This window comes from Xanthobacter autotrophicus ATCC 700552, assembly GCF_043194565.1.
Taxonomy (GTDB): domain Bacteria; phylum Pseudomonadota; class Alphaproteobacteria; order Rhizobiales; family Xanthobacteraceae; genus Xanthobacter; species Xanthobacter autotrophicus_F.
In genome coordinates this window covers 57672-115342 of record NZ_JBAFVS010000012.1, presented here as the reverse complement: position 1 = coordinate 115342, position 57671 = coordinate 57672, and the positions used below count along the sequence as shown (strand labels likewise).

The following is a 57671-nucleotide window of genomic DNA, read 5'->3' as shown; positions in this document are numbered from 1 at the left end:
CACCAGATTGCGCACCGCGCGCTTCAGCGACAGGGGCCGTCCGCGCACCGCCGCCGGTGACGCGCGGACGAGGCGGACCGGCCGCCGCGCCTCGGCCACCTCGGCCACCACGCCGTCCACCAGATCGTCGAGACGCACGATTTCCTCCGGCGCCCCCTCCACCTCCTCGCGCACCAGCCGGATGGCGCTGTCGGCGATGCGGTCGAGTTCCTCCAGGTCCGATAGCCAGTGGGCGCGCTCCTCGTCGTCGGGAATGAACTCGGCGCGCAGGCGCATGCGGGTGAGGGGCGTGCGCAGGTCGTGGGCGGCGCCGGCCACGATGCGCATGCGGCTGTCCATGGCGACCTTAAGGCGCGCCGACAGGCGGTTGATGGCGGCAGCGGCGGCGCGCACCTCGGCGGGTCCCTCCTCGGGCAGTACCGGCAGTTCGCCGTCGGGGCCGATGCGTCCAGCGGCTTCCTCGATAAGGGACAAGGGCTTGGTCAGCCGCCGCACGGCGAACACCACCACCAGCGTCACCCCCGCCACCATGAAAGCGAGCCAGGTGGCGAAGCCGAAGGTCCCGCCCGGCGGGCCATCCGGCGGGCGCATGGGGCCGAACCGCCGCTCCAGCACCAGCCAGCGCCCATCGGCAAGGCCCAGCGCCGTGAGCGCGGGACCGTCCGGGCCCGGCCGCCTTGGGCCCGCCTGACCTGGACCCGCCTGACCTGGACCCGCCTGACCTGGACCCATCTGGCTTGAGGCTCCCGGCCGAAACACCCGCACCGGCATCCTGTGGCCGAGGCGGGCGAGGCCTTCCGCCAGCATGCGCGTGGCCTCCTGATCGATCTCTCCGTCGGGCGGCGCCGTCTGGATCACCCCTCGCCCTCCGCCGAACATCGTGACCGGCGCGCCCGTGGCCGGCACCGACGCGGCCAGATCGGCGAGGAGGGCCATGTCCTGGGCCTTGTCGCCCTCCTCGAAGGGCGGCCATTCGGGACGGGTCAGGAAGAAGGACGCGCCGTTGGCCAGCGCCGTCACCACCAGCACCGCCACCACCAGAAGCGCGGTGACCTGCGCGCGCAGGGTCCTCACGAGACGTCCTCCCGGTCCACCCGCACTGCCAGCTGGTAGCCGCCGTTGCGCAGGGTCTTCAGGATCTGGAACGCGCCCTGGTCGCCGAGCTTGCGCCGCAGGCGGCTCACCAGCACGTCCACCGAGCGGTCGAACGGCCCGGCCTCGCGGCCGCGGGTGATGTCCAGCAATTGCTCGCGGGAGAGGATGCGGCCGGGCCGCTCCAGGAAGGCCATCAGCAGGTCGAACTCGGCGCCGGTGAGCGCGATCTCGACGCCCTCGGCATCGGTCACGCGCCGCAATTCCGGTTCGGCGCGGAAGCGGGCGAAGCGGAAGGCCGTGGCCGCCACCGGCTCCGGCTCGGCGCCGCCGGTGCGCCGCAGCACCGCGCGGATGCGCGCCACCAGCTCGCGCGGGTTGAACGGCTTGCCGAGATAGTCGTCGGCGCCGATCTCCAGCCCGATGATGCGGTCCACGTCCTCCTTCAGCGCGGTGAGCAGGATGACGGGGACCCGCGAGCGGTTGCGCAGGGCGCGGCACAAATCGAGGCCGGAGGCATCCGGCAGCATCAGGTCGAGCACCACGAAGTCGATGCGCTGGGTGGCCAGCTTCTCCTCCATCTCCCGCCCGTCGCCGGCCGTGGTGACGCGGAAGCCCTGGCCCGCCAGATAGCGCCCGAGCAATTTCCGGATTTCGAGATCGTCGTCGACGACGAGAATATGCGTTGCGCCTTCGGATTGCACCGGCGTCTCCATTTCGCCGTATTCTAGCCGAGACGCCGCGCCACTGCGCCCTCCATTGCATCGAAGCGTTGCCCACCGGCTTCGAGCAACATTGCGATACAAATTCGGCCCGCGCCGACACCTTTCGACATATCCCGACCTTCGCCAGCAACGGGACGGGGCGAAAGTGCCTTCAACCTGAAGAAAGACAGAAGGCACCCCATGTCCGTCAAGCCTCTGCGCACCAAGCTCCTGGCCGGGGCCGCCCTCGCCCTGCTGGTGGGATGCGCCGTCGTCGCGTCGGTGTCCGGCCCCGCCGTCTCGAAGACGCAGGACCGGCTGCCGCAGGCGCAGGCCACGTCGAGCGCCCCGGTGCGCTTCGCGGCCCTCGCCATGGACGACTTGCCGCTGGCGCCGAACCTGCCGCACGCTCCGCCGCCTCCCGCCCCCGGCGACGCGGTCGGCGCGTGGCCACCCCATCCGCGGGACGCGGCCGGGCCGCGTGGCAGCCAGCCCCCCGGCGGGCCGCTGGGGCTCGCCCAAGCGCTCGCCGCGGCCGAAACCGCCATCGGCGTGCGGCCGAACCAGATGGACGCCTGGCGCGACTTCACCGACGCCCTTCAGGCCGCCCTTCCCGCGCCCCCGCCGCCTCCCGGCGCGCCGTTCCCACCTCCCTTCCCCCCGCCGGCCCCGTCCGCTGCGGCGCCCGTCCCCTTCGCTCTCGTCACGGCTCTCGCGGTGCGCGACGAGGAGGCCGGCAAGGCCGGCGTGCGGCTGCGGCAGGCGGTGGAAACCCTGAAAGCGCTCCTGTCGGAGGACCAGCTTCAGCGGCTGGCGCTGATCGAACCGGCGCTGCTGCTGCCGGCCGGCCACGTTCCGCCCCCGTTCGGCGGACGCCACGGCCCCCCAGATCGCCTCCCACCCCGGTGAGGCTCAGCGAAGGAGGGGAGACTCGCCGCCCTTGATCCTCCCTTCCCCACGGCGGGCGTGCTCCGGCACGCCCGCCGTCCGCGTTTATGGCGGCCATGGGGACGATGGCCCCACCGCCATGCCGATTTGAAAGGCCGCAAACCGACCCCCACGCACTCTGAGACGATCGCCGGCGGTCCCGTTTCAAGAGATCGCGCCACCGGTCATATGCCTGTCTTGCTTTGCAGATTAAGTTCCTGAAAACGATTTCACGGGCTGGACGCTGTCCAGTCGCCGGCTTCAGGATCGCGCGATGGCACGCATCGTCACCATTCGCACCGTCGCCGAACGCGCCGGCTGCTCCATCGCCACCGTCAGCCGGGTCATCAACCGCTCGGCCCCCACCAGCCCCGCCGTGGAGGCGCGCGTGCGCGCCGCCGTCGACGCCCTCGGCTTCCGCCCCAGCGAGATCGGCCGCGCGCTGAAGGCGCTGCGCACCAAGACGCTGGGCGTGGTCATTCCCAGCCTGACCAATCCGGTCTTCGCCGCCTCGGTCGCCGGCATGCAGTCGGCGGCGCGGGAGCGCAAGCACACGCTGCTGCTCACCGCCACCGATTACGAGCCCGGCGCCGAGGCCGAGCTGGTGGAGACGCTGGTGGCCCAGAACGTGGCCGGGCTCATCCTCACCGTCGCCGATGCGGCCGAGAACGCCACCCTCGACCTGCTGGAGGCGGAGGGCATCCCCTACGTCCTGGTCCACAACGAGCCGACCCGCCCGGGCCGCGCGGCCGTATGCGTGGACAATGCGGCCGCCACCTTCGCCCTGACCGGAACCATGATCGCGGCCGGGCACCGGCGCATCACCTATCTCGCCGGGCGCTTCGCCACCTCCGATCGCGCCCGCCGTCGCCACGAAGGCTATCGCGCCGCCATGGCAGCGGCGGGCCTCGAGCCCGAGGCTCCCCTCGAGCTCGATTATCTCGGCGATGCGCCGAGCCATGCCGAGGCCCTCGCCGGCCTCTTCTGCACCGGCGCGCCCCCCACGGCGGCGCTCTGCTCCAACGACCTGCTCGCCCTGTCCGTGGTCGGCGCCCTGCGCACGCTGGGGCTGCGCGTGCCGGACGATATCTCCGTCGCCGGCTTTGACGGTATCGCCCTGGGCGGCGCCGTCCATCCCACCCTCGCCACGGTGGATACGCCCACCCGCCTCATGGGGGCGCACGCGGTGACCATGCTCTTCACCATGATCGAGGCGGGCGCCGCGCCCCGCGTCGAACACCTGCCCTTCACCCTCCGCCCCGGCGGAACGCTCGCTCCCAGAGGAGCCGCCGATCCGATTAGTTCGCAAGACGATCGGTTAACGCGTTCTCTTTCCTAGAGTTTGGAGCCCCGCAGGCCGCCGCCCGGCGGTCGTCCAGCACGCCCCTTGCCTATATCAAGCCCCCTTCTCTTCTCCCGAGGCCAGCCATGCGCCCCACCCTTCCCCGCCTTCCCAAAGCCGGCGCCGTCGCCGCGCTCGCCCTCGCGACGCTCGCCCTCGCCGGTCGCCCGGCGGCCGCGGCGGACGCCATCTGCTACAATTGCCCGCCCGAATGGGCCGACTGGGGCAGCATGCTGAAGGCCATCAAGGCCGACACCGGCATCGACGTGCCGCAGGACAACAAGAATTCCGGCCAGTCCCTCACCCAGATCATCGCCGAGAAGGCGAGCCCGGTGGCGGACGTGGCCTATCTGGGCGTCACCTTCGGCATCAAGGCCAAGGACGCCGGCGTCACCCAGCCCTACGAGCCCAAGGGCTTCGCCGACATCCCGGCGGGGCTGAAGGACAAGGACGGCAACTGGTTCACCATCCATTCCGGCACGCTGGGCCTGTTCGTGAACAAGGATGCGCTGGGCGGCGCCCCGGTTCCGGCCTGCTGGGCCGACCTGCTGAAACCCGAATACAAGGGCCTTGTGGGCTACCTCGACCCCACCAGCGCCTTCGTGGGCTATGTGGGCGCGGTGGCGGTGAACGGCGCCATGGGCGGCACGCTGGACGACTTCAAGCCCGGCATCGAATACTTCAAGAAGCTCCAGGCCAACCAGCCCATCGTGCCGAAGCAGACCTCTTATGCCCGCGTGGTCTCCGGCGAGATCCCGATCCTGTTCGACTACGACTTCAACGCCTACCGCGCCCGCTACTCGGACATGGGCCACTTCGAGTTCGTCATCCCCTGCGAGGGCAGCGTGGTGGTGCCCTATGTGATGACCATGGTGAAGGGCGCGCCCCACCCCGAGGCCGCCAAGAAGGTGCTGGACTACGTGCTCTCCGACAAGGGCCAGACCATGTGGGCCAAGGCCTATCTGCGACCCGCCCGCGACATCAAGCTGCCGCCCGAGGTGGCGAGCCGCTTCCTGCCCGCCGCCGACTATGCCCGCGCCAAGCCGGTGGACTACGCCAAGATGGAAGCCGCCCAGAAGGGCTTCTCGGAAGCCTATCTGAACGCGGTGAAGTGAGGGGTTCCGAGACTCCGACCTCCGCCAGACGGCCGTCGTCCGGGCAGCGCGCAAGCCCTCTCCCGCGTGCGGGGGAGGGTTGGGAGGGGGCAGCGCGCTAGACATTGCACGCCCGACAGCGGGAAAACCACCGGCGCCCTCCCCCTCCCCGGCCCTCCCCCGCACGCGGGAGAGGGAGTCACATCGACTGGCATTCCGCCGGACGCCTTTGCACCCCGGCCCTCCCCCGCACGCGGGAGAGGGAGTCCGCCTGTCCTTGCACCGCCATCACCCCGGCGATCTCCAACCCGGTCCCACCCCATGCACAGCGCCGACCGCCTCGCCCGCCTGTTCCTGCTGCCGCTGTTCCTGTTCGTGGCGGCGTTCTTCCTGCTGCCCATGGTGCGGCTGGTGGGCGTGGCCGGCTCGGGGCCGAACGGCCTGGCGGAATATGGCGCCATCCTCACCAATCCGCGCCATTTGGCGACCCTGCTCGCCACACTGGCGCTCTCGGCCGCGGTGACCGCGGCGACGCTGGCCATCGGCACGGTGGTGGCGCTGTTCCTCGCCCGCAACCGCTTCTTCGGAAGGCCATTGCTGGTGTCCCTGCTCACCCTGCCGCTGGCCTTTCCCGGCGTGGTCGTGGGCTTCATGGTGATCCTGCTCGCCGGCCGGCAGGGGCTGCTCGCCGGCCTCTCCACGGGGCTCGGGCTGGGGCGGTGGGTGTTCGCCTATTCCATGGCGGGCCTGTTCGCGGGCTACGTCTATTTCTCCCTGCCGCGGGTGCTGGTCACCCTCATGGCGGCGGTGGAAAAGCTGGACCCGGCGCTGGAGGAAGCCGCCCGCTCGCTCGGCGCGGGACGCGCGCAGGTGCTGCGGGACGTGACCCTGCCGGGCATCGCCCCGGCGCTCATGGCCTCCGGCGCCATCGCCTTTGCCACCGCCATGGGCGCCTTCGGCACCGCCTTCACCCTGGCGACGCGCATCGATGTGCTGGCCATGACCATCTATACGGAGTTCACCCTCAACGCGAATTTCGCCACCGCCGCCGCCCTCTCCATCGCCCTCGGCCTCATCACCTGGGCGGTGCTGGCGCTGGCGCGCAATCTCGCCGGCTCCGGCGTCGCGGCGGCGGGGTGATGCCATGACGGCCTCGATGAAACCCCACCGCCTCACCTTCGCCTTCCAGCTTGGCGTGACGCTGCTGGCCTGCGCCTTCCTGATGGTGCCGGCGGGCGCCTCCATCCTCGCCGGCTTCACCGTCAACTACTTCCGCGGGGTCTCCTCCGGCCTCACCCTGAAGTGGATCGGCGAGGTGCTGGCGCTTTATTCCGACACCATCTTCCTCTCCATCGCCATCGCGCTCGGCACCCTTGCCGCCACCCTGCTCATCGGCGTGCCGGCGGCGTGGGCGCTGGCGCGCCGTCCCTCGCGCCTCACCCGGCTGGTGGAGGAGGTGGTGACCCTGCCCGTCGCCATCCCCGGCCTCGCGCTGGCGCTGGCCCTCATCCTCGCCTATGGCGGCATCCGCGAATTCCGCATGAGCCCGCTCTTCATCCTCACCGGGCATGTGCTCTACACCCTGCCCTTCATGCTGCGCGCGGTGATGGCGGTGCTCGCCGCCGTGGACGTGCGCACGCTGGAGGAAGGCGCCGCCTCGCTCGGCGCCTCGCCGCTGCAGCGCTTCTTCCATGTGGTGGTGCCCAATGCGCGGGGCGGCATCCTCGCCGGAGCGCTGATGGTGGTGACCCTCTCCATCGGCGAGTTCAACCTCACCTGGATGCTGCACACCCCCCTCACCAAGACGCTGCCGGTGGGCCTTGCCGACAGCTACGCCTCCATGCGCCTCGAAATCGCGAGCGCCTACACGCTGGTGTTCTTCGTCATGATCGTGCCCCTGCTCGTCGCCCTCCAGCTGTTCGGCCGCACCGTGCAGGACGCCGCGCGATGAACCGGGGCGCCGCCATCACCGTGTCCGGCTGCGGCAAGACCTTCGCCGACGGCACCCGCGCCTTGTCCCCCCTCGATCTCGACGTGACGGCGGGCGAGACTTTGGTGCTGCTCGGCCCCTCGGGCTGCGGCAAGACCACGCTGCTGCGCCTCATCGCCGGGCTGGAGGCCCCCGACGCGGGCGGGCGCATCCTGTTCGACGGGGCGGACGTGACCGGCCTGCCCATCGAGAAGCGCAATGTGGGCATGGTCTTCCAGTCCTATGCCCTGTTCCCCAATATGAGCGTCATCGACAATGTCGCCTACGGCCTGCGCGTGCGCGGCATGGCCCAGGCGGCGCGGCGCGCGCAGGCGGCGGGCGTGCTGGAGATGATGCGCATCGGTGCGTTGGCGCAGCGGCGCATCGACCAGCTCTCCGGCGGCCAGCGCCAGCGGGTGGCCCTGGCCCGGGCGCTGGCCGTTGAACCGCGCGTGATCCTGCTCGACGAGCCGCTCACCGCGCTGGACGCCGCCCTGCGCGAGCATCTACGCGGCGAGATCGACGCGCTGCTGAAGCGCCTCGCCATCACCGCCATCTATGTCACCCACGACCAGGCGGAGGCGCTGGCCCTGGGCGACCGCATCGTGGTGATGCGCAACGGCGCTATCGCCCAGGTGGGCACCCCGCGCGATGTCTATTTTCGCCCCGCCGACGATTTCGTGGCCGATTTCGTGGGCGTCACCAACCGCCTCGCGGGGACGGTGAAGAACGGCCGCTTCGAGACGGCGGCGGGGATCGTGCCGCTGCCGCCGGATCTTGCGCCGCCACCGGCCGCCGCGGCCGGGCAAGGCGCGGCGCGGCTGCTGTTCCGGCCCGAGGCCGCGCGGCTCGCGAACCCGACCGAGACCACCCTTGTGTTCGAGGTGGTACAGGTGGAATTCCAGGGCGCCCGCCAGAAGGTGACCCTCAAGGACCCGTCCGGGGCACGCATCCTCGTGGAGGCGCCCGCCGATGGGGCCCTGCTCGCCGGCGGCGCCGTGGGGCTTATCCTCGATCCTGCCCGAATCAGCCTCGCCTGATTGCCTTTCCCACCCTTCCTTCCCGTCTTGCTCTGCTCATCTGATCCTGCCCCATGCTCATCGCCCAGCTCACCGACACCCACATCCGCCGCCCCGGCACCCTCGCCTATGGGGTGGTGGACACGGCGCTCTATCTGGAAGCCGCGGTCGCCCACATCCTCACGCTGGCGCCCCGGCCCGACGTGGTGATCGTCACCGGCGACCTCACGGATTTCGACCATGCGGCCGAATATGCCCGCTTCCGGGCGATCACGGCGGCGCTGCCCATGCCGCTGTTTCCCATTCCGGGCAACCATGATTCGTCGGCCGGCCTGCTGGCCGCCTTCCCCGAGATCGCCGCGCGGTGCGAGGCCGGGCGGGTGAATTACGTGGTGGACGATTTCCCGCTGCGGCTGGTGATGCTGGATTCCACCGTCCACGGCCGCCCGCACGGCATGCTGGGGGAACAGGGCCTGTCGTTCCTCGACCGCGCGCTGGCTGCGGCGCCCGAACGGCCGGCCTTCGTCTGCGCCCACCATCCGCCGTTCCTCACCGGCATCCGGCACATGGATGTGCAGAACCTGTCCGACGCGGCGCGGCTGGAAGAGGTGTTCGGCCACTGGCCCCAGGTGCTGGGCTTCACCTGCGGCCATGTCCACCGGGCGGTGACCACAAGCTTCGCCGGCGTCGCCGCCACCATCGGGCCGGCGCCCGCCCATGCGGTGAGCCTCGCCCTTGACCGCGAGGCGCCGCCCTCCTTCCACATGGAGCCGCCGAGCCTGTCCCTGCATCTGTTCACGGACGGCCGCGTGGTGACCCACCGCAGCTTCATCGGCGCCTATGACGGCCCGCACCCCTTCTTCGGGGCGGACGGCAGGGCCATCGGCACGCCGGACCGCACGTAGCGCCGGAAAGGAAAAAGCCCCGGACCAGCCGGGGCTCTTTCATCAATCGAAGGCCGATCGCATCAGCCGCCGGCCACCGGCAGCGGGATGGGCGCGGGCCCCAGCGCCGTGCGACGGGACGAAGCGGAGGCGCGCTCGGCCACGTGGTCGGCGTAGGGCAGTTCCAGCCGTTCCCACACATCGGTGAGCGCCTTGGCCAGATGGGCGATGAGCGCGTCGTCGTGGAACGGGGTGGGGGTGATGCGCAGCCGCTCCGTGCCGCGGGGCACAGTGGGGTAGTTGATGGGCTGGATATAGATGCCGTACTCGGCGAGCAGCAGGTCGCTGGCCATCTTGCAGGCCTTGGCATCGCCCACCATCACCGGGACGATGTGGGTGGGCGTATCCATCTGCGGCAGGCCGGCAGCCGCAAGCGCGCGCTTGACCTTGGCCACCTGGGCGCGCTGGCCGTCGCGCTCCACCTGGGACGTCTTCAGGTGCCGCACCGACGCGGCAGCTGCCGCCGCGACCGCCGGGGGCAGCGCGGTGGTGAAGATGAAGCCCGGCGCATAGGAGCGCACCGCATCGATGATGAGGCGCTTGCCGGTGATGTAGCCGCCGACCACGCCGAAGGCCTTGCCCAGCGTGCCCTCGACCACATCCACCTTGTGCATGACGCCGTCGCGCTCGGCGACGCCGCCGCCGCGCTCGCCATACATGCCCACGGCATGGACTTCATCGAGATAGGTCATGGCGCCGTAGCGCTCGGCCAGCTCGCAGATGGCGCCGATGGGGGCGATGTCGCCGTCCATGGAATAGACGCTCTCGAACACCACCAGCTTGGGCCGGTCGCCGGCCGCCTTGAGCAGCTCTTCCAGGTGGTCGAGGTCGTTGTGGCGGAAGATGGCCTTCTGCCGGCCGCCGTGGCGCACGCCCTCGATCATGGAATTGTGGTTGAGCTCGTCGGAGATCACCACGCAGTCGGGGATCAGCTTGACGATGGTGGAGATGCCGGTGGCGTTGGAAATGTAGCCGGAGGTGAAGACGAGGCCGGATTCCTTGCCGTGCAGATCGGCCAGCTCGCGCTCCAGCATCACGATTTCGTGGCTGTTGCCCGAGATGTTGCGGGTGCCGCCGGCACCGGCACCGCGCGCCTTCGCGGCCTCGCACATGGCGGCGACCACGTCGGGATGGCTGCCCATGCCCAGATAGTCGTTGGAGCACCACACCACGATGTCGCGGGGGCCGCCGGGGGAATGCCAGACCGCGCGCGGGAAATGGCGCGCGTCACGCTCGATCTCGGCGAAGGTACGATAACGGCGCTCCTTGCGCAGGGCGTCGATGGCGTCGGCAAAAAAGCTGTCGTAGTTCATTCCGAACCCTGCGGCGACTGAGCGACTGGGTGCGGCTCCGACGGAGCCGTTCCTCATTGTTATAAGGTTATGACGGCACCTTGCTCCTTGTATTGATGCCAATCAAGAGGCGAGCAGGACGCGCGGCGATCCGGCGCAAGGGGACGGCAAGGCGAAAATTTTACTGCGCTGCAGCATGTTGCGCGGGACAGCCGGGGCCGCCCCGCGCCGTCAGGCAACCGCCATGCAACCGGGGCGCGCTACTTCACCTCCACCGGAAGGAAGGTGAAGGGCGCGGCCGGCTCGAAACGGCCCGCCGCATTGCCCGAATAGACCTTGCCACCGGTCAGCGTCAGCTTCTTCACCGGCGCCCCGGCCTTCAGGTCGAGGCTGTCGAGGGGCACCCAGAAGCTGTTGGGGCTGGTGGCGGAATCATAGAAATAGACGCGATCCTTCTGGTCGCTCACGGTCCGCCACAGGGTGGAGGCGATATTGGGCTCGCCCGGCGTGGTGAGCCCCAGCGGCACGCTCACCGAGCGCATCACGCTGGCGACGCTGGCCACCGCCTGATTGGCATAGGTGCCGTCCGGCACGGCGGTGAGGATGGCCGGGGAGGCCTTCGTGGGGATGGCCTTGATGAAGAAGCTGGCGCGGGCGAAGCGGTCGGCCGCCCGGTTGGTGCCCGGCAGGAACACCGTGCCGCCGATCTGCTCCCAGTAGCTGTTGAGCGCCAGCTGCTGGTCGAAGAACGGCGAATTGGTCATCACCTGATACTGGCGGCCGTGGTGGACCACCAGCTTGCCGCCCAGATATTCGAAGATGGCGCTGTCGCCCGAGGGGTCGGAAATGGCGAGGTGCAGTTGCGCGCCCGCGCCATTGGGCAGGTTTGCCGTCACCACCACGAACGGCTGGGCGGACAGGGCCGTCACCGCCTCGCTCACCGTGGCGAAATTGTCGAGCACATATTGCGCCCACAGGCTGATGGAGAGGGCCGGGCGGCCATCCGGCTTGGCGTATTCGGATTCAGCCAGATAGAGCAGATTGGCGACGAGGCCCTTCTCGTTCATGCCGTCCGCCGTGCCCACGTCATAGCCGGAGGCGATGAGGCTGCCGTACTTGGACACCCATTTCGGGGTATTCGCTCCGGCGGCGCCGGTGCGCGCCATGCCGGCCGGAAAGGCCCAGAGATTGGTGCGCATGTCCTCCGCCCAGTCCATGGACCGGCCGGTGATGACCACGCCATCGGAGCCGAGATAGACCGCGCGGGTACAGGCCTGCGCCACCCCGGCACCGAGGCCGGCGACATAGAGCGCGGCGGCGGCGAGCGCGGCGACGCGGATGGACTTGAGGGCCAGGGGAACGCCAGCGAGGGGAGCGCGAGAACGCGGCATAACGGTCTCCGGTTGGGCGGCCGGACCGTTTTTCGAGCGGGCTGCCGGAGCTTTAGGCCCCGACAGCGCCGCATCGGCCGCCGGATAGACGGCTGAAAGAGATACCGGCTCCGCCCACACAGCAAGGCGGAGCCGGTCATCCATGCCCTGTCTGCCCCGAAAAGACATGGACAAGAGGGAGATAACCACCGCCTTCGGCCCGATTCCCTGAGATGGATCAAATTTTGGGGAAGTCGGCCAGATTTTTGCTATCCAGATTTTGGCGATGGACAAAAGTCGCAAGGCGCCTCAGCCGCACGGACCACGGGGAACCGCGCCTGAGGCGCTTGTTTGGGAAAGCGCCTCAGGCGCCTGGAGAGACGATGCACGACAAAGCGGCCCACATGCCGGACGACATGCCGGTGATCCGGACCATCGCCATGCCGGCCGACACCAATCCCAACGGCGATATTTTCGGCGGCTGGCTGATGTCCCAGATGGACCTTGCCGCCGGCAACGTGGCGGCGCGGCGCTCGCGCGGGCGCGCGGCCACGGTGGCGGTGGAGGCCATGAGCTTCCTGTCTCCGGTGGCGGTGGGCGACGAGGTGAGCCTGTTCGCCCGCGTGGTGAAGATGGGCCGCACCTCCATGCGCATCGAGGTGGAGGCCTGGCGTCGCGCCCGCGCCAGCGAGCAGACCACCCAGGTCACGGAAGCCGTCTTCACCTTCGTCGCCATCGACGAGGAGGGCCGCCCCCGCCCCATTCCGGCGCAGGAGGGCTGAGCGGGCCATATCTCGGTTTGAAAAGAAGCGCTGGCGGCCCTCTCTCCCGCTTGCGCAAACTCTGCTCTCCACCTCGCGCCGGCCAACTCCCTCTCCCGCTTGCGGGGGAGGGGTGGGGAGGGGGCGCGGCGGCGGTGACATTCCCGCTCGCCAAGTTCCCACACTCACGTCCCTACCCTCACGTCCCTACCCTCACGTCCCTACCCTCACGTCCCTCTTGGCTTGGCGCGGGTGGTGGGGGGTGCCTCGGCGGGGTCTTCGGGCCAGGGATGCCGGGGATAGCGCCCGCGCATGTCGGCCCGCACCTCCCGCCATGAGCCGCGCCAGAATTGCGGCAGGTCCCTGGTCACCTGGATCGGCCGATGGGCGGGCGAGAGCAACGCCAGCGTCAGCGGCACCCGGCCGCCGGCGATGGCCGGATGCTGGGTGAGGCCGAACAATTCCTGCACCCGCACGCTCACCTGCGGCCCGCCCTCCGCATCATAGTCGATGGGCAGGTGCGAGCCGGTGGGGGCGACAAAATGGGTGGGCGCCTCGGCCTCCAGCCGCGCCGAAAGCGCGTAGGGCAGGAGCGCGTGGAAGGCGTTGCCCACATCGCCCGGCGCAATCTCGGCCAGCGCGGTCTTGCCGGTGAGGAACGGGGCGAGCCAATCGGCGGCGCTGGCGGCGAGGGTCGCATCCGAGAGGTCCGGCCACGCCTCGCCCTCGGCCGCGCGCAGGAAGGCGACGCGCGCACGCCATTGCGCCGTGGCCGCGCTCAGCGGCAGGCGGTGGAGGCCGAGCGTCGCAATGCCCTCCGCCAGCACCCGCGCGGTAGCCTCGGTCGCCGGCACCGGACGCGGCTGAGCGGCGAGCACGATGGCCTTCAGCCGCCGCACCTCCCGCGCCCGCACGGCGGCGGCCTCCGTATCGAAGGCGATCTCGGTGCCGGAGGTGATGTCGCCGGCGAACTGCGTCTCCACCTCGTCCGGCGACAAGGCCGCGGCCAGCGAGATGCGCGCGGCCTCGGCCCGTCCGCCCACCTCGGCCACGGCGAGGAAGGGCGCCTTCGCCAGGGCCGCCGCGGGGTCCATCACCGCGCCCCGGCCATTGGCGAGGAGGAAGCGCGTGCCGTCGCCGCGCGCCTTCGCCACCCGGTCCGGAAAGGCGAAGGCCAGCAGCGCCGCCGGCGACGGACGCGGGCCGTCGGCCCGGTCTCCGCCGCGCTGCGCCATCTCGGCCCAGCGGGTGGCGAGGCGGCGGGCGTCATCGGCCCGGCGGGAGCGGTCGCGGCGGAAGCCGTCGAGGCGATGGAGGAGGTCCACGCCATCCCCGCCCAATCCGCGCTCGCTGAGCAAGGCGGCGATCTCCGCCGCCTCCCGCGCCACGCCCCGGTCGGCGCCCACCACCACCAGATGGGCGAGGCGCGGCGGCAGGGGCAGGCGCGCCATGCGCCGGCCCAGCGCCGTGACCGTATCGTCGGCATCGAGGGCGCCCAGCAGGCGCAGCAGCGCCTTGGCCTCGCTCACCGCCGGGGCCGGCGGCGGATCGAGGAAAGGCAGGGACGCCGGCTCGCGCACGCCGACGCGGGCGAGGTCCAGCACCAGCCCGGTGAGGTCGGCGGCGAGGATTTCCGGCTTGGCGAAGGCGGCAAGGCTCCCCGTCTCGCCCTCGCCCCAGAGGCGATAGCACACGCCCGGCTCGGTGCGGCCGGCGCGGCCGCGCCGCTGGTCGGCGGCGGCGCGGGAGACGCGCACGGTCTCCAGCCGCGTCAGGCCCACGTCGGGCTCGAAGCGCGGCACCCGGGCGAGGCCGCAATCCACCACCACCCGCACCCCCTCGATGGTGAGCGAGGTCTCAGCGATGGAGGTGGCCAGCACCACCTTGCGTCGGCCCTTCGGCGCGGGGAGAACGGCGCGGTCCTGCTCGGCCGCCTCCAGCGCCCCGAACAGGGCGACCACGTCGACGGACGGGTCGCGCACTTGGTCCAGCAGCAGGCTTTCGGTGCGCCGGATTTCCGCCGCGCCGGGCAGGAAGGCGAGGATGGAGCCGCTTTCGCGGGCGAGCGCCCGGCGGATGGCCTCCACCATCTGCGGCTCAAGGGGGCTGCGCGGGTCGCGGCCGAGATAGGATGTCTCCACCGGGAAAGCCCGGCCCTCGCTCTCGATCACCGGGGCGGGGGCGTCCGTGCAGCCCATGAGGGCGGCGACGCGGGCGCCATCCAGGGTCGCCGACATGGCGAGCAACCGCAGGTCCTCGCGCAGGCCCCGCTGGGCGTCGAGGGCCAAGGCGAGGCCGAGGTCGGCATCGAGGCTGCGCTCGTGGAACTCGTCGAACAGCACGGCGGCGACGCCTGAAAGCTCGGGGTCCTCCAGCACCATGCGGGTGAAGATGCCTTCGGTGATCACCTCGATACGGGTGCGGCCGGAGACCTCCGAGGCGAGGCGGGTGCGGTAACCCACCGTCTCGCCCACCCGCTCGCCGAGGCTCTGCGCCATGCGGCGGGCGGCGGCGCGGGCGGCGAGGCGGCGCGGCTCCAGCACCAGGATGCGCCCGCCAGCGACCCACGGGGCGTCCAGCAGCGCGAGGGGCACCCGCGTGGTCTTGCCCGCGCCCGGCGGCGCCACCAGCACCGCGCAGGGCGCGGCGGCCAGCGTCGCGGTCAGGTCGCCGAGAACGGCGTCGATGGGCAAGGGCGTGTCGAACGGTCGCGGATCGGACAGGGCGTTTCTCGCTGGGCGCGGGATGGCTTGGCTGCTCATAGAGCGTTTTCGAGCGAAGTGGATACCGGTTCGCGTAAAGAAAACGCGTAAACTCAATAACCTAGAGCATTTCCCCGATTCAGTGAAATGGGGAAATGCTCATAGGCCAGAAAGGGCCGCGGCGGCAAAGGGGTGAATTACATGGAAGTAGCGCTATTTATTCCATTATCGCGCCTGCGACGTTTTTATTGATTGAATCACTCGAAATTGTTGATTATCCGGAAGGCACCGCTTTCGGAGACCCGTTCATGCGTGCCCCCCTGCTCCTTGCCGCTGTCCTCGCCCCGCTGCTGGCGGCGCCGCTCGCCGCCGCGGCCGACCAGAAGCCCCTACGCATCGGCGTGCTGAACGATCAGGCCGGCATCTATGCCGACATGGCGGGACCGGGCTCGGTGATCGCGGCGCACATGGCGGTGGAGGATTTCGGCGGCAGCGTGCTCGGCCGCCCGGTCGAGATCATCGCCGGCGACCACCAGAACAAGCCGGACGTGGGCGCGGCGCTGGTGAACCGCTGGATCGACGAGGACAATGTGGAGGTGATCGCCGACATCCCCACCTCCTCGGTGCTGCTGGCGGTGCAGGAGATCGGCCGGCGCAAGAACAAGCTGGTGCTCGCCTCCACCGGCGGCTCGTCGGACTTCACCGGCAAGGCCTGCGCCCCCACCGGCATCCACTGGACCTATGACACCTACGCGCTGGCGGCCGGAACCGGCGCATCGCTGGCCAAGGAGGGGCCATGGTTCTTCATCACCGCCGATTATGCCTTCGGCACGGCGCTAGAGCGCGACACCGCGGCGGCCGTCGCCAAGGGCGGCGGCAAGGTGGCGGGCGCGGTGAAGCACCCGCAGGGCACCACCGATTTCTCGTCCTATCTGCTACAGGCCCAGGGCGCCGGCGCGAAACTGATCGCCTTCGCCAACTCGGGCGCCGATCAGGTGAACGCCATCAAGCAGGCGAACGAATTCGGCATTCCCCAATCGGGCGTGAAGCTGGCGGGCCTCTACCTGCACATCACCGACATCCACGCCATCGGCCTGAAGACGGCGCAGGGCCTCATCCTTACCCAGGGCTTCTACTGGGACCTCAACGACGAGACCCGCGCCTGGTCCAAGCGCTTCTACGAGCGCCACAAGGCCATGCCCACCATGGGCCAGGCTGGCACCTATTCGGCCATCCTGCATTATCTGAAGGCGGTGAAGGCGGCCGGCACCGCCGACACCGCCACCGTCGCCGCGCAGATGAAGGCGGCTCCGGTGGACGATTTCTTTTCCCACGGCGGGCGCATCCGCGAGGACGGGCGCATGGTCCACGACCTCTACCTGCTGCAGGTGAAGGCGCCGTCCGAGCAGCAGTATCCGTGGGACTATCTCAAGCTCATCCGCGTCATTCCCGGCGACGAGGCGTTCCGGCCGCTCAACGAGGGCGGCTGCCCGCTGGTGGCCAAGGCCGCCAGCAACTGACGGCCGCCGGATCGACAGCCCCGCACGGGCCGGCCTGGGTGGTGCCGACCTGGGTAGTGCCGACCTGGGTAGTGCCGGCCTGGGTGGTGCCGGCGTGCTTGGTGCCGGCTTGCGGTCGGGCACGTTCGGTGCCTTATGAGGCGCGTCGATGCCGCAATTGGGAACGCCGCCTTCATGTCCACCGCCCCGTCCAGCCTCACCAGCAAGGTGCAGCCCCTCGCCTTCGATACCGGGATCTTCGCCCTCGCCTTCCTCGATGCGGCGGCGGCCTTCGTGGGCACGGAAGGCATGGTGCATCTGGTGGGCGCCGAACCGAAGGCGGTTCAGGTCCACGGCGGCGCCGTGCTCGATGCCGCCTCCGACGGCAAGCGCCTCGTCACCGGCGGCGACGACGGGCAGGTCATGGAAACCCGTTCGGACGGCTCCACCCGCGTCCTCGCCGGCCAGAAGGGCCGCTGGATCGACCGGGTGGCGCTGGGGCCGGACGGCGTCGTCGCCTGGTCCGCCGGCAAGACCGCCCATGTGCTGCCGGCGAAGGGCGAGCCGAAAAGCCTCGACGTGCCCTCCACCGTGGGGGGCCTTGCCTTCGCGCCCAAGGGGCTGCGCCTGGCGGTGGCCCATTACGGCGGCGTCACCCTGTGGTTTCCCAATGCCGCCGCCAAGCCGGAGCTGTTCGGCTGGAAGGGCTCCCATCTCGGCGTCGCCTTCTCGCCGGACGGCCGCTTCCTGGTCACCTCCATGCAGGAGCCGGCGCTCCACGGCTGGCGGGTGGTGGACGGCGCGCACATGCGCATGTCCGGCTATCCCTCGCGGGTGAAGTCGTTCGCCTTCACGGCGGACGGCAAGTGGCTCGCCACCTCGGGCTCGGGGGAGGCCATCCTGTGGCCGTTCCAGGCCAAGGACGGCCCCATGGGCAAGGAGCCCTCCATGCTCGCCCCCTCCCCCACCACCCGCGTCACCGTGGTGGCCCCCCATCCCAAGGACCCGGTGGTGGCCATCGGCTACGAGGACGGCATGGTGATGATGGTGCGCATCCCCGACGCCGCCGAGATCCTGCTGCGCGCGCCGGATTCCGATCCGGTGAGCGCCATGGCCTGGCACCCCTCCGGCGGGGCCGTGGCCTTCGGCACCCAGGGCGGCAAGGGCGGCCTGCTCGCCTTCTGAACCCCCGCGTTAGCCTCCCGGCTGCGCGGACGCGCGAGCGACCCCACCGGCCCGCGACCCCAAGGTCGCCCAAGATCGCCCAAGATCGCCCAAGATCGCTCCGCGTCGCGGCGGTGTCACGGCTGACCCGTAAGCACCATGTGGGCCGGCCGTCTGGTCCGGCCTCAAGCCATTGGCGAATTTGCGCGCCGCCGCCGATGGAACCGCTTTTCACGCGCCCGCGCGCGCACTAACGTGGCGCCGCCCGTTCGCGACTGCGAAGCGGCCCACGCGCACGAGAGAAACGCCGATGAAGATCGCCGACGTTCGCCGCACTGCCTTTTCGATGCCTCTCGTGAACCCGTCCTATCCGCCCGGACCCTATCGGTTCGTCGATCGCGAATACATGATCATCACCTACCGCACCGACCCCGCCGCGCTGGCGAGGGTGGTGCCGGAGCCGCTCGAAATCGTCGAGCCGATCGTGAAGTACGAATTCATCCGCATGCCGGATTCCACCGGCTTCGGCGACTATACCGAGACCGGACAGGTCATCCCAGTGAGGTTCCAGGGCGTGGAGGGCGGCTATGTCCACTCCATGTATCTCGATGACGAGAGCCCTATCGCCGGCGGGCGCGAGCTGTGGGGCTTCCCCAAGAAGTTCGCCAATCCCAAGCTGGTGGTGGAGAAGGACACGCTGGTGGGGTCGCTGCACTATGGCAGCGTGCTCTGCGCCTCCGCCACCATGGGCTACAAGCATGTGGCCTGCGACAAGGAGAAGGTGCTCGCCGCGCTGCTGACCCCGAGCTTCCTGCTCAAGATCATCCCGGACGTGGACGCCAAGCCGCGCATCTGCGAGCTGGTGCGCTACTATCTGGAAGACGTGAACCTGAAGGAATGCTGGACCGGACCCGGCGCCCTCGGCCTGTTCCCCCACGCCCTGTGCAACGTCTCGCAACTGCCGGTGCTGGAGGTGATCTCCGCCCTGCATGTGAAGGCGGACCTCACCCTCGGGATGGGCGAGGTGATCTACGACTATATGAAGGACGCCGAGGGCTGAAACCTCGAAACGTCTTCGCGCGAACCTGCATCCGTTTCGCGCGAAGACGCCTTGAGACACATGACGAGAGCCAGATCCGCTCAGGCTCGTCTGATCGGAACATGATCCAGTGGAACGGGCGGCGCGGGGCGCCGCCCCTCAACACGAAGAGCGTTCCGCCGGAATGCGAGAGGCAAGGTCCATGACACTACGCGCCAATCACCTCCCGCCCGACCTGTGCGACATCATCGGCGAGTACAAGCGCACCGCCCTGGTGTTCCAGGGCGGCGGCGCGCTCGGCGCCTACCAGGCCGGCGTCTACGAGGCGCTGGCGGAGGCGGGGTGCGACCCCAACTGGATCTCCGGCGTCTCCATCGGCGCCATCAATTGCGCCATCATCGCCGGCAACGCCCCGCAGGACCGGGTGCCGCGGCTGAAGGAATTCTGGGAGACCATTACCTCGCAGCGGGTCATCCCCTTCAATCTGGAGGGGGACATCTTCCGGCAGTGGCGCAACCAGTTCAGCGCCGCCCGGACCATCCTGCAGGGCCAGCCCGGCTTCTTCAAGCCGCGTTTCCCCAGCCCCCTGATGCTGCCCACCGGAGCGCCCGGCGCCACATCCTTCTACGACACCTCGCCCCTGCACGACACGCTGCTGAAGCTGGTGGACTTCGACCGCATCAATTCCGGCGACAAGCGCTTCTCGGTGGGCGCGGTGAACGTGCGCACCGGCAACTTCATCTATTTCGACAACCGCGAGCACACCATCGGGCCGGAGCACATCATGGCCTCCGGAGCGCTGCCCCCCGGTTTCCCGGCGGTGAAAATCGACGGCGAATATTATTGGGACGGCGGTGTCGTCTCCAACACCCCGCTCCAGTTCCTGCTGGACCAGCCGGATCATCCGAGCGCGCTGGTGTTCCAGGTGGACCTGTTCAGCGCCCGCGGCCAGCTGCCCCGCGACATGTACGACGTCAGCGAACGGCAGAAGGACATCGGCTATTCCAGCCGCACCCGCTACACCACGGACGTCTTCCGCCGGGTGCAGGAGCTGCGCTCCAAGCTTTATGACGCGCTCCAGCGTATTCCAGAACAGCTGCGCACCGAGGACGACCTCGCCCTGATCGAGGATTACAGCTCATCCGGCCCGGTCAACATCTGCCACCTGATCTATCAGGAGAAGACCTACGAGCGGGATACCAAGGACTACGAATTTTCCGCCGTCTCCATGCGCGACCACTGGCAGACCGGCTACGAGGACACGGTGAAGACCCTGCGCCGGGGCGACTGGCTGAAGAAGCCGGACGATTCCATCGGCATCGTGGTACACGACATCCACCGCCTGTCCGAATAGGCGGAGATCCGGCCCGCCTACCGGAACCCGCGCGCCAGCATGTAGGCGCCGAGCACTGCGAGGCCGGCGAAGAAGACCCGGCGGAACACCAGCGGCGAAACCGCAAGGCGGATCCGCCGGCCCAGTTCCATGCCGAGGAAGGCGGGCGCAAGGGCCGCCACCGAGGCCAGCGCCACCATGGGATCGGTCAGTACCGCACCGCCCTCCCCGGGACTGGCGAGCACGGCCGCGAGGGCGAAGGTGGAGACCGTGAAGGTGAGGCCGAGGGCCTGCACCAGGTCATCCCGATTGAGCCCCAGCGCCTGGAGATAGGGCGCCGACGGCATCACCGAGACCCCGGTGGTGCCTGTCACCAGCCCGGTGAGCAGGCCCATGAGCGGCGACAGCCAGCGTTCGCAGCCGGCGGGCAGGCGCAGCGGAATTGCACTGAGGCCGAGGGCGCCGTAGAGCAGCAAAGTCGCCCCCAGCATGGGCACCGCGGCCGGGGAGGTGAGGCCGCCCAGCAGCAGCCCGCCGGCGAGGGTTCCCAGCACCACGGCGACCATCATGGCGCCGAAGCGCCGGGCGGTGCCGGCCACGTTCGGCCCGGTGAAATATTGCCAGAGATTGGTGACGGTGGCCGGCAGGATCAGCACGGCCGCCGCCTCGGCGGGGGTGAGGAACAGGCTGAGCAGCCCGATGCCCACCGTGGGCAGGCCCATGCCGATGAGCCCCTTCACCATGCCGGCCAGCACCAGCACGGCGAAGCCCGCCGCCAGCACGCCGAGGGGCAACGCGGCGGCGGATGACAGCATCGATGCCGTCAGAATTCGGCGCCGAGCTCTTCCAGTTCCTCGGGCTCGTCCTGGGCGCCGGCAATCCATTCCTGCATCAGAGGCAGGGCCATGATGCGGGCGCGGTAGGCGTCGCACTCGGCATCCAGTTTCACGTCGTAGGTGGTGAAGCGCGAGCAGACGGGGGCGTACATGGCGTCGGCCAGCGTCGGCGCCGCGCCCATGAGGAAGGGGCCGCCATGGGCGGTGAGGCAGCCGCGCCAGATGGCGACGATGCGCTCGATGTCCGCCTGTGCCCCGGCCCACACCTTGAAGCCCGGATAATGGGCCTTGATGTTCATGGGCAGGGCCGAGCGCATGTTGGCGAAGCCCGAATGCATCTCGCCGGAGATGGACAGGCAGTGCGCCCGCACCGCGCGATCCGGAGGCAGCAGCCCGACCTGCGGGAAGACCTCATTGAGGAAGGCGGCGATGGCGAGGGTGTCCCACACGGTCACGTCCTCATGCACCAGGCGCGGCACGAGGAAGGAGGGGGACAACAGCAGCAGTTCGGCCTTCATGTCCGGGTCGTCGAGGGGCACGCGCTCCTCTTCGAAGGACAGGCCGGCCATCTTGCACAGAAGCCAGCCGCGCAGGGACCAGGAGGAGTAGTTCTTGCTGGAGATGGTGAGTGTCGCCATGCTGGATGCTCGTCTGCCTGTCCTGCGCCTCGGATATTCGACCTGGGTGCTCGACTTGGGTGCTCGACCTGATTATTCGACCTGGATGCTTGATCCCCCGATCCTGTCGCCACCGTGGCGCCCGCGTCGCCGCTCGACGGGGCGGCGGATCACTGGACAACGCCACTCTGGACAACGCCTCTCCGGATAACAGCCCCTTTCCGGATAGCGCCGCTCCAATTCACGCTGCGAAGTGCCACCGCGAGGGCATGAACCTGTCCGGCCCGAGGGTCGGTCGGGGGTCCGCGTTCCCATGTCCATTCGCGGGCGGATCGATCGTTCCGACCGATTTCGACGGGAATGGCGCCGGCTCCGGCGCCCCTCGCGTGGAAGCATGTTGCATTGCACCACGCACCGCTTCACAATTCACCGTAACAGGTACATCCGTTCAGGCTTGCTGCAAAGCGGAAAGCAGGCCCTGCGGCAATAACTTAAACAGAATGGCTCCGCCGTCCACGAGGGCGTCGGCAGACGGGGAACAGAAGGACCTTTCAGCGTCATGCTGCAGATGATATTCAGGTCAGTCTCTCCGGTACATAGCCGGCGGTCGCAGCGGCACGGGCAGCCATGATGTATCAGGCGTATCAAACCCAGTCCGATTTGATGGGACCCATCCGCTTTCTGGCCGGGCTCGCCCGTCAGACGCTGACGGGGCCGCTGATCAACGGCTACGGCCATGCCGGCCTGCGCCATCTCGCCGCGGCCTACGAACTGGTGGAGCGCACCGGCCTCAGCCATGGGCGCCCCGACTTCGGCCTCCGCACGGTGGAGGTGGGCAACCGCGAGGTCCAGGTGACCGAGGAGAAGGTGGCGGTGCTGCCCTTCGGCACCCTGCTGCGCTTCAAGAAGGACGTGGACATCGCCCAGCCCCGTGTGCTGGTGGTGGCACCTCTTTCCGGCCATTTCGCGACGCTGCTCGTCAACACCGTGAAGACGATGCTGCCGGACCACGACGTGTACATCACCGACTGGCACAATGCCCGTGATGTGCCCCTGTCGGCCGGCCCGTTCGCCTTCGACGACTATGTCGAGCACGTCATCAAGTTCCTGGAGATCATGGGGCCTGGCTCCCACCTCGTGGCCGTGTGCCAGCCGTGCGTCCAGGCGCTGGTGGCCGCCGCCGTGATGGCGCAGGACAAGAACCCGGCCGTGCCCGCCTCCATGACCCTCATGGCCGGCCCCATCGACTGCCGCGTCAACCCCACCAAGGTGAACGAGCTCGCCACCTCCAAGCCCATGTCGTGGTTCGAGAAGAACCTCATCGCCACGGTGCCGAAGGGGTTCCCCGGCTCGGGCCGCCGGGTCTATCCGGGCTTCATTCAGCTCACCGCCTTCGTCAGCATGAACGTGAACCGGCACGTCAAGGCCCATATCGACCTCTACAAAGCCCTTGCCGAAGGCGATGACGAGAAGGCCGAGTCCACCAAGGCGTTCTACGACGAGTATTTCGCGGTATTGGACCTCGACGCCGAGTTCTATCTGGAAACAGTGCGTTACGTATTCCAGGAATACCGGCTGCCCAAGGGCGAACTGACCTATCGCGGCCAGCCCATCGACTTCAAGGCCATCCGCAAGACTGCGCTGCTCACCGTGGAAGGCGAGCGGGACGACATCTGCTCCATCGGCCAGACCATGGCGGCGCAGGACATCTGCTCCGCCCTGCGGCCGCACAAGAAGCGCCACCACATGCAGGCGGGCGTGGGCCATTACGGCGTGTTCTCCGGCCGCAAATGGGCGGGACAGGTCTATCCCATCGTCCGCAACCACATTCTCTCCAGCGACTGACGCCACGACCATGAACCGTCCGGCGGCCGAGGGCACCTGCCCCGGCCGCGTTTCCACCGACACAGCCTGACGGGCCGAGGCGGGGCCGGACCAGAGCCGGGCCGCCTTGGCCCGGAGATCTGCTCCGTGCCCCAAGCTTCCCTGCCCCAAGCTTCCCTGCCCCAAACTCCCGTGCCCCAAACTCCTGCCCCACGCCCGTCCGAACGGCTGCGGGACCACCCCGCCTTTCTGCTGTTCTGGATCAGCCGCGTCGCCTCCGCCCTCGCCTTCCAGATGCTCGGCGTGGCGGTGGGCTGGCTGGTCTATGCCCTCACCGGCAGCGCGGTGGCGCTGGGGCTGGTGGGCCTCGCCCAGTTCCTGCCCCTGCTGTTCCTGAGCCTGATCGCGGGACATGCCGCCGACGTGTTCGACCGCCGGCGCATCGTCTTCATCGGCCAGTCCGTCGCCGCGGTGACACTCGCCCTGCTGGCCCTCGGCCTTGCGGAGGGCATGGTCGGCCTTGCCGCCATCTACGGCGCGGTGGTGATGCTCGGCGCCTGCCGCGCCTTCGAGCATCCCACCATGGCGGCGCTGCTGCCCCGCCTCGTGCCCGGCGAGGTGCTGCCCCGGGCGCTGGCGGTGTCCTCCTCCGCCATGCAGATGGCGACCATCGCCGGGCCGGCGGTGGGCGGCTTCGCCTATGCGTTCGGCGCCACCGTGCCGCTGGCGGGCGCCGCCCTGTGCTACGCCACCGCGGCCCTCGCCATGATGGCGGTGCGCCACACCCACGCCCCGGTGCAGCGCGGCGGAATGACACTCGGAACCCTGCTGGAGGGCCTCGTCTTCATCCGCGGGCACAAGGTTGTGCTCGGCTCCATCTCCCTCGATCTGTTCGCGGTGCTGCTGGGCGGGGTCACGGCGCTGCTGCCCATCTTCGCCAGCGACATCCTGCATGTGGGGGCGGAGGGCCTCGGCGCCCTGCGCGCCGCTCCGGCGGTGGGCGCGGTGCTCATGTCGGTGGTGCTCGCCCGCGTGCCCCTGTCGCACAAGGTCGGGCACAAGATGTTCGCCGCCGTCGCGATGTTCGGCCTCGCCACCGTGGTGTTTTCCCTCTCGAGCAGTTTCTTCCTGTCGCTTGGGGCGCTGTTCGTGCTGGGAGCGGCGGACAATGTGAGCGTGGTCATCCGCTCCTCGCTGGTGCAGCTCTCCACCCCTGATGCCATGCGCGGACGGGTGAGCGCGGTGAACTCGCTGTTCATCGGCACCTCCAATCAGCTGGGGGAGTTCGAATCGGGCATGGCCGCCGCCCTGCTCGGTGCGGTGGGCGCGGGGGTGGCCGGCGGCGTCGGCACTATCCTGGTGGCCGTGCTGTGGATGCGTCTCTTCCCCGACCTGCTGAAGGTCGATCGCATGCCCGCCCGCCCCGCGCGGACCCATCCCGCGCAGACCTCTCCCGGGCAGACACATCCCGGGCAGACACATCCCGGGCAAACACATCCCGCGCGGGTCAAATCCGGCTGAGCCGATCCGGCGACCGAGGGCCGGGAGCCGCCGCAATCATTTGATTTGCCGGCTTTCATGCGCCTCTTCGGTTGACGCGCGAGCGCGCTTTTCCCATGGTGCCGCCGCCCGCGCATCCGTCGCGGGACTTTGCCCCGACGCTGCGCCGACGAAGCGGTTACCGCCCCGTTGGAGCGCGTCCTGAAAATTGATGATCGGGCGGCGCCCGTGTCCCACGACCGCCGCCCCGACGAGGAGTGTAGCGCCATGAGCGTCTGGCCGGTCCACGCGAAGATCGACGGCCCCATCGTGATGATCGGGTTCGGCTCCATCGGCCGCGGCACGCTGCCGCTGATCGAGCGCCACTTCGATTTCGATCTCTCCCGCATGGTGGTGATCGATCCTGTGGCGGACCACAAGACGCTGCTCGACGCCCGCGGCATCCGCTTCATCCAGTCGGAAGTCACCGCCGAGAATTATCGCGAGCTGCTCACCCCCCTGCTCACCAATGGCGGCGGGCAGGGCTTCTGCGTGAACCTCTCGGTGGACGTGTCGTCCATCGCGGTGATGGAACTCACCCGCGAGATCGGCGCGCTCTATGTGGATACGGTGATCGAGCCCTGGAAGGGCTTCTATTTCGACGAGACCATGGATAACGCCGCGCGCACCAACTACGCCCTGCGCGAGAGCCTGCTCGCCGCGCGCCGGCGCAATCCGGGCGGCACCACGGCGGTGTCCACCTGCGGCGCCAATCCGGGCATGGTGTCCTGGTTCGTGAAGCAGGCGCTGCTCAACATCGCTTCCGACACCGGCCTCGACCGGCCGGAGCCGGCGAGCCGCGAGGAATGGGCCCAGCTCGCCCGCGCGCTGGGGGTGAAGGGCATCCACATCGCCGAGCGCGACACCCAGCGCGCCCGCGAGCCCAAGGTGATGGGCGAGTTCTGGAACACCTGGTCGGTGGAAGGCTTCGTATCCGAAGGCCTCCAGCCCGCCGAACTGGGCTGGGGCACCCATGAGAAGGCGTTGCCGCCGGACGGCCGCACCCACGAGGCCGGCTGCGGCGCGGCCATCTATCTGCTCTCGCCCGGCGCCGCCACCCGCGTGCGCTCCTGGACCCCGACGCCGCAGGCCCAGTACGGCTTCCTCGTCACCCACAACGAGAGCATCTCCATCGCCGACTACCTGACCGTGCGCGACGGCGACACCGTGCTCTACCGGCCCACCTGCCATTATGCCTACCACCCGGCCAACGACGCCGTGCTCTCCCTGCATGAGATGTTCGGCAATGGCGGCCACTTCCAGGGCAAGTGGAAGATCCTCGACGAGCATGAGATCGTGGACGGCATCGACGAATTGGGCGTGCTCGTCTACGGCCACGCCAGGAACGCCTATTGGTTCGGCTCGCAGCTCTCCATCGAGCAGACGCGGGAACTCGCCCCCTACCAGAACGCCACCGGCCTGCAGGTGACCTCCGCCGTGCTCGCCGGCATGGTGTGGGCGCTGGAGAACCCGACCGCGGGCATCGTGGAAGCCGACGAGATGGACTTCCACCGCTGCCTAGAGGTGCAGATGCCCTATCTCGGCCCGGTGATCGGCACCTATACGGACTGGACGCCCCTCACCGGCCGCCAGAAGCTGTTCCCCGAGGACCTGGACCTCGAAGACCCCTGGCAGTTCAAGAACATCATCGTGCGGTGAGGGGGTGCGGGCGGCAAAGGCCGCCCGGAACGGACGCTGCCTCAAACCGACGATGCAGCGACGATGCAGCTTCGACAGGCCCGGCCCCGCGCCGGGCCTGTTCGTTTGGGGCAGGTTCGTTTGGGGCCGGCGAAGATGGCGTCACCCTTCGACCGGAGCCAAAACGGTTTGGCTCAAGACGATTTCGCTCAAGACGGTTTCGCTCGGGTGCCACGCGAGCTGATTTCGCGTGGCCGACGCCCGATCAAGGGGCGGGCGTCATGCATTCAGGCTCCGGCCCCGCGCGGCACCTGGCATTTACGCTCAAGCGCCGCGCGGCTTGGGAGGCCGGAGGCTCAGTCCTCCAGAACCTTCAGCTTGAACAGCAGGCCGGCGAGATAGGCGCCCACCAGCGGCACCACGATGAACAGCCAGAGCTGGCCGATGGCCTTGCCGCCGGCGAACAGGGCCGGGCCGATGGAGCGGGCCGGGTTCACCGACACGCCGGTCACGGGGATGAACACGATGTGGATCATCACCAGCGACAGGCCGATGGCGAGGCCCGCCGCCTGGGTGATGCCGGCCTTGGAGGTGGAGCCGAGGATCACCACCAGGAACACGAAGGTGCCCACCAGCTCGGCCACGATGGCGGCGCCGAGCCCGTAGCCGCCGATATAGCCCTCGCCCCAGCCGTTCTGGCCGAGGCCGGCGGTGGCGACATCGAAGCCGGCAAGCTTGCCCGAGGCGATGACGAAAAGGATGGCCGCGCCGGCGATGCCGCCCAGCACCTGGGCGATGATGTACATGGGCACCTCGGAGGTGGGCAGACGCCCGGCCGCCCAGACGCCGATGGTGACCGCGGGATTGATGTGGCACCCCGAGACGTGGCCGATGCCATAGGCCATGGACGTCACCGCGAGGCCGAAGGCAAAGGCGATGGCCAGCATGCCGATGGGTGCGGAGCCATAGCCCGTCAGCACCGCAGACCCACATCCGAACAGCACCAGCACGGCGGTGCCGATGAACTCGGCCACATATTTGTTCATGCCAACCCCTCCCCAAGCGGCGGCCCGGCCCCCGACGGCAGGACGCGCACGCGCTCCCAGGTTCAAGGACGGCGCCACGCGGTCCGTCCTTGGCGCACGAGGCCCTCACGGCTCGCACTCTCGCCCAGCGAAGGCCGCATCACGGCCGAGATCAAGCCCGTTCAGGCCAATCCGCAGCACTCTTCACTGCATCTTTCGGCCGCCGGGATGGACGGCGGTAATTGGAGGTGGGGCGATCGCGGAAAGATGAACAAAGTCCAAACACGCACGATGCTGCCGGTTCAGCCCGGCGGGCGTAAGACACAGACACGCATCCTCCGTTGGGGGGACGACCACCGGCATGGGCCGTTCTATCCCCGGCGAAGCGATACGCAGTGAAACGGCAATCCCCGAAGCGCGACCGTGCGAAACGGATAGCAGTTCGGGCGAAGACGACGCGGCAATAGGCAAGGCGGATCCGGTCAGCTCAGGTCTTCCTGGCCGGTGAATCCGACTTCGGAAGAGAACTTGTTCGAGAGACAGCCATGAAACGGTCTTCCCTCATCACCATGGTCGGCGCCACGCTCGTCGGAGCGAGCCTGTTTGGCGGCGACCTCGTGCGGGCGTTCCCGACCGCAGGTCCGGACGCCGCGGTCGCCAGCGACGGCGCGCCCTACCGGTGGCAGGGTTACTGGAGCACCACGGCAACGGAGCCCGGCCCCGGCAGCTTCTGCCCCTTCCGCAAGACCCTGTCGGTCTCGTGGGACGGCCCCCGGCTGAAGTGGCAGCGCGCCTGTCCGGCCCCGGCCTGACAGGCCCAACGACGGGCCGTGCCCCATCGGCCCGATTCGCCGATCCGATGGGCGCCTGCCCTGTCGCAAAGCCTGGAGCCGGCGCCCACCGACATTTGAAGGGGACGAGCCTACGCCACCGCAAGGTACCGCTGACGCTTGCCTGCGAACATGCTAATCCTCCCGCCGCCCCGACGGATCGGAAGGAAGTGACGTCATGAAGCGACTTTGGACCGGCGTCTCGGCTGCCGTCCTCTCTGCCGCTCTGCTCTGGAGCGCGAGCGGTCAGGCCCAGCAGGCCCAGCCTTCAGCAGCCCCGCAGGGCCAGGATGCAACGGGCCAGGATGCGACGGGCCAACAAGCCCCGTTGCCGTGGCCGCGGGATTTCGCCCTCGCCGGCGACCAGTTGCTCCAGCTCTACCAGCCGCAGGTGGACAGCTGGACCGGCGACGTGATGTCCGGCCGCGCGGCGGTGGCCATCGGGCCAAAGTCCGGCACCCCCACCTACGGCATGGCGCGATTCTCGGCCCGCGTCGCCGTGGACAAGCCGGCCGGCCTCGTGCACCTCGCCACGATCTCCATCGACGGGGTTGAGGTGCCCACCGATCCGGCCAAGGCGTCCCTGATCCGCTCGACCCTCCAGTCGCGCCTGCCGGCGGACGGCATGACCGTGCCCCTCGACCAGTTGCAGGCGAGCTACGCGGTGAACCAGGAACTGGCCAAGCTGAAGTCCCAGCCGGTGGACAACACCCCGCCGCAGATCCTGTTCGCCACCTCCACCACTGTGCTGGTCCCCGTGGCCGGCACGCCGGTGCTGCGGCCCATCGCCGGCGCCGGCACCTTCCAGCGCGTGGTCAACACCCGCCCGCTGCTGCTGCTCGATGAGGCCGGCACCTACCATCTGGAGGCGGGCGGGCACTGGTATGAAAGCCCCAGCCTCACCGGCACATGGATCCTCACGCCCCAGATCTCGGATGCGCTTTCCTCCGCCGCCAAGGCGGCGCTCCAGGAGCAGGCCGCCGACCCCCTGCTCGACGGCAAGGGCAAGCCCATCAACCCGGCCCCCGCCGTCCTCGTCGCCACCCAGCCGGCGGAGTTGATCCAGTCCAACGGCCCGCCGCAGATGCTGCCGGTGACCGGCACCAACCTGCTCTCCATGAACAATGCGGACCACGCGGTGTTCATGGAGACCACCTCCAACACCTATTACATCCTGCTCTCCGGCCGCTGGTTCCGCGCCCCCGACCTCAAGGGGCCGTGGGCGTTCGTGGCCAGCAATGCCCTGCCGAAGGATTTCGCGAAGATCTCGCCCAACGACGCCAAGGCCAACGTCCTGGTCTCGGTGGCCGGCACGCCGCAGGCGAAGGAGGCGGTGATCGCCGCCACCATCCCGCAGACCGCGACGGTGAAGCGGGACGTGCCCCTGAAGGTGGCCTTCGACGGCACGCCGCGCTTCGAGCCCATCGCCGGCACGCCGCTGCACTACGCCATCAACACCCCGACCCCGGTGATCCAGCTCGATGCCCAGCGCTATTATGCGGTGAATAACGGCATCTGGTTCGTGGCCGGGACCGCCACCGGCCCCTGGCGCGTGGCCGACGTGGTGCCGGACGCGATCTATACGATCCCGGTCGCCTCGCCGCTCCACTACGTCACCTATGTGCGGATCTATGCCACCACGCCTGAAGCGGTGGTGGTGGGCTATACGCCCGGCTACATGGGCGTGGTGGTGGCGCCCGGCGGCACGGTGGTCTATGGCACCGGCTACACTTGCCCGGGCTATGTGGGCACCTGGTGGTATTCCTGCCCGGTCACCTACGGCGTCGGCGCCGGCTTCGCCCTGGGCGTGGCGGACGGGTTCGCCTTCGGCTTCGCCGCCGGCTGGCCCTGGGGCGCGGCGGTGACGCCCTATTGGGGGCCGTACTGGTCCGCGGGCTATGGCCCCTACGGGCCGTGGGGCGGCCACTGGGGTTATACCAACATCAACCAGGCCAACATCTACGGCCGCTGGGGCGGCGCCGCCACGGTGAACCACGCCTGGGGCACCACCTGGAACGGCACCGAATGGTCGGGCCGCGACTGGCACGGCACCACCGGCGGCGGCACCAGCTTCGCCGGCCGCTCGGGCGCCGCGTTCAATCCCTATACGGGCAATTACGCCGCCGGCGCCGCGAACGCCCGCTACAATCCGACCACCGGGGCCCGGGGCGAATCGGCCGCCGGTATCGCGGGCAACGTCAACACCGGCAATGCCGCCGCCGGCCGCGAATCGGCGGGCTACAACCCCACCACCGGCACCGGCCATGCCTCGCAGACCGCCGTCACCGACCAGAACGGCAAGGTGAGCGTGGACAGCCGCGGCGTCGCCGGCGACGCCAAGACCGGCAATGCGGTGGCCTGGAACAACGGCCATGTGGCCGTGGACCACGACGGCCAAGTCTATCAGCACACCGATGCGGGCTGGAGCAAGAACACCGGCTCGGGCTGGCAGAACGTGGACCGTGCTGCGGACACCAGCCGCCTTGATGCCGAGGAGAACGCCCGCTCGGTGAGCCAGCAGCGGGTGTCGAGCTACGGCGGCGATCGAATGGGCGGTGGCGGTTTCGAGGGTGGCGACCATTACGGCTCGGGTGGCTTCGACCGGGGCTTCGGCGGCTATGGCGGCGGCGACCGCTTCGGCGGCGGCGGTTTCCGGGGCGGTGGATTCGGCGGCGGCTTCCGTCGCTGACAGGAACGGACGGGCGGGCTGAAGCCCGCCCTCCCCATGGGGCGCCCGGTCGCTCGCCCGGTCTCTCGCGCGGGGCGCCGATATCTTCTGGATTCCGATCCGAGAGCCACCATGCCGCTGCGCAGCTACACCACCTTCGCGGCTTATAACGCGTGGGCCAACCGTCGGCTCTATGCCGCCGCCCGCGCGCAGGGAGAGGACGCGTGCGGGCGCCAAGCCGGGGCCTTCTTCGGCTCGGTGACGGCGACCCTCAACCATCTCGTGGTGGGCGACCGCATCTGGCTCTCCCGCTTCGAGGGCAAGGCGCCGCCTGCCCTGAAGCTGGACACCATCCTCGCCCCCCGCCTCGCCGACCTGGAGCCGCTGCGCTCGGCCGAGGATGCGCGCATCATCGGCTTCATCGCCGGGCAGGACGCGCAGAGCCTGTCAGCCGAGATCAGCTACGCCAATATGTCGGGGCAAACCTTCCGCCAGAGCCTGGCGAGCGCGCTGGACCATGTCTTCAACCACCAGACCCACCATCGCGGGCAGGTGCATGCCCTGCTCACCGGCCTCGGTGGCCGGGATGCGGCCCCCTCCCTCGACCTCATCGTCTTCCAGCGGGAACAGGCGGGCACCTGACTCAAGGCCCGCCCCGGCTTCAGGCGGCGACGCGCTCGCGCAGGCTTTCGCCCGACAGGATACGCTGCACCTCACTCGGCGCAAATTCCTCCGGCACGGCGCACAGGCGGGTCCTGACCGCAAACCGGGCAAAACGGGGATCGGCGGTGGCCACCGTGAAGGGAATGGCGAGCACATAGCCCGCCAGCACCGGCGCCGCCCATGCGATGAGCCCCGGGGAGACGACAGCGAGCCCCGCCGTAACCGCGATCCCGAACGCCGTCTGGGGCCAGAAGGCGCGCGCGGCCGCCATCCAGCTCACCCCATGCCCGTCGCGGGCCTGTGCCATCCAGCCGGAGCGTGCGCGGCCCAGCACCAGGCGGCCGATCTCCAGCGTCACCGCCAGCGCGGTGATGGCGGAGAGCAGGAACGAGAACACCAGTTCCACCGCCACCGACGCCGCAAAGCGCCCTGCCCCGCCGTAGCGCGCGACGCCGCCGCGGGTCAGCGCCGCATCGGCGATCCCTGCCAGCTTCGGCGCCAGCGCCAGCAGCAGCATGCCGCCATAGAGGCCCATGGCGAGGCCGACCGGATAATCCGGCATCCCCGCCGCTTCCGCCGCCGCGAACGGCAGGAGCGCGATGAGCAGGGGATGGGCCGGCACGGTCACGAACATGAGGATGGCCCAGACCAGCTGGAAGCGGCTCATGGGCTTCAGGCTCGCGGCAAAGCCGGGCTGAGCGAGCAGCCGCAGATATTGCAGGTTGCCCAGGCACCAGCGCAGGTCGCGCGACACGAAGTCGGTGACGGTTGGCGGGTTCTCCTCATAGCTTTCGCTTTCCACCGGCAGCACGCGCACCTCGTAGCCGGCACGGCGCATCAGCGCGGCTTCCACCTGATCGTGAGACAGGATCGGCCCGCCCAAAGGCGGCGCACCGGGCAGGTGCGGCAGATGGCAGGCGGCGCGGAACGGGGCGATGCGGATCAGCGCGTTATGGCCCCAGAACGGCCCGCACTCCCCCGCCCACCAGGAGGCGCCCAGGGTGTAGCAGCGCATGCCGTGGCGCATGCCGAACTGGAACATGCGGGCGAACGCGCTCTGCGCCGGCAGCCCCACCACCAGGCTCTGCAGGATACCGAGGCGCGGATGGGCCGCCATCAGGCGCGCCATGCGCAGGATGGTGGCGGCGCCCATGAGGCTGTCGGCATCCAGCGGCAGCATGAAGTCGTAGCGCGTGCCGGCGGCGAGGCAGAAATCGCGGATGTTGCCGGCCTTGAAGTCGGTGTTCTCGGGCCGGCGGCGATAAAAGATGCGCGCGGCGCCCTCCTCGCTCCGCCACGCGGCCACCGCCGCCTCCTCCGCCGCCGCGATCTCGGGGCGCGAGGTGTCGCTCAGCACATGGAAATCGAACAGCGCGCCATGGCCGCTGGCATCAAGGTCGGCCTTCACCGCCCTGAGGCGGGCCAGCGCCCGCGCCGGATCCTCATTGCGCACGGTGAGCAGGATGGCGGTGCGCCCGGTGAGCGGACCTTGCGGTTCCGGGGCAAGGAAGGGCGCCGCCGCCTCCACGCCACGCCGGCGGGCGTGCAGCAACGCGAGACCGGTGAGCGCGTTCCAGAACCCGATGGCGTTCCACGGCGTGATGGCGAGGGCGCACAGGAGGATGAGGCCATCCACCACGGTAAAGCCGCCATGGGCCCCGAGCACGGCGACGGCCGCCAGGACCGCAAGCAGCGTCAGAACGTTCGCCACCAGCATGAACAGGCGGCGGCGGGCGAGCGTTGCCACCGGCTGGAGCAAGGCCGGTGTGAAATCGGCAGCGGGGCTCACTTCAGGCGGTGGACCGGACCTCGAAGACATGCATAGCTCCAACTGCCGGACCCGGCTCAAGGCTGAAAACGCATCCCGCACCCGCCGCCGGCAAGTGAACACTCACGACACGGCCGCGGCAGACCCCTGAAGCGCTATACGAAAGCGACGGCATGACCGCCCTTGATGCGTCAAAATGTCTCAAACCCATCGCGAGCCGGGGACTCTGGACCATCGGCCCCGGCACCGCGGCCCTGCGCGACGAAGAGCTTGCACCGCCCGCACCCGATGGCGCGCGGGTCACGACCTTGTGGAGCGCCATCAGCCGCGGCACGGAACGCCTCGTGTTTCAGGGCCTCACTGATCCCGTCCACCGCGACCGCATGCGCGCGCCGCTGCAGCAGGGCGACTTCCCCTTCCCGGTGAAATACGGCTATTGCGCGGTCGGCCGGGTGGAGGCGGGCCCCGCCGCGCTGGACGGCCGCATGGTCTTCGCCCTCGCCCCGCACCAGACCCGCTTCAATGCCCCCGCCGCCATGCTGACGCCGCTGCCCGAGGGCCTGCCGCCCCGCCGCGCCACCTTGGCCGCCAACATGGAAACCGCCCTCAACGCCCTGTGGGATGGCGGCGCCGGCCCCGGTGATCGCATCGTCGTGGTCGGGGCAGGCCTCGTGGGGCTGCTGATCGCCTGGCTCGCCGCCCGCCTGCCGGGGGCGGAGGTGACGGCCATCGATCCGGACCAGAGCCGCGCGGGACTGGTGCACGCCTTCGGCGCTGCCTTCACGACCACGGGCGAAGGGATCGCCGACGCCGACCTCGTCTTCCACACCAGCGGCAGCGGCGCCGGGCTTGCCACCGCGCTGGCCTGCTGCGGCGAGGAGGCCCGCCTGGTGGAGATGAGCTGGTACGGCGACAAGGGGGTGAATGCGCAGCTCGGCGGCGCCTTCCACCACCGGCGCCTGCAGATCGTCTCGTCGCAGGTGGGGCAGGTGAGCCCCGCCCGCCGCCCGCGCTGGAGCCACCGGCGGCGGCTGGAAAAGGCGCTTTCGCTTCTGGCCGACCCCGCCCTCGACGCGCTCATCACCGAAGAGGTGGCCTTCGACGATCTGCCGCAGGCTCTGCCGCGTATCCTTGCTGACGGCGCAGCAGGCATCGCCACGGTGGTGCGCTACACGTGATGCCGACGGCACGGGGTTCGGGCACGCGCCGCGCGGGCCCACCCCGAAATCCACACAAGGGAGTTACGCATGTATGCGGTAGAGGTGCGGGACCACATCATGATCGCCCACAGCTTCACGGGTGCCCTGTTCGGCCCCGCCCAGGCGCTGCACGGGGCCACCTTCGTGGTGGACGTGGCCTTCTACCGCCGCGAGCTGACGGTGGAGGGCGTGGTGGTGGACATCGCCCGCGCCCACGATGCGCTCAAGGCCGTGCTCGGCCCGCTCAACTACAAGAACCTCGACGAGGTGCCCGACTTCGCCGGCCGTAACACCACCACGGAAGTGCTGTGCCGGCACGTCTTCGACAGGATGGCGCAGGCCGCGCGCGCCGGCGAATTGGGCGCGGGCAGCGAGGCGCTGGCCCGCATCCGCGTGACGCTGCACGAATCCCACGTGGCCCGCGCCTGGTACGAGGCGGACCTCGCCGACGACGACGCCACGCCCCAGCTCTGGGCTTGAGACCGGAATGCCCGTCGCCTTCGTCCACCCCGGCCCGCTGGACACGCCCACCGGGGGCTATGCCTACGACCGCCGCGTCATCGCCGAGTTGCAGGCGGCCGGCATGGACATTGCCCCCCTGAGCCTCGACGGGGCTTTCCCCACCCCCTCCGGTGCCGAGGTGGAGGCCGCCCTCGCCCGGCTCGCGGCGACGCCGCCGGACACCATCCTGCTGGGTGACGGCCTCGCCTTCGGCGCCCTGCCGGCGGACCGGCTGAAGGGGCTGGACCGGCGCCTCGTCGCCCTGGTGCATCATCCTCTCGCGCTGGAGACAGGGCTGTCGGCGGACCTCGCCGAACAGCTCTTCGCAAGCGAGAAGGCGGTGCTGAATGCCACCGACGCGGTGATCACGGTGAGCCCGGAGACCGGCCGCACCCTGGTGGCGCGCTATGGCGTTGCCCCCGAACGCCTGACATTGGCCGTGCCCGGCACCGAGCCCATGGCCCGCGTGCCCGCCGATGGCGCGCCGCCGCGCCTCATCGCCGTGGGCTCGCTGACCCCGCGCAAGGGCTACGACATCCTGTTCGACGCCCTCGACCGCATCGCCGACCTCGATTTTTCCCTCGCCATCGCTGGAGCAACCCATCTCGATCCGGCCACGGCGGACATGGTCGCGGCGCGGGCGGCGGCGGCCCCGCGCGGCAATGTGCGCCTGCTCGGCCAGCTCGATCGCGCCGCCCTCGACGCGGCTTACGCGCAGGCCGACATCTTCGTGCATCCCTCGCTCTATGAGGGCTATGGCATGGTGCTGGCGGAAGCCATGCGGCGCGGCCTGCCCGTGGTGTGCACCACCGGCGGCGCGGCGGGAGAGACGGTGCCGGACGGCGCCGGCCTCAAGGTGCCGCCAGGCGATGCGTTGGCGTTCGCGGACGCCCTGCGCAGCCTCATCGCCGATCCCGCCCGGCGCCGCGCCTATGCCGATGCCGCCTTCGCCGCCGGGCAGAAGCTGCCCTCCTGGGCCGACACCGCCGCCATCATCGGCCGGGTGCTGGCGAAAGCGAGCCAGCCGTGACCCTCGCCCCCGCCACCTTCTCCGACGACTGGCTTTCGCTCCGCGAGCCGGCCGACCATCGCTCCCGCAACATGGCCCTGGAAGCCGAGCTGGTGCGCCATCTGGAAGACGTGGAGGAGCAGCGCATCGTGGATCTGGGCGCCGGCTCCGGATCGAACCTGCGGGCGCTGGCGCCGCGCCTCGGGCTGCGCCAGCATTGGGTGCTGATGGATCACGACGGCGCCCTTGCGCAGGCCGCCCGTGCCCGGCTGAAGGCCTTCGCGGACAGCTGGCGGGAAGCGGGCGACACGCTGGTCCTCAGCCTCGGCGCGCGGGAGATCCGGGTGGAATTCGCCATCGCGGACCTTGCCCGCGATCCCGCCGCCCCGCGAGCCTTCGCGCCGCATCTGGTGACGGCTTCGGCGTTCCATGACCTGGTCTCCGCGGACTGGTGCGCGAGCTTCGCCGAAGGGATGGCGGGCTCGGGCATCCTCATCCACGCCGCCCTCATCTGCGACGGGCAGGATGCCTGGGCGCCGCCCCATCCGGCGGACGCAGCCATCGCGGAGGGCTTTCGCGCCCATCAGGGCATCGACAAGGGTTTCGGCCCGGCCCTGGGTCCGGACGCCGCGCAGGTGCTCGGCGCGGCGCTGGCGCGGGCGGGCTATGATGTGGGGCAGGCGCAGAGCCCGTGGCGCCTCGTCCCCGGCGACCGGGCGCTGATCAAAAAGCTCGCGGCGGGTACGGCAGCAGCCGCTGTGGAGAGCGGCCGCGTCGATGCGGCGAGCGCGCAGGACTGGGCCCGCCACCGGGCCGATGCCGACGCCTGCGCCATCGGCCACCTGGACCTTCTGGCCCTGCCGCGCGGCTGAGCGGCCAGCGGGACCCCGCCCGCCGGCCCTATACCAACGGCCCAGGTCGATGCCGAGAGGGTTGCGCTCAGGTGCCGCGCGGGCTTGTACCGATGGGCGATGAGTCATGCTCATCGCCCATCGCTCTCAGTTCAACCCGGCGATGGCCCGGGCGAAGTCGCGGGCGGTGAAGGGTTGCAGGTCCTCGGCCGCCTCGCCCACGCCGATCAGATGCACCGGCAGCTTGTGCTTGGCGGCAATGGCCACCAGGATGCCGCCCCGCGCCGTGCCGTCGAGCTTGGTCATGACCAGCCCGGTCACCCCGGCGATGCGGGTGAAGGCCTCCACCTGCGACAGCGCGTTCTGGCCCACCGTGGCATCGAGCACCAGCAGCACCGCATGGGGCGCCGAGGGCTCCAGCTTCTTGATGACGCGCACCACCTTCTCCAGCTCCGCCATCAGCTCGGTGCGGTTCTGGAGCCGGCCGGCGGTGTCCACCATGAGGATGTCGGCCCCGGCCTCCCGCGCCTCCACGATGGCCTCATGGGCGACGCCGGCGGCGTCCGAACCCTGCTCACGGGCGATGACGGTGGCCCCGGCGCGGACGCCCCACACCTTCAACTGCTCGATGGCGGCGGCGCGGAAAGTATCGCCGGCGGCGAGCACCACCTTCTTGCCCTCGGTGCGCCACTGGGCGGCAAGCTTGCCGATGGTGGTGGTCTTGCCGGAGCCGTTCACCCCCACCATCAGCACCACGAAGGGCTTGTGCGCCGTATCCACCACCAGGGGCTTGGCCACGGGGGCGAGGATGCGCTCCACCTCCTCCGCGATGAGGGTCTTCACCTCCTCGGGGGAGATCATCTTGTCGTGCCGGCCCTTGCCCACGGATTCCACGATGCGCATGGCGGTCTCCACGCCCAGGTCGGCGCGGATGAGCACGTCCTCCAGTTCCTCCAGCGTATCGGCATCGAGCTTGCGCTTGGAGACGAGGTCGGTGATGCCCTGGCCAAGGCTCGACGCCGTGCGCGCCAGCCCCGCGGCGAGCCGGCTCCAGAAGCCCTTCTTCACCGGCTGCGGCTCGCTGTCGACCTCAGCCGGCCCGGCGGCGGCAGGCGCGGCAGGGAGGGCCTCCGGGGCAGCCTCCTCCACGGGGGGCAACTCGATTGGCTCGGGTCCGGCAGAAGTCTCCGGCAGCGCGGGCGCCGCGACGGCGGGCGATAGGACCTCGGGAGGCGGGACCTCGGGCGATAGGACCTCAGGCTCGGGCTCGGCCGAAGACATGCGGGCTTCAGGACTATGGGGGTCCTCGGGCGCCACGCCAAAGGCAGACGCGCTTCCGGCCTGCGCGCCCTCGGATGCGACAGCGTGCGGCCCTTCGGCGAATGGCGCCTCGGGCTCCGGCGCGACCGCAGGAACCGGCGAGGCGGTTTCGACGGCAAGCTGCGCCACCGGCAAGTGTTCCGCCACGGGGGCCGGCGGCTGTTCGAGCGGCGCGCCGAAGGCGGGGACGCCTGCGGACTCCGTAGCCTCCACCGGGACCGGTAGCACCAACTCGCCCACCGGCGTAGGCAGGCCTCCGAGGCCGACTTCGGCTTCAGCGGCGGATGGCGTGGTGGACGCGCCGCCCGCAGCCGGGGCGTCGCCCAACGGCGCAGACCCGGCCTCGCGCCCCTCTTCTGCCGCCGCACCAGCTTCCTGCGGGGTGTCGTGGGTAAAGCGCGGGACCGGGTCCTCGAAGCCGGACTTCAGCCAGCCCCACAAGCCGCGCTTCTTCTTCTGCGCGTCGGCGGGGGCGTCCTGGTCGTTGTCGCTCATGGCTCAGGCCGTTCCTTGAAAAAGAGATCACGCCGCGATCAGGCGCGCGCCGTCATGTCCGGCGATGCGCAGGTCCCGGAGACTGCCGCGCTCGGCCGGCCAGGCAAGGCGCACCGGGGTGAAATGTTCCGTATGGCCGCGTCCGCCGGCCTCCACCAGTACCTGCCGCCTGAGCCCGACCTCGCCCGCGAGATGGCGGCGCAGCAGGTCGGCGGCGGTCTCGCGCAGCCGGCGCGCGCGCTCCGCCACCACGGGGGCGGGAAGCTGCGGCATGCGGGCTGCGGCCGTGCCGGGACGTGCCGAGAACGGGAAGACGTGGACGAAGGCGAGGCCCGCCTCGTCGAGGAAAGCGCGGGTGGCGCGGGCCTGTTCCTCGGTCTCGGTGGGAAAGCCGGCGATGATGTCGGCGCCCAGCACCACCTCCGGCCGCGCCCGGCGCAAAGCGGCGATGAAATCCAGCGCCTCGACGCGGGAATGCCGGCGCTTCATCCGCTTGAGAATCAGATCGTCGCCGGCCTGCAGGGAGAGGTGGAGATGGGGCATCAGCCGCGCTTCCTCAGCGAGCGCCCGCATGAGTTCGTCGTCGGCCTCCACCGCGTCGATGGAGGACAGGCGCAGGCGGGCCAATTCCGGCACGCCGCCCAGCACCGCGCGCACCAGCCGGCCGAGGGTGGGCGCGCCCGGCAGGTCCGCACCATAGGCGGTGAGGTCGACGCCGGTGAGCACCACCTCGCGGTGGCCGCTGTCCACCAGCCGCCGCACCTGATCCACCACCGCGCCCATGGGCACGGAGCGCGAGGGGCCGCGGCCGAAGGGGATGATGCAGAAGGTGCAGCGGTGGTCGCAGCCGTTCTGCACTTCCACGAAGGCGCGGGTGTGCCCCTCGAACCGATCGGCGAGATGGGGGGTGGCCGTGCGCACCACCGAAATGTCCTGCACCCGCACCTTCTGTTCGGCCGCGACACCGAAGTCGAGGGCGGCGCGGGTCGCGGCCCAGGTGGCGGCGCCGGTCTTGTCGGCATTGCCCAGCACGAGGTCCACCTCGTCCATGCGGGCGAAAGCCTGCGGGTCGGTCTGGGCGGCACAGCCGGTGACGACCACGCGCAGGTCCGGGTTCTCCCGCCGCGCCCGGCGAATGGCCTGTCGCGCCTGCCGCACCGCCTCTCCCGTCACCGCACAGGTGTTGACCACGAGGGTGCGCTCCAGCCCCTCGGCGGTGGCGGCGCGGGCGATGCCATCGCCTTCCAGCGCATTGAGCCGGCAGCCAAAGGACAGGACGTGCACGGCCGTCCCCGGAGCCCCGGATGAAACCGCCATCAGGCGGCCTCCTCCAGCATGGCGGGGGAGAGCGTGCCGGAAAACTCGTGCTCCACCGGACCGGTCATCAGCACGTGGCCATCGGCCTCGCGCCAGAAAATCTCCAGGTCGCCACCGGGCAGCGTCACGGTCACGGCGCGGCCGGTGCGATGGGTGCGGGCGGCGGCAACGCCGGTGGCGCAGGCGGCGGTGCCGCAGGCGCGGGTGCGCCCGGCGCCGCGCTCCCACACATGGAGCCCGATGCGATCCGGCGCGGTGAGGCTGGCAAAGGAGATGTTGGCGCGCTCGGGAAACAGCGGGTGATGCTCCAGCGCGGCGCCGAGCTTCTCCACATCCACCGCATCGGCGTCGGGAACGAAGAAGACGGCATGGGGATTGCCCATGCTGACGAGGCTTGCCGGCCCCAGCGCCTCGAAGCCGGGGACGATCACCTGGGCCGTGTCGCCCACGTCACGGGACAGGGGAATGTCGCGCCAGTCGAAGCGCGGCGCGCCCATGTCCACCTCCACCTGCCCATCCGCGCGCACGTGGCAGTCGAGGAGGCCCGCCTCGCTCTCGAACACGGCGTGGGGGGTACCGGTGCGCTCGGCCTCCAGCGCGGCGATGCAGCGGGTGCCGTTGCCGCAGGCGGCGGAGATGGAACCGTCGGAATTCAGGATGCGCACGAAGGCGGCCGTGCCCGCCCGCCGGGGCGGATAAAGCACCATCGCCTGGTCGAACGGCAGCACGGAAGGACGCGCCAGCGCGCGCGCCGCGGCGGCGGGCACCTCCACGGGATCGGCGCGCAGATCGAGCACGAGGATCGCGTTGCCGAGGCCGTTCATCTTGACGAAGGGGCGGTTTGAAAGCGGATTCACGGTGGGCCGGGTCTTCCTGATGGCTCGACCGCGGCAGGAACCCACCGGTCGCGGTCGAGCCATAAAGCATTGATCGAGCGGGCCACCCCATACGGGTAGCCAAGTGTATCGCGTGACCCACTCAGGTTGAAACTGCCGTCTATATGGCCCCGATCCGCCGGTGACACCACCCCCGCCGCAACCAGCCGCCGGGCCTCGCCTCAAAGCCGCCGAAGTGCGGCCTCACCGCCGCCCGAGAACATGCTAGAAACGCTGCTCAACTGCTTCGGCGGGCGGGAGAAAGAGCAATGGCGGGATCGCGTTGGGTCAGCCTCGACAGGGTGAGGATGGCCGGGGCATGCGCACTGCTGGGCGCCAGCCTCGGCGCGGCGCTGGCGCCGTTCCCCGCCTCGGCGCAGGGCCAGGCCGCCCAGCCCGGCACCGACGGTGCGCTGACGCCGCCGCCCGTGGTGGACCCGAAGAAGGTGGAGACTACCCCCGTCGCCCCCGCCGGGCGCACCTTCGCGCCGCAGGAGATCACGCTCTCCCCGGTGCCCGTGCTGACGCTTGCGGGCTCGGCCACCTGGGAAGAGGCGTTCGAGAAGCTGGTGGGAAGCGTGAAGCAGGCGGACACCGAGCTGCAGCGCCTCGGGCTCGCGCGCGCAGGCGACACCTTCATCGTCTACACGGCGAGCGACGACCTGAGCTTCGAATACGAGATCCAGGTTCCGTTCTCCGGCACCACCACCCGGAAGCCCGGCGAGGGCATGAAGCTCGGCGGCTCCCACGCGGGCCGGGTGCTGAAATTCACCCATGCCGGCTCGTTCGCCGACATGGACAACACCTATGAGCAGATCGCCAATTATCTCGACGAGAAGAACGTCGAGCAGAACGACATGTATATCGAGCAATACCGGACCGACATCGTCACGGGCTCTCCCGAAGCGCTGGTCATCGATATCCTCGTGCCGGTTCCATAACGTTTCTTTGATCCAGCCACCACAGTTTCGCGCTTGAAGTCGGTTACGACCCAACGGTCAGTGAGCGCGCGGCGGCAACCGTTGCAAGACGATCGGAACGCATCAACGGCAAGAACGGCGGGGGCCAGAACCCCCGCGCCAGGAGCAATGAATGCCAGGAATATCCGTCAGAACGTGCGTGAAAGGCCGCGCCGGCAACTGGTCCCGTGTCGCCGTGGCGGCGGTGTTCGGGTGGTCCACGGCGGTCTATCCGGCCCTCGCGCAGATGCCCGCGGCGGAGCCGCAGGCGCAGCCCGCGCCCCAAGCTACTCCCCAGATCCCGCCCCAGATTCCTCCCCAAGTCCCTCCCCAGGCCCAGCCTATGCCGCCGGTGCAGCCGATGCCCGAGGTGCAGGCCGCCCCGGCGGCCGCGCCCGTCGCACCCCCGCCCGCAGCCGCCCAGGCGCCGCTTCCGGTCGCGCCCACCCAGCCGGCGACCACCGCACCGATCTACTCGCTCTCGGACCTCGAATATCTCCTCGGCCCGCTGGCGCTCTATCCCGACCCGCTGCTGGCGATCCTGTTCCCGGCCACCTTGTTCCCCGAGCAGATCGTGGAGGCCTATAACTGGGTCGAGGCCAATCCGCGCCTGGTGCAGGCCCGCAACTTCGCGCAGGTCGATGCCAAGGACTGGGACAGCTCGGTCAAGGCCCTGATCCGCTTCCCGGACGTGATCCGCCAGCTCCATGACCATATGGAATGGACCGAATCCCTCGGCCTTGCCTTCTCCACCCAGCCGCAGGACGTGTCCAACACCATCCAGATGCTGCGGGCCAAGGCACAGAGCGTCGGCAACCTGAAGACCACGCGCCAGCAGGTGGTCACCACCCGCGAGGACGGCGGCCAGCGCACCATCTATATCCAGCCGGCCAACCCCGAGCGGGTCTATGTGCCGGTCTATGACAGCTCCGAGGTCTTCACCACCTTCGCCACCGGCGCCCTGCTGTTCGGCGGCGGCGTGCTGGTGGGCTCGGCGTGGAACAATCGCTGGGGCTGGAACAACCGCGGCTGGAACACCGTGTGGGTGAACCCGCCCGGCTGGCGCCAGCCGCCGCACTGGGGGCCGGGATGGGGTGGCGGCGGACGTCCGCCGGCCTGGGGTCCCGGGCCGTGGCGTCCCGGCCGTCCGCCCGGCTGGCAGCCCGGCCAGCCCGACCGTCCGAACCGTCCGGATCGGCCCGGTGCAGGCCCGAACCGCCCCGGTTTCCCCGATCGGCCCGGCGCAGGCCCCAACCGGCCCGGCTTCCCCGATCGTCCCGGTGCAGGTCCCAACCGCCCCGGCGTCCCGGATCGGCCCGGCGCAGGCCCCAACCGCCCCGGTGTCCCGGATCGTCCCGGCGCGGGTCCCGGCCGTCCCGGTGTCCCGGATCGTCCCGGCGCAGGTCCCGGCCGTCCCGATCGTCCCGGAGCAGGCACCGATCGCCCGAACCGACCCGGTGCGGGCGCCGATCGTCCGAACCGGCCCGGCGCTGGAACCAACCGCCCCGAGCCTCCGTCGGCAGGGCAGAACCGCCCGAACCAGCGGCCCAACGCCCAACGGCCCAGCCAGCGGCCCAACGCCGGGCAGAACCGCAGCCGGCCGCAGCAGAGCCGGCCGCAGCAAAATGCCCGGCCCCGGCCGCAGCAGAGCCGGCCGCAGCAGAATGCCCGGCCTCAGCAGCGGGCCCGGCCGCAGCAGAACGCGCGGCCCCAGCAACGCGCACGGCCCCAGCAGAACGCTCGGCCGCAGCAGCAGCGGGCGCGCCCGCAGGGTGGCGGGGAGCGGCGGCGCTGACGGGCAGCGGCCCCTGCGGCGCTTAAAAAGGGTGCGAAAAGCCCCCCATGCACAGCGAGAGGCGGCCTCTTGGGGCCGCCTCTCTTTTCTTCCCGGCGCGAATCTTCTTCACTTGGGCCATCGTCGCTCCACCGGGCGATCCCGCCCCGGCGCCGGCGCTGCCAGAGCCGATCCGCCGCAGCGGGTCGACCGATCGCGGAGGGTTTCATGCCGCGACTGTTCACCGCCATCGAGATCCCCCGCGAGGTCGGGCTCGGCCTGTCCCTGCTGCGCGGCGGGCTTTCCGGCGCCCGCTGGGTCGATCCCGAGAATTACCATGTGACCCTGCGCTTCGTGGGCGACGTGGATGACGCCACCGGCCGCGACATCATGCTGATGCTGGGCCAGGTGCGCCGGCCTGCCTTCGACCTCACTCTGGACGGCATCGACCAGTTCGGCGGCCACAAGCCGCGGGCGGTGTTCGCGGCGGTGAAGGCCAGTGCCGCCCTCATGGAGCTGCAGGCCGAGCAGGAGCGCATCATGCAGCGCCTCGGCCTCGGGGCGGAGGGGCGCAATTTCAAGCCCCACGTCACCCTGGCCCGGCTGCGGGATGCCTCCTCGCGACAGGTGGCCGACTATCTCGCCACCCGGGGGCATTATCGCAGCCCCGGCTTCCATGTGCCGCGATTCGTCCTGTTCTCCTCGCGCGATTCGGTGGGCGGCGGCCCCTATCTGGTGGAAGCGGCCTATCCGCTGCTGTGAGCGCGCGATGCGCGCAGGCCTTGCGGGCGTGCGAAACCTTCCCAAATAATTCGCATGACCAGCACCACATTGCGGAACGAGGTCCCGGGGCCTGACGGCCTGTCCCCCGACGAGCGGGACAAGGCGGCGCGCGACGAAGCGGACGTGCGCCGCGGCTTCTGGACCAAGATCAAGGCCACTGCCGCCGGCATCCCCTTCGCGGACGATGCCATCGCGAGCTATTATGCCGCCTTCGACCGCCAGACGCCGCTCAGGGTGCGCGCGACGCTGATGGCCGCGCTCGCCTATTTCATCCTTCCGATCGACGTGATGCCGGATATTTTCCCCATTCTCGGCTTCACCGACGATGCGGCGGTGCTGATGGGCGCGCTGAAGCTGCTGTCGAGCCATGTGACGCCCGACCACTACACCGCCGCCCGCGACGCCCTGACCCGCCTCAAGGACGAAAAGGCCTGAGTCCCGCCGGCGACGCCGCCGCCCGCGCGCGTCACCACTTCCTTAGAGCGTTTTCGAGCGAAGTGGATACCGGTTCGCGTGAAGAAAACGCGTCAATACATGAATCTAGAGCGATTGCCGTGAGCCAGTGCGAACGGAAAACGCTCTAGCGGCCGGTGGTCAGCACGACCTTGCCCTTGACGCGGCGCCCGGCGATCTCGCCCAGCGCATCGACGCAGCGCTCCAGCGGGAAGGTCTTGTCCACATGGGCGGAGATGCGACCTGTGCGCGCATGCTCCAACAGCTCGGCCACCACGCCGGCGAGCCAGGCCGGATCGCTGCGCGCCACGGCGCCGAAAGCCACGCCGCGCGCGTCGCAATTCTTCAGCAGCAGCAGGTTGAGCGGGATCTTCGGAATCTCGCCGGCCGCGAACCCCACCACCAGGAAGCGGCCGAGAGAGCCCAGCGCCCGCAGCGCCTGCTCGGCCATGTCGCCGCCCACCGGGTCATAGACCATGTCGAGGCCGCTCGAGCCGCCGAAGGCCTTGAGCGCGAGCTTAATGTCCCCTTGGGCATAGTCGAAGCCCTCGTCGGCCCCATGGGCCTTGGCGAAGGCCACCTTTTCGGCGGACGAGGCGCAGGCGAGGATGCGCGCGCCCATGATGCGCCCGATCTCCACTGCCGCGAGCCCGACCCCGCCCGAGGCCCCAAGCACGGCGAGGCTCTCGCCACCCTTCAGTTCACCGCGTTCGCGCAGGGCGTAGAGCGCAGTGCCGTAGGTGACGATGAGGCCGGCGGCCTTCACGAGGTCGAGGTCGTCCGGCACCCGCGTCAGGAACTGGGCCGGCACCACCACCTTCTCCCGCGCGGCGCCGTGGGTGACATAGCCGCACACCCGTTCGCCCACGGCGAAGCCGGCGACCCCCTCGCCCAGCGCCGCCACGTGGCCGGCAAACTCGGCGCCGGGCGAGAACGGCAGGCCGGGCTTGACCTGGTAGAGATCGCGGATGATCAACGTGTCGAAGAAATTGAGCCCGATGGCCGAGACCTCGACCACCACCTCGCCCGGCCCCGGCACAGGATCTGGCAGATCCTGGATTTCGAGGGCCTCCGGGGGACCATGGCGCACGCAGATGACCGCTTTCATGGGCTCACCTTCTGTCACGGCGGATCGCGGCACGGGTTACCAAAATTTAACCCCGTGGCGCAAAAGCTCCGGATACACATTCTTCCCCAACGGCATCAGGGCGCCTTGCCGCATGACCGGCGCCGAGGGATCGTCAAGTCAACTTCGGGATCGCCAATCCACCTTCGGGATCGCCAATCCACCCTCCCGCGCGAAGCCGCATGCCACTTCGAATCATTCGGCGGCGGAACGGTCGCCTCAGGCGAAGCGGAGCCTCTGGTTTATGAAAACGCAAGACGTACCTGCCATATTTCGCCCGCCACTTTTTTGACCCCCTGCACCGCTACCCGATGGCGGCCACGCTTGTGGGCCGGATGCGTCTGGAGGAAATCCGAACTGTTTCCGTCTAGAGCGTTTTCCGTTCGCTTCGGCTCACGAAAACCGCTCTAGATCATTGAGTTTACGCATTTTCTTCATGCGAACCGGTATCCACTTCGCTTGAAAATGCTCTAGAGCACGCGTTATCCGAGCAGATCGCATCGCAAGCTGCTCGGATAACGCGTTCTCTGTTTCTGATTGAGAGGGCGATTCACCGAGCGGATGGATTCCATTTGCTCCGATCACGCTCTAGATCGACCGCGTTCTCGTCCGGCTCGCCTGCAGGGCCCTGGTGAAATAGGAGAAGCCATGACGCTTCCTCGTGTCCATCCGACGCTCCTGGGCGTGTTTCTCGCCTGCGCGCTCGTCGCTCCCGCCGGCGCGCAGGGACAGCCCCAGTCCAAGTCCGTGGCGCAGTTCGGGGATTGGAGCGTCTACGTCTCCACCGTCAGCCCCAAGGTGTGCTACGCCATCTCCCAGCCGAAGAGCCGCGCGCCGGAAGGCCTGAAGCGCGACCCGGCGTTTTTCTTCGTCTCCACCCGTCCGAGCGAGAACGTGAAGAACGAGGTGACCGTCACCATGGGCTTCCCGCTGAAGGACGGCTCCGACGCCACGCTCACCGTCGGCAGCATGACGCTGCAGCTCTACACGAAGAACGAAGGCGCCTGGGTGCGCAACGTGGCCGACGAGGCCAAGCTGGTGGACGCCATGCGCCGCGGCAAGGATCTGCAGGTCGTCTCCACCTCCTTGCGCGGCAACCCCACCACCGACAAATACTCCCTGACCGGCCTCGGTCAGGCCCTCGACCGGGCGGCGCAGGAGTGCAAATGACGCCGGGTCGAAGGTGAGACCAGGTCGAAGGTGACGCTGAAGCACACATGACGGAGCCGGGCGCGTTCGAACCGCCCTCGGCCCCGATTTCGCCTTGCTGGCGTGGCTGAAGGATGCGAGCCATTTGCACCTTCATCCTGCGCGGCCTAACCTGCGGCACCCGCAGCCGGGCAAGCATCATACGATCATGACCGACCTTCCCCATCTCGATACCGACGGCGACCCCGCCTCCACCCGCGTGGTGGTGGCCATGTCGGGCGGTGTGGATTCGTCGGTGGTGGCCGGGCTCTATGCCCGCGCCGGCTATGACGTGGTGGGGGTCACCCTCCAGCTCTACGACCATGGCGAGGCGGCCCACCGTCGCGGCGCCTGCTGCGCGGGGCAGGACATCTACGACGCCAGTGAAGTGGCGCGCACGCTGGGCATTCCCCATTACGTGCTCGACTATGAAAGCCGCTTCAAGGAAGAGGTGATCGACCGCTTCGCCGCCAGCTATGCGTCGGGCGTCACCCCCATTCCCTGCGTGGACTGCAACCGTACGGTGAAGTTCCGCGACCTGCTCGCCACCGCCGAGGAGCTGGGTGCCCGCTATCTTGCCACCGGCCATTATGTGGCCAGCCGCGCGCTGCCGGACGGACGGCGCGGCCTCTACCGGGCGGCGGAAGAGGCGCGCGACCAGTCCTATTTCCTCTATGCCACCACCGCCGCCCAGCTGGAGCGCCTGCGCTTCCCCCTGGGCGGGATGCAGAAGGCGGACGTGCGCGCGCTGGCGGCCGAATTCGGCCTGCCGGTGGCGGACAAGCCCGACAGCCAGGACATCTGCTTCGTGCCCGGCGGCGACTACGCCCAGGTGGTGCAGCGGCTGCGGCCGGAAGCCGCCGAGCCGGGCGACATCGTGCATCTGGATGGCCGCGTGCTCGGCCGCCATCGCGGCGTCATGCACTACACCATCGGCCAGCGGAAGGGCCTCGGCATCGCCACGCCGGAGCCGCTTTATGTCATCGCCATCGACGCCGTGCGGCGGGAGGTGCGGGTCGGTCCGCGCGCCGCGCTCACGGTGAGCGCCATCGCCATCGATGACGTGAACTGGCTTGGCGACATCCCCTTCACCGACGCGCTGGCGCGGCAGGCGGACGTCTATGTGAAGGTGCGGTCCACCCGCCCGCCGGTGCCGGCGCATCTTGCACGCGCGGCGGATGGCGCCCCGGCGGTGCATCTGGCGGTAGGCGAAGAAGGCGTTGCGCCGGGACAGGCCTGCGTGCTCTACGATGACGCCGGCGCCGCCGCGCGGCTTCTGGGCGGCGGCACCATCATGCGGGCGGAACGGGTGGCGAAGAGCGTCGCCGAAGTAGCCTGAGTGAAGTGGCCGGAGTGAAGTGGCCTGGGGCAACCGTCCGAAAGGCGGGATCCGACCGGCCGGGAGAGACTGAGAATGGCGGTTCAGTACGATCTTGAGGGACAGAAGCGCGCCTACGCCAAGTGGGCGCCCATCTATGACAAGGTCTATGTGAAGCTGCTGGCGGACGCCCAGCGCAAAGCCGCCACTGCCGCCGCCGCCTGCGGCCCCAGCATCCTGGAAGTGGGCGTGGGCACCGGACTGGTGCTGCCCTATTACCCCAAGGGCACCCAGGTGACCGGCATCGACCTGTCGTTCCACATGCTGCAGAAGGCGGTGGACAAGAAGGTGGAACGCGCCCTGTCGCAGGTGGGCCTGCTCGCCGCCATGGACGCCTGCAACCTCGGCTTTGCCGACGAGAGCTTCAACGCCGTCACCGTGCCCTTCGTCATCACCCTGGTGCCGGACCCGGAAGGCGCGCTCGACGAAATGTACCGGGTGCTGAAGCCCGGCGGTGAGATCGTGATCGCCTCCAAGCTCGGGGCGGACGAGGGCGCCGCCATGCACATCGAGGCGGCTCTGGCTCCGCTGGTGAAGAAGGTGGGTTGGAGCATCGCCTTCAAGGCAAGCCGCCTGCGCAACTGGGCGGCGCGCTACCCGGACATGGAAGTGATCGAGATTTCGCCGGTGTTCCCGGTGGGCTTCTTCAAGCTGGTGCGCATCAAGAAGCGGGCCCGCTGATCCAGCCTCGGCGGGAGCGGTGGAGCGGTGGAAATCGGGTGCGGAGCATCGTTCCGCGCCCTCCGCTTTCTTGACACCCGCGCCGCACCGCCCCTATATGCGCGTCTCTCCGCGTGGCAGCGTAGCTCAGTTGGTGAGAGCGCCGGATTCATAACCCGGAGGTCGGCGGTTCAAATCCGCCCGCTGCTACCACATACCTCCCCCTCCGCGATCGTCACTGCCCTCCTGCCCGACCCGTGCTCACGCACGTTCGCCGGCCAGTGTCGGAAAGCTGCATGCGCAATGGCAGCGAAGGTGATGGCAGCGCAGACGGTGAAAGCGCAGACGGGTGAAAGCGCAGCAGCGCCCCATCAAGCTGGATCCCGCCAGCTTGTCGCGCATCCGGGCCTGATCCTCTGCCCGCACTAGAGCGTTTTCCGCTCGCCTTGGCTCACAGAAATCGCTCTAGAACCCTGTGTTGACGCATTTTCTTCACGCGAACCGGTACCCACTTCGCTCGAAAACGCTCTAGAGCCGTCACTCCACCGCGTGCAAGGTCGGCATGTCCGGCTGGCCCGCCACGTCGGGCGCGACGGCGCTCACCACCACCTGGTCGCGCCCCTGGGCCTTGGCGCGGTAGAGGGCCGCGTCGGCAGCGACGATCAGGTCGTCCGGCCGGCTCACATGATCGGGAAAGGCCGCGACGCCGATGGAGGCGGTGATGCCGTCCAGCACGCCGCCCGACCACAGCACGCGCAGGCTGCGCACCGCCTTGAGCAGGTGGTTGGCCACCGCCAGCGCCCCCTCCGGCGCGGTATTGGGCAGCAGCAGCAGGAATTCCTCGCCGCCATAACGGGCGATGATGTCGCTCTGGCGGGTATTGGTGCGCAGCACGTCGCCGATGGCGCGCAACACCGCGTCGCCCGCCTCATGGCTGTAGGTGTCGTTGATCTGCTTGAAATGATCGAGGTCGACGAGCGCCACGGACAACGGCCGCCCGTCGCCCGCGACGCCGGCGATCTGGAGCGCCAGCGCATCCTCCACGAAGCGGCGGTTGCCAAGGCCGGTGAGCGGATCGCGCAGGGCCTGGCCGCGCAATTGCTCGCGCAGGTCGATATTGGCGAGGGCCAGGGACACCTGCTCCGCCAGCATGGTGGCAAGCTGGAGGGCCGAGCCGCCGGCCACCCCGTCCGCCGGCTCGCGATAGAACAGGCCCAGCAGGCGGTTGCGCGCGATCAGCGGCTGGCACACATGATCGGGAGCCGCTGCATCGTCGACAGCACGGGCCACGTGGTCGCAGACGAGCCCCCGGCTCGCCTCGGAGACCGGGAAGGCCTGCCCCCGGCGCAGCGCCCAGCAGGCATCCGGGGCGAAGGCAGCCACATCGGCCCGGGGCGCGCCCCAGCGGCCGCCGCGCACCACCTGGTCCCGCGTGCGGTTGAGCACGTAGAGGGCGCCGGCCTCGTCGGGAAACAGCCGCGCCGCATAGGCCTGGACCGAGGCGAAGACCTCGTCCATGGACTGGCAGGATTGCAGGATGGAGCTCAGCTCGGCGAGAAGGGTGATTTCCCGGGTGCGGGCCTCGGCAGCATCGACGAGCCGGGTGAGATGGGCATTGGCCTCGTGCAGCGCGCGCTCGTGGCTGCGCCGCTCGGCCTCCACCGCAAGTGCGTCGGTCTTGTCCTGCATCACCCACAGCACGTCCCCGTCGCCCCGGCGCCCCTGGAGGAACAGGGGGCGCCCGAAGGCATCCACCACGACCGGCGGGCGATCGGGACAGTTGAGGTGCAACTCAAGCGCGGCGGTTCCGCCGGCGGCGATGGCGGCGAGGGCCGCCTCGAATGCGGTGGCATCCTCTGGTCTGGCCGCAAGATCGGCGAGATCGAGGCCCGCCAGGGCCTCCGGCGCGCGACCGCACAGATCCCCCATGCGGTGATTGCCGCGCACCACCGCGCGCCCGTGGGTGAACAGGATGCCGGCGAGCGGATTTTCCACCAGCGCCCGCTGCTCCGCATCGAGCGCGCCGAGGCTGCGGGACAGCCGGCCCGCGCGCATGAGCGACAGCGCCATGCCCCCCAGCAGCAGACTGATGACCGAGCCGCTCGCCAGCACCACGACGGGAATGGTCTGGTCCACCTCGTAGCTCGATCCCGCCCGCGCGGCGAAATGGAGGAGCCAGAGCCGGTCGCCCACCACCAGCGCCCGCTCCGCGGCGATGCCGATGGGCACCTCCGCCACCGGCGTCACCACCTGCAGGTTGGGCTCACGGCTGTCATAAAGCAGCACCGCGGCGGCGGCCGGGTCCGCCGGCTCGGCGGTGACCGCGCCTTCGGACGTCACCCGCGCATAGCCGCGGTCGAGCACCCGCACGTTCATCTGCTGGAGGGTGCGCGCGTCGAGCACGCCGCGCATGAGGTCGTTGGCGCGATAGACGGCGGCGGCGTAGCCGAGCAGGGCTTTGCGGCGCTGCTCCACGGTGGCTGTCAGTTCCCCCGCCTTGTAGAGCGGCGCGCGCAGGATGAAGCCGAGCCCGCCGCTCTCATCCTGCAGCAGCTTGACCGGCGGGGTGGCAACGATGCGCCCGGTGTCCCCGCCGCGCACCAGGCTGTCGAGTTGCGCCGGGTTCGAGCCCACATCGAAGCCCATCACCCGCTCGTTGCCCCGCATGGGCTCCACGAACTGGATGATGTTGTAGACTGGGCGCGGCCCAGCCGGATGGACGGTGTAATTGGGCTGGCCGCGCGGATCCACGCTGGTGTCGGCGCGCGCCTCGGCGACGAAGGCGTCGAGGCCGTCTGGCGTCACGTGGCGCAGCACCTGGAGCGCCTCGAAGCCCGGATAGCGGCGCACAAGGTCGAGCACGTCCACATAGCGCTGGAACTGGGCGCGATCGATCCCCCCCACCGAGGCATAGAGCCCCTGCATGCTCACCAGCACTTCGGCGTGGGCCCGCACGCGCTCGCCCACGGCCGAGGCCATTTCGGCGGTATCGGCCGAGAAGCGGCTCTGGGTATTGGACTGAATGACGTGCCGTGCAAGGGACCCGGCTGCCCACGTCGCCGCAAGGCCCGCGACGATGATCGCCCCGGCCACCGCGCCGGCCCTCCAGCTCAGCAGCTTCCGGTCCTGAAGTCCCATGGCGCGCGCTGCTCCCCCTAGGGCGTTTTCGAGCGAAGTGGATACTGGTTCGCGTGACGAAAACACGTCAACACAGGATGCTGGAGCGATTGCCTGAGCCGATGCGAACGGAAAAAGCGCCAGGGTGATGCAAACGCGGTGGGCAAACGCAGGGGTAGATGGCATGCATATAAACCAGAAGGCGGTATAGTGTAAAACTACCGCCATCGCGATGCAGCATGGGACCCAGGGCTGGCGATCCCGGCCGCGCGCGCCGGACATGGCCGCCGGGTATGGCGGCCATCCCCACTCCCCTCCCCTGCCCATCTTTGCTATCCAGTGCCTCCCCCGCCGAGCGGCGCACCAGATGCCGGGCGGGGGGCCGGTCGCGCCGGCGTCATCCCAAGGAGCCCGCCGAGGAGCCCGCCATGCTGACCACCACCGCCCCCTTCGACCGCATCGGCGAGGAGAACGCCTTCGCCGTGCTGGCGCGCGCCACGGCGCTGGCCGGGCAAGGGCGGTCCATCCTCAACCTCGGCATCGGCCAGCCGGATTTCCGCACCCCGGACCATATCGTCGAGGCCGCCGTGAAGGCGCTGCGGGATGGCCAGCACGGCTACACCCCCTCGGTGGGCATCCTGCCCCTGCGCGAGGCGGTGGCCGCCGACCTCAACCGCCGCTACGGCGTGGCGGTAGACCCGGACCTGGTGATGATCATGCCCGGCGGCAAGGTCACCATGTATGCGGCCATCCGCCTGTTCGGCGAGCCGGGGGCGGAGATCCTCTATCCGGACCCCGGCTTCCCCATCTACCGTTCCATGATCGAGCATACCGGCGCCACCCCGGTCCCGGTGCCGATCCGCGAGGAAAACGGCTTCGCCTTCTCGGCCGAAGAGACGCTGGCGCTGATCACGCCGAAGACGCGCCTGCTCATCATCAACTCCCCGGCCAACCCCACCGGCGGCGTCACGCCAGCGTCCGAGATCGACAAGCTGGTGAAGGGCCTCGCCGCCCATCCCCATGTGGCGCTGATGTCGGACGAGATCTACGACCGCTTCCTGTTCGACGGCGAGGAACACCGCACGCTTTTGGCGTACCCCGAGATCCGCGACCGGCTGATCCTGCTCAACGGCTGGTCCAAGACCTATGCCATGACCGGCTGGCGCCTCGGCTATTCCATCTGGCCGAAGGACCTCTACGACAAGGTGCGCAAGCTGGCGGTGAATTGCTGGAGCTGCGTGAACGCCGCCACCCAATACGCCGGCATCGCCGCCCTTGAAGGCCCGCAGGACGCGGTGGAGGCCATGACGGCCGAGTTCGACGCCCGCCGCCGCATGGTGGTGGAGGGGTTGAACGCCCTGCCGGGCGTGCGCTGCGCCACGCCGAAGGGCGCCTTCTACGCCTTCCCCAACGTCTCCGGCACCGGCTGGGGCGAGGCCAAGAAGCTCGCCTCCGCATTGCTGGAGGAGGCGGGCGTCGCGGTCATCGGCGGGCCGGATTTCGGCGTTTATGGCGAGGGCTATCTCCGGCTGTCCTACGCCACCTCGCGAGAGAACATCGCCGCGGCGCTGGCGCGCATGGGCGATTTCCTCGCCGCCAGCCGCAAGGTGGCCTGAGGCGTGGCGGCGCGGCCCGCGCGGGGGCGATGGCTTGGCCTGGCCGTCCTCGCGCTGGCGCTGAGCCCCTTGGCGATGCTCGCCATCGCCCCGCCGCCGGACCCGCCCGTGCCGCCCGGACTGTCGCAGCCTGTGCCTGCGGATGGCGTGGCCGCCGCCCTGCCCGCCCTGCCGGTGCCGGACGACACGACGACAACCGCTCCGGCGACGCCCGAGACCACGACGGAGCCGGTGCGCGCGCCCATCCCCGCAACTGACCGGCGCGGGACGCCGCCCAGCCCGGAGCGCTGGTCCGGAACCCCGGCCTGCCCGAAGGAGAAGATCTCCGGCGGGCAGTATAACCGCTGCCTGTTCGACGCCACCCGCACCTCGGAGCAGGCGCTGGAGGCCGAACTTTCCAACGCCTTCACCGTCATCGAGGCGCGGACCGACCTCCAGGGCGTCCAGCGCGCGCGGTGGAAGACCATGCTGGACGAGGCCCAGTCCCGCTTCCTGCTCTACCGCAACTTCGACTGCCAGAGCGTTGCCCCGTTCGAGGGCCCGCGGGGCATCGGCAATTTCGAGCAGCGCGCCTTGTGCCTCATCGAGGCCAATACCCGCCGCGCCGGCGAGCTGCGCGCCCGCTATGGACGTCCGCCGGTTCCAGGCGGGGCGGGCGTCCTGACCAAGGGTCCCCAGGACCGCCCGGGAACCTGGACCCACACGGTGCCCCCGCGGGTCGAGTGAGGCACCGCCATCGGTACCGCCGCAATGCCCATCGGACCGAAACGCATTTTTGAAGTGAGCACACGCATTTACCAGTGAAGGCCCGACGCCGGACGGGCGCGGGGCCGGGAGGCCTGCTCATCCTCGGCGGATGTACATAAATACAGCAAAAACGATTTGGTCGCCGCTCCGGTGTTGCTAGGGTCCCATCGGGCGGCGGGGAAAGTCAGCGGAGGCGCTCGTGTCCAAGGTGGTTTGCGTGGGTGAGGTCATGGTGGAGCTGGCCCGCGGTTCGGACGGCCGGTTCGGCCTCGCCTATGGCGGCGACACATTCAACACGGCGGTCTATCTCGCCCGCTCCGGCGTGGCCGTGGCCTATGCCACCGCGCTCGGCGACGACACCTTTTCCAGCGAAATTCTTGCCCTCGGCGCTGCCGAAGGGGTGGACATGAGCCTCGTGCCCCGCCTCAAGGGCCGGGTGCCGGGGCTCTATCTCATCACCACCGACGACGCCGGCGAGCGCAGCTTCAATTACTGGCGCGACACCGCCCCCGCCCGCACCCTGTTTGAGGCCGAAGGCTGGCAGCAGGTGGCGGCGGCGCTGGTGGGGGCGCGCGCCGTCTATTTCTCCGGCATCACCCTGTCGCTGTATTCCAACCAGGGCCTCGGCCGCTTCCTCGCGACGCTGGAGATGGCGGGAAGCACCACGCAGAGCCAGACGCTGCGGGTCTTCGACGGCAATTTCCGCCCGCGCAACTGGGCCGGCGACCTCAACCGGGCGCGCACCGTGTTCGCCGAGGCGATGAAGCGCTCGTCCATGGCCCTGCCCACCTTCGAGGACGAGGTGATCCTGTGGGGCGACGCCTCGCCCGCCGCCACCATCGAACGCATGACCACCTACGGCCTGACCGAGGTGGTGGTGAAGAACGGCGCGGCCGGCGCCCTCGTCCATGCGGACGGGCGCACGGTGGAGGTGCCGGTGGAGCGCGCGCTTGCCCCCCTCGACACCACCGGCGCCGGGGACAGCTTCAATGCCGGCTATCTCGCCGCCCGCCTGCAGGGTGCCAGCCCCGAGGATGCCGCCCGCGCCGGCCATCGGCTCGCGGCGGAGGTGATCATGCACCGTGGCGCCATCATTCCCCGCGCCATCCATGAGGGCGTGCGGGCGCACTGAGGCCCCCGCGGGACCCAAAGACGGGTGGCCTGCGCCGATCCGGGGCCAGCCCTGCATTCTCCAAGTGGAAAGCGCGGGCCGAAGGCATTATGTGTGACGCCATGATGTCCACGCCCGAAACCGCGACCGAAGCAACTGCGCCCGAAGCTGCGCCCATTCCGGCCATTGGCGCAGCCGCGCCTGTGTCCTTGCCCTCCCTCGTCGGCCTCGACCGGGACAAGCTGGGCGCGGCGCTCGACGCCATCGGCGTGCGCGGCTCCGACCGGCGCATGCGGGTGAACCAGCTCTGGCACTGGATCTACCTGCGCGGCGCCACCGACTTTGCGGAGATGACCAACGTCTCCAAGCACCTGCGCGCCGATCTTGCCGCCGCCTATTCGCTGGCGCGGCCGGAAATCGTGATGGAGCAGGTGTCCCAGGACGGCACCCGCAAGTGGCTGCTGCGCTTTCCCGCCGACCAGCCCGGCGAGCGGCCGCACGATATCGAGACCGTCTACATCCCCGAGAGCGACCGGGGCACGCTCTGCGTCTCCAGCCAGGTGGGCTGCACGCTCAACTGCTCGTTCTGCCACACCGGCACCCAGCGCCTGGTGCGCAACCTGTCCGCCGCCGAGATCGTGGCGCAGGTGATGGTGGCCCGCGACCGCCTCGGCGACTATCCCGGCCGCGACCGCGCCACGGGTCCCGGCCTGCCCACCGAGGGCGACCGGCTGGTCACCAACATCGTGTTCATGGGCATGGGCGAGCCGCTTTACGCCTATGACAGCGTGAAGGAAGCCATCGAGACCCTCTCGGACGGCGACGGCCTCGGCCTCGGACGGCGGCGCATCACCGTGTCCACCTCCGGCGTGGTGCCGGAGATCGCGCGGCTCGGTGCCGAGGTCGGCCCCATGCTCGCCATCTCGCTCCATGCGGTGCGGGACAAGCTGCGCGACGAGCTGGTGCCCATCAACAAGAAGTATCCCATCGCCGAACTGATGGAGGCGTGCCGCACCTATCCCGCCGCCTCCAACGCCAAGCGCATCACCTTCGAATACGTGATGCTGAAGGGCGTGAACGACAGCCCCGCCGACGCCAGGGCGCTGGTGAAGCTGCTGGAAGGGGTGCCGGCGAAGATCAACCTGATCCCCTTCAACCCCTGGCCGGGCACGCAGTACGAGTGCTCGGACTGGGAGACCATCGAGCGCTTCTCGGACATCGTGTTCCGCGCCGGCTATGCGAGCCCGGTGCGCACGCCGCGCGGCCGCGACATCCTCGCCGCCTGCGGGCAATTGAAGAGCGAGAGCGAGAAGCTTTCCGCCCGCGAGCGCCTCGCCTTACGCGCCATGATGGCGCAGGACGAGTAGGTGCGCGCCATGATGGCGCAGGACGAATAGGCCGGCCCCGTCGGGGCCGTGTCGCGCGATGCCGATAGGAATGCGCAGACAGGGCAAAACAGGCTCAGGAGGTCACCATGCTGGACCATGTGGGTATTTCCGTGCGCGATATGGCGCGCTCCCGCTCCTTCTATCT

At 69.7% G+C, this 57671-nt stretch carries 48 protein-coding genes and 1 tRNA gene (2 of these 49 cut by a window edge); 35 read left to right on the top strand and 14 right to left on the bottom strand.

Annotation, left to right across the window (positions count from 1 at the left end):
* A protein-coding gene (locus V5F48_RS14375) for an ATP-binding protein (RefSeq protein WP_394259265.1) crosses the window boundary here: on the bottom strand, nt 1-1074 show its 5' portion. The gene continues 318 nt to the left of window position 1, outside the view; 1074 of the gene's 1392 nt are visible here — the first part of the coding sequence; the start codon lies at nt 1072-1074; the stop codon falls past the left edge of the window.
* Nucleotides 1071-1808 carry a response regulator gene (locus tag V5F48_RS14370; protein WP_394259264.1) on the bottom strand — a complete coding sequence of 246 codons (738 nt, stop codon included), beginning with the start codon at nt 1806-1808 and terminating at the stop codon, nt 1071-1073. The genes V5F48_RS14375 and V5F48_RS14370 overlap by 4 nt, the downstream gene beginning before the upstream one ends.
* 189 nt (nt 1809-1997) lie before the next feature.
* Here V5F48_RS14370 and V5F48_RS14365 point away from each other — a divergent pair, with 189 nt between their 5' ends.
* The 7 genes from V5F48_RS14365 to V5F48_RS14335 all read left to right on the top strand — a co-directional run bounded on the left by V5F48_RS14365 (nt 1998) and on the right by V5F48_RS14335 (nt 9052).
* On the top strand, nt 1998-2705 hold the full coding sequence (locus V5F48_RS14365; RefSeq protein WP_394259263.1) for a hypothetical protein: 708 nt from the start codon (nt 1998-2000) through the stop codon (nt 2703-2705).
* Between the two features lie 292 nt (nt 2706-2997).
* On the top strand, nt 2998-4062 hold the full coding sequence (locus V5F48_RS14360) for a substrate-binding domain-containing protein (protein ID WP_394259262.1): 1065 nt from the start codon (nt 2998-3000) through the stop codon (nt 4060-4062).
* 89 nt (nt 4063-4151) lie between these two features.
* Complete coding sequence (locus V5F48_RS14355) at nt 4152-5180, top strand: ABC transporter substrate-binding protein (RefSeq protein ID WP_394259261.1); 1029 nt, start codon at nt 4152-4154, stop codon at nt 5178-5180.
* A gap of 300 nt (nt 5181-5480) precedes the next feature.
* Complete coding sequence (locus V5F48_RS14350) at nt 5481-6299, top strand: ABC transporter permease (protein ID WP_394259260.1); 819 nt, start codon at nt 5481-5483, stop codon at nt 6297-6299.
* A 16-nt stretch (nt 6300-6315) separates the two neighbouring features.
* A complete protein-coding gene (locus V5F48_RS14345) occupies nt 6316-7110 on the top strand; it encodes an ABC transporter permease (protein ID WP_394259259.1) in 795 nt (264 codons plus the stop codon).
* Nucleotides 7107-8168 carry an ABC transporter ATP-binding protein gene (locus V5F48_RS14340; protein ID WP_394259258.1) on the top strand — a complete coding sequence of 354 codons (1062 nt, stop codon included), beginning with the start codon at nt 7107-7109 and terminating at the stop codon, nt 8166-8168. The genes V5F48_RS14345 and V5F48_RS14340 overlap by 4 nt, the downstream gene beginning before the upstream one ends.
* Before the next feature lie 53 nt (nt 8169-8221).
* The gene (locus V5F48_RS14335; RefSeq protein ID WP_394259257.1) at nt 8222-9052 is read left to right on the top strand and encodes a phosphodiesterase; all 831 of its coding nucleotides are present in this window, start codon (nt 8222-8224) and stop codon (nt 9050-9052) included.
* A gap of 62 nt (nt 9053-9114) precedes the next feature.
* Here the strand turns inward: V5F48_RS14335 and hemA are convergent, their stop codons facing one another.
* Together hemA and V5F48_RS14325 are read right to left on the bottom strand one after the other, a co-directional pair.
* Nucleotides 9115-10404: a 5-aminolevulinate synthase gene (hemA, locus tag V5F48_RS14330; protein WP_394111171.1), complete on the bottom strand. Its 1290-nt coding sequence runs from the start codon at nt 10402-10404 to the stop codon at nt 9115-9117.
* Nucleotides 10405-10643: 239 nt separating this feature from the next.
* Nucleotides 10644-11774 (bottom strand): linear amide C-N hydrolase, encoded by a 1131-nt coding sequence (locus tag V5F48_RS14325; protein ID WP_394259256.1) that lies wholly within the window; start codon nt 11772-11774, stop codon nt 10644-10646.
* Nucleotides 11775-12136: 362 nt separating this feature from the next.
* On the opposite strand from V5F48_RS14325, the gene V5F48_RS14320 reads away from it, so the two are divergent.
* Nucleotides 12137-12535 (top strand): acyl-CoA thioesterase, encoded by a 399-nt coding sequence (locus tag V5F48_RS14320; protein WP_394259255.1) that lies wholly within the window; start codon nt 12137-12139, stop codon nt 12533-12535.
* Nucleotides 12536-12741: 206 nt separating this feature from the next.
* On the opposite strand, the gene hrpB is transcribed toward V5F48_RS14320, so the two are convergent.
* Nucleotides 12742-15276 carry an ATP-dependent helicase HrpB gene (gene hrpB, locus V5F48_RS14315; protein WP_394259254.1) on the bottom strand — a complete coding sequence of 845 codons (2535 nt, stop codon included), beginning with the start codon at nt 15274-15276 and terminating at the stop codon, nt 12742-12744.
* Nucleotides 15277-15524: 248 nt separating this feature from the next.
* On the opposite strand from hrpB, the gene V5F48_RS14310 reads away from it, so the two are divergent.
* From V5F48_RS14310 to V5F48_RS14295, 4 genes are all read left to right on the top strand, one after another.
* A complete protein-coding gene (locus V5F48_RS14310) occupies nt 15525-16736 on the top strand; it encodes an ABC transporter substrate-binding protein (RefSeq protein WP_394259253.1) in 1212 nt (403 codons plus the stop codon).
* A gap of 174 nt (nt 16737-16910) precedes the next feature.
* Complete coding sequence (locus tag V5F48_RS14305; RefSeq protein ID WP_394259252.1) at nt 16911-17900, top strand: WD40 repeat domain-containing protein; 990 nt, start codon at nt 16911-16913, stop codon at nt 17898-17900.
* Between the two features lie 289 nt (nt 17901-18189).
* Nucleotides 18190-18939: an acetoacetate decarboxylase gene (locus V5F48_RS14300; protein ID WP_394110099.1), complete on the top strand. Its 750-nt coding sequence runs from the start codon at nt 18190-18192 to the stop codon at nt 18937-18939.
* A gap of 181 nt (nt 18940-19120) precedes the next feature.
* Entirely contained in the window at nt 19121-20272 is a 1152-nt protein-coding gene (locus V5F48_RS14295) for a patatin-like phospholipase family protein (protein ID WP_394110098.1), read from the top strand.
* Between the two features lie 17 nt (nt 20273-20289).
* On the opposite strand, the gene V5F48_RS14290 is transcribed toward V5F48_RS14295, so the two are convergent.
* Complete coding sequence (locus V5F48_RS14290) at nt 20290-21066, bottom strand: sulfite exporter TauE/SafE family protein (RefSeq protein WP_394259251.1); 777 nt, start codon at nt 21064-21066, stop codon at nt 20290-20292.
* Between the two features lie 8 nt (nt 21067-21074).
* Nucleotides 21075-21725, bottom strand: coding sequence for a glutathione S-transferase family protein (locus tag V5F48_RS14285; protein WP_394259250.1), 651 nt, complete (start codon nt 21723-21725; stop codon nt 21075-21077).
* 606 nt (nt 21726-22331) lie between these two features.
* Here V5F48_RS14285 and V5F48_RS14280 point away from each other — a divergent pair.
* The 3 genes from V5F48_RS14280 (at nt 22332) to V5F48_RS14270 (ending at nt 26726) form a co-directional block, all read left to right on the top strand.
* Entirely contained in the window at nt 22332-23549 is a 1218-nt protein-coding gene (locus V5F48_RS14280) for a polyhydroxyalkanoate depolymerase (RefSeq protein WP_394110095.1), read from the top strand.
* A gap of 156 nt (nt 23550-23705) precedes the next feature.
* Nucleotides 23706-25049 carry an MFS transporter gene (locus V5F48_RS14275; RefSeq protein ID WP_394259304.1) on the top strand — a complete coding sequence of 448 codons (1344 nt, stop codon included), beginning with the start codon at nt 23706-23708 and terminating at the stop codon, nt 25047-25049.
* Between the two features lie 246 nt (nt 25050-25295).
* Nucleotides 25296-26726 (top strand): homospermidine synthase, encoded by a 1431-nt coding sequence (locus V5F48_RS14270; RefSeq protein ID WP_394110093.1) that lies wholly within the window; start codon nt 25296-25298, stop codon nt 26724-26726.
* A gap of 335 nt (nt 26727-27061) precedes the next feature.
* On the opposite strand, the gene aqpZ is transcribed toward V5F48_RS14270, so the two are convergent.
* Nucleotides 27062-27751, bottom strand: coding sequence for an aquaporin Z (gene aqpZ / locus V5F48_RS14265; protein WP_282639720.1), 690 nt, complete (start codon nt 27749-27751; stop codon nt 27062-27064).
* A gap of 524 nt (nt 27752-28275) precedes the next feature.
* Between aqpZ and V5F48_RS14260 the strand changes: the two genes are divergently transcribed.
* The 3 genes from V5F48_RS14260 (at nt 28276) to V5F48_RS14250 (ending at nt 31870) form a co-directional block, all read left to right on the top strand.
* On the top strand, nt 28276-28542 hold the full coding sequence (locus V5F48_RS14260) for a hypothetical protein (RefSeq protein WP_394110092.1): 267 nt from the start codon (nt 28276-28278) through the stop codon (nt 28540-28542).
* A gap of 196 nt (nt 28543-28738) precedes the next feature.
* Entirely contained in the window at nt 28739-31249 is a 2511-nt protein-coding gene (locus V5F48_RS14255; protein ID WP_394259249.1) for a carbohydrate-binding family V/XII, read from the top strand.
* 111 nt (nt 31250-31360) lie between these two features.
* The gene (locus V5F48_RS14250) at nt 31361-31870 is read left to right on the top strand and encodes a DinB family protein (protein ID WP_394259248.1); all 510 of its coding nucleotides are present in this window, start codon (nt 31361-31363) and stop codon (nt 31868-31870) included.
* Between the two features lie 19 nt (nt 31871-31889).
* On the opposite strand, the gene mdoH is transcribed toward V5F48_RS14250, so the two are convergent.
* The gene (mdoH, locus tag V5F48_RS14245) at nt 31890-33761 is read right to left on the bottom strand and encodes a glucans biosynthesis glucosyltransferase MdoH (protein ID WP_394259303.1); all 1872 of its coding nucleotides are present in this window, start codon (nt 33759-33761) and stop codon (nt 31890-31892) included.
* 71 nt (nt 33762-33832) lie between these two features.
* Here mdoH and V5F48_RS14240 point away from each other — a divergent pair, with 71 nt between their 5' ends.
* The 4 genes from V5F48_RS14240 to V5F48_RS14225 all read left to right on the top strand — a co-directional run bounded on the left by V5F48_RS14240 (nt 33833) and on the right by V5F48_RS14225 (nt 37240).
* Entirely contained in the window at nt 33833-34837 is a 1005-nt protein-coding gene (locus V5F48_RS14240) for a zinc-dependent alcohol dehydrogenase (protein ID WP_394259247.1), read from the top strand.
* A 69-nt stretch (nt 34838-34906) separates the two neighbouring features.
* Entirely contained in the window at nt 34907-35338 is a 432-nt protein-coding gene (locus V5F48_RS14235) for a 6-pyruvoyl trahydropterin synthase family protein (protein WP_394259246.1), read from the top strand.
* A gap of 7 nt (nt 35339-35345) precedes the next feature.
* The gene (locus V5F48_RS14230; protein ID WP_394259245.1) at nt 35346-36389 is read left to right on the top strand and encodes a glycosyltransferase family 4 protein; all 1044 of its coding nucleotides are present in this window, start codon (nt 35346-35348) and stop codon (nt 36387-36389) included.
* Nucleotides 36386-37240, top strand: coding sequence for an SAM-dependent methyltransferase (locus tag V5F48_RS14225; protein WP_394259244.1), 855 nt, complete (start codon nt 36386-36388; stop codon nt 37238-37240). The genes V5F48_RS14230 and V5F48_RS14225 overlap by 4 nt, the downstream gene beginning before the upstream one ends.
* Nucleotides 37241-37366: 126 nt before the next feature.
* Here V5F48_RS14225 and ftsY read toward each other — a convergent pair whose 3' ends face one another.
* The 3 genes from ftsY to dapF are packed head-to-tail and all read right to left on the bottom strand — an operon-like array spanning nt 37367 to nt 41208.
* Nucleotides 37367-39034: a signal recognition particle-docking protein FtsY gene (gene ftsY / locus V5F48_RS14220; protein WP_394259243.1), complete on the bottom strand. Its 1668-nt coding sequence runs from the start codon at nt 39032-39034 to the stop codon at nt 37367-37369.
* A gap of 27 nt (nt 39035-39061) precedes the next feature.
* Nucleotides 39062-40351 carry a tRNA (N(6)-L-threonylcarbamoyladenosine(37)-C(2))-methylthiotransferase MtaB gene (gene mtaB, locus V5F48_RS14215; protein WP_394259242.1) on the bottom strand — a complete coding sequence of 430 codons (1290 nt, stop codon included), beginning with the start codon at nt 40349-40351 and terminating at the stop codon, nt 39062-39064.
* Nucleotides 40351-41208 (bottom strand): diaminopimelate epimerase, encoded by an 858-nt coding sequence (gene dapF / locus V5F48_RS14210; RefSeq protein WP_394259241.1) that lies wholly within the window; start codon nt 41206-41208, stop codon nt 40351-40353. Before dapF ends, mtaB begins: the two co-directional genes overlap by 1 nt.
* Nucleotides 41209-41495: 287 nt before the next feature.
* Here dapF and V5F48_RS14205 point away from each other — a divergent pair, with 287 nt between their 5' ends.
* The 4 genes from V5F48_RS14205 to V5F48_RS14190 all read left to right on the top strand — a co-directional run bounded on the left by V5F48_RS14205 (nt 41496) and on the right by V5F48_RS14190 (nt 45177).
* Nucleotides 41496-42167: a GyrI-like domain-containing protein gene (locus V5F48_RS14205; RefSeq protein ID WP_394259240.1), complete on the top strand. Its 672-nt coding sequence runs from the start codon at nt 41496-41498 to the stop codon at nt 42165-42167.
* 178 nt (nt 42168-42345) lie between these two features.
* The gene (locus V5F48_RS14200) at nt 42346-43980 is read left to right on the top strand and encodes a DUF3300 domain-containing protein (RefSeq protein WP_394259239.1); all 1635 of its coding nucleotides are present in this window, start codon (nt 42346-42348) and stop codon (nt 43978-43980) included.
* Nucleotides 43981-44187: 207 nt separating this feature from the next.
* Nucleotides 44188-44721, top strand: coding sequence for an RNA 2',3'-cyclic phosphodiesterase (gene thpR, locus V5F48_RS14195; RefSeq protein WP_394259238.1), 534 nt, complete (start codon nt 44188-44190; stop codon nt 44719-44721).
* Between the two features lie 45 nt (nt 44722-44766).
* Entirely contained in the window at nt 44767-45177 is a 411-nt protein-coding gene (locus V5F48_RS14190; RefSeq protein WP_394259302.1) for a YkvA family protein, read from the top strand.
* Between the two features lie 145 nt (nt 45178-45322).
* Here the strand turns inward: V5F48_RS14190 and V5F48_RS14185 are convergent, their stop codons facing one another.
* Complete coding sequence (locus V5F48_RS14185) at nt 45323-46303, bottom strand: NADPH:quinone oxidoreductase family protein (RefSeq protein ID WP_394259237.1); 981 nt, start codon at nt 46301-46303, stop codon at nt 45323-45325.
* Nucleotides 46304-46969: 666 nt separating this feature from the next.
* Here V5F48_RS14185 and V5F48_RS14180 point away from each other — a divergent pair.
* The 4 genes from V5F48_RS14180 to V5F48_RS14165 all read left to right on the top strand — a co-directional run bounded on the left by V5F48_RS14180 (nt 46970) and on the right by V5F48_RS14165 (nt 49760).
* Nucleotides 46970-47491, top strand: coding sequence for an invasion associated locus B family protein (locus tag V5F48_RS14180; RefSeq protein ID WP_394110079.1), 522 nt, complete (start codon nt 46970-46972; stop codon nt 47489-47491).
* Nucleotides 47492-47678: 187 nt separating this feature from the next.
* Complete coding sequence (gene mnmA / locus V5F48_RS14175; RefSeq protein WP_394259236.1) at nt 47679-48848, top strand: tRNA 2-thiouridine(34) synthase MnmA; 1170 nt, start codon at nt 47679-47681, stop codon at nt 48846-48848.
* A gap of 75 nt (nt 48849-48923) precedes the next feature.
* Nucleotides 48924-49568 carry a class I SAM-dependent methyltransferase gene (locus V5F48_RS14170; RefSeq protein WP_394259235.1) on the top strand — a complete coding sequence of 215 codons (645 nt, stop codon included), beginning with the start codon at nt 48924-48926 and terminating at the stop codon, nt 49566-49568.
* A gap of 115 nt (nt 49569-49683) precedes the next feature.
* Nucleotides 49684-49760 (top strand) — tRNA-Met (locus tag V5F48_RS14165).
* 324 nt (nt 49761-50084) lie between these two features.
* Here V5F48_RS14165 and V5F48_RS14160 read toward each other — a convergent pair.
* Nucleotides 50085-52685 (bottom strand): sensor domain-containing diguanylate cyclase, encoded by a 2601-nt coding sequence (locus V5F48_RS14160; RefSeq protein WP_394259234.1) that lies wholly within the window; start codon nt 52683-52685, stop codon nt 50085-50087.
* A 407-nt stretch (nt 52686-53092) separates the two neighbouring features.
* On the opposite strand from V5F48_RS14160, the gene V5F48_RS14155 reads away from it, so the two are divergent.
* From V5F48_RS14155 to V5F48_RS14135, 5 genes are all read left to right on the top strand, one after another.
* Entirely contained in the window at nt 53093-54280 is a 1188-nt protein-coding gene (locus V5F48_RS14155; RefSeq protein WP_394110075.1) for a pyridoxal phosphate-dependent aminotransferase, read from the top strand.
* Between the two features lie 3 nt (nt 54281-54283).
* Nucleotides 54284-55006, top strand: a complete 723-nt coding sequence (locus tag V5F48_RS14150) for a lysozyme inhibitor LprI family protein (RefSeq protein WP_394259233.1) — start codon at nt 54284-54286, stop codon at nt 55004-55006.
* Nucleotides 55007-55226: 220 nt separating this feature from the next.
* Nucleotides 55227-56159, top strand: coding sequence for a sugar kinase (locus V5F48_RS14145; RefSeq protein ID WP_394259232.1), 933 nt, complete (start codon nt 55227-55229; stop codon nt 56157-56159).
* Nucleotides 56160-56260: 101 nt separating this feature from the next.
* Nucleotides 56261-57505, top strand: a complete 1245-nt coding sequence (gene rlmN, locus V5F48_RS14140; protein ID WP_394259231.1) for a dual-specificity RNA methyltransferase RlmN — start codon at nt 56261-56263, stop codon at nt 57503-57505.
* 107 nt (nt 57506-57612) lie between these two features.
* On the top strand, nt 57613-57671 hold the 5' end (the start) of the coding sequence (locus V5F48_RS14135; RefSeq protein WP_394259230.1) for a VOC family protein. It continues 319 nt past the right edge of the window; the window shows 59 of its 378 coding nt (coding positions 1-59); its start codon is at nt 57613-57615; the stop codon falls past the right edge of the window.

Coding starts and splice junctions, on each gene's coding strand:
- mtaB (WP_394259242.1), bottom strand. CDS start 40,351: ATGGCGGTTTCATCCGGGGCTCCGGGGACGGCCGTGCACGTCCTGTCC.
- V5F48_RS14205 (WP_394259240.1), top strand. CDS start 41,496: ATGGCGGGATCGCGTTGGGTCAGCCTCGACAGGGTGAGGATGGCCGGG.
- hemA (WP_394111171.1), bottom strand. CDS start 10,404: ATGAACTACGACAGCTTTTTTGCCGACGCCATCGACGCCCTGCGCAAG.
- V5F48_RS14185 (WP_394259237.1), bottom strand. CDS start 46,303: ATGAAAGCGGTCATCTGCGTGCGCCATGGTCCCCCGGAGGCCCTCGAA.
- V5F48_RS14305 (WP_394259252.1), top strand. CDS start 16,911: ATGTCCACCGCCCCGTCCAGCCTCACCAGCAAGGTGCAGCCCCTCGCC.
- V5F48_RS14260 (WP_394110092.1), top strand. CDS start 28,276: ATGAAACGGTCTTCCCTCATCACCATGGTCGGCGCCACGCTCGTCGGA.
- hrpB (WP_394259254.1), bottom strand. CDS start 15,276: ATGAGCAGCCAAGCCATCCCGCGCCCAGCGAGAAACGCCCTGTCCGAT.
- V5F48_RS14285 (WP_394259250.1), bottom strand. CDS start 21,725: ATGGCGACACTCACCATCTCCAGCAAGAACTACTCCTCCTGGTCCCTG.
- V5F48_RS14280 (WP_394110095.1), top strand. CDS start 22,332: ATGATGTATCAGGCGTATCAAACCCAGTCCGATTTGATGGGACCCATC.
- aqpZ (WP_282639720.1), bottom strand. CDS start 27,751: ATGAACAAATATGTGGCCGAGTTCATCGGCACCGCCGTGCTGGTGCTG.
- V5F48_RS14320 (WP_394259255.1), top strand. CDS start 12,137: ATGCACGACAAAGCGGCCCACATGCCGGACGACATGCCGGTGATCCGG.
- V5F48_RS14180 (WP_394110079.1), top strand. CDS start 46,970: ATGACGCTTCCTCGTGTCCATCCGACGCTCCTGGGCGTGTTTCTCGCC.
- V5F48_RS14310 (WP_394259253.1), top strand. CDS start 15,525: ATGCGTGCCCCCCTGCTCCTTGCCGCTGTCCTCGCCCCGCTGCTGGCG.
- V5F48_RS14155 (WP_394110075.1), top strand. CDS start 53,093: ATGCTGACCACCACCGCCCCCTTCGACCGCATCGGCGAGGAGAACGCC.
- V5F48_RS14290 (WP_394259251.1), bottom strand. CDS start 21,066: ATGCTGTCATCCGCCGCCGCGTTGCCCCTCGGCGTGCTGGCGGCGGGC.
- V5F48_RS14170 (WP_394259235.1), top strand. CDS start 48,924: ATGGCGGTTCAGTACGATCTTGAGGGACAGAAGCGCGCCTACGCCAAG.
- V5F48_RS14355 (WP_394259261.1), top strand. CDS start 4,152: ATGCGCCCCACCCTTCCCCGCCTTCCCAAAGCCGGCGCCGTCGCCGCG.
- ftsY (WP_394259243.1), bottom strand. CDS start 39,034: ATGAGCGACAACGACCAGGACGCCCCCGCCGACGCGCAGAAGAAGAAG.
- V5F48_RS14230 (WP_394259245.1), top strand. CDS start 35,346: ATGCCCGTCGCCTTCGTCCACCCCGGCCCGCTGGACACGCCCACCGGG.
- thpR (WP_394259238.1), top strand. CDS start 44,188: ATGCCGCGACTGTTCACCGCCATCGAGATCCCCCGCGAGGTCGGGCTC.
- V5F48_RS14360 (WP_394259262.1), top strand. CDS start 2,998: ATGGCACGCATCGTCACCATTCGCACCGTCGCCGAACGCGCCGGCTGC.
- V5F48_RS14350 (WP_394259260.1), top strand. CDS start 5,481: ATGCACAGCGCCGACCGCCTCGCCCGCCTGTTCCTGCTGCCGCTGTTC.
- V5F48_RS14345 (WP_394259259.1), top strand. CDS start 6,316: ATGAAACCCCACCGCCTCACCTTCGCCTTCCAGCTTGGCGTGACGCTG.
- V5F48_RS14340 (WP_394259258.1), top strand. CDS start 7,107: ATGAACCGGGGCGCCGCCATCACCGTGTCCGGCTGCGGCAAGACCTTC.
- V5F48_RS14370 (WP_394259264.1), bottom strand. CDS start 1,808: ATGGAGACGCCGGTGCAATCCGAAGGCGCAACGCATATTCTCGTCGTC.
- V5F48_RS14270 (WP_394110093.1), top strand. CDS start 25,296: ATGAGCGTCTGGCCGGTCCACGCGAAGATCGACGGCCCCATCGTGATG.
- V5F48_RS14250 (WP_394259248.1), top strand. CDS start 31,361: ATGCCGCTGCGCAGCTACACCACCTTCGCGGCTTATAACGCGTGGGCC.
- mnmA (WP_394259236.1), top strand. CDS start 47,679: ATGACCGACCTTCCCCATCTCGATACCGACGGCGACCCCGCCTCCACC.
- V5F48_RS14240 (WP_394259247.1), top strand. CDS start 33,833: ATGACCGCCCTTGATGCGTCAAAATGTCTCAAACCCATCGCGAGCCGG.
- V5F48_RS14235 (WP_394259246.1), top strand. CDS start 34,907: ATGTATGCGGTAGAGGTGCGGGACCACATCATGATCGCCCACAGCTTC.
- V5F48_RS14295 (WP_394110098.1), top strand. CDS start 19,121: ATGACACTACGCGCCAATCACCTCCCGCCCGACCTGTGCGACATCATC.
- V5F48_RS14335 (WP_394259257.1), top strand. CDS start 8,222: ATGCTCATCGCCCAGCTCACCGACACCCACATCCGCCGCCCCGGCACC.
- V5F48_RS14160 (WP_394259234.1), bottom strand. CDS start 52,685: ATGGGACTTCAGGACCGGAAGCTGCTGAGCTGGAGGGCCGGCGCGGTG.
- V5F48_RS14365 (WP_394259263.1), top strand. CDS start 1,998: ATGTCCGTCAAGCCTCTGCGCACCAAGCTCCTGGCCGGGGCCGCCCTC.
- V5F48_RS14300 (WP_394110099.1), top strand. CDS start 18,190: ATGAAGATCGCCGACGTTCGCCGCACTGCCTTTTCGATGCCTCTCGTG.
- V5F48_RS14255 (WP_394259249.1), top strand. CDS start 28,739: ATGAAGCGACTTTGGACCGGCGTCTCGGCTGCCGTCCTCTCTGCCGCT.
- V5F48_RS14325 (WP_394259256.1), bottom strand. CDS start 11,774: ATGCCGCGTTCTCGCGCTCCCCTCGCTGGCGTTCCCCTGGCCCTCAAG.
- rlmN (WP_394259231.1), top strand. CDS start 56,261: ATGATGTCCACGCCCGAAACCGCGACCGAAGCAACTGCGCCCGAAGCT.